This is a genomic window from Ralstonia mannitolilytica, from assembly GCF_905397375.1.
GTDB lineage: Bacteria > Pseudomonadota > Gammaproteobacteria > Burkholderiales > Burkholderiaceae > Ralstonia > Ralstonia mannitolilytica.
This window is the reverse complement of sequence record NZ_CAJPVG010000011.1, coordinates 56,527-113,974: the sequence shown is the minus strand read 5'-3', so window position 1 is coordinate 113,974 and position 57,448 is coordinate 56,527. Positions and strand designations below refer to the sequence as shown.

The window sequence follows — 57,448 nt, the reverse complement described above, 5'->3', positions numbered from 1 at the left end:
ACGCAACACGGTCGTAGCCGCAAGCTCCTTGGCGTTGCCGGCACGCGCTTCCTGCGAGCGCCCCGGCGCAAGAAATTCCATGAAGGCACTCAGCACGGCAGGCTTCTGCTCGTCAGGCACCACCTCGAACGCGCCGTAGACCACCGCCGAGCGGTAGTTCATCGAATGGTTGAATGCGGACCGTGCCAGCACCAGCCCGTCCAGGTGCGTCACCGTCACGCACACCTGCGCGCCGCCGGCGGCGAGCCTGAGCATGCGGCTGCCGTTGGAGCCGTGGACGTAAAGATGATCGCCCTCGCGCCAGCAGGCGGTGGGGATGCAATGCACGCCATGCTCGTCCGCGAACGCGATGTGGCAGACGTACGCCGCGTCCAGGATGGCATGCAGGGTGGTGCGGTCGTAGTGGCCGCGGTGGGCGACACGGCGCACGCGCGTGCGTGCGGTCGGTGCGGTGGCTTCGTTCGTCATGGCAGGGCTGTCGGTCATGCATTGGTCTGCCGACGATAGAAAAAGCGTGGCACCATGCGTAGACCCACCTGAACGCACATTCCTGGAGCCACGATGGATTACGGCGTCCTGCTGTCGAACTACGAGCGCACAGCCGCGCGCGGCAACGGCGAGGGTGCCCGCATGTCGCAGCAGCATCGCCTGTATGCGTGCCTGCGCGCGGCCATCCTGAGCGGGCAGATCGAAGAAGGCACGCGCCTGGCGCCCTCGCGCACGCTGGCCGAAGAACTCGGTATCGCCCGCAATTCGGTGCTGTATGCCTACGAGCAATTGGCCGCGGAGGGCTTTGTGCTGACCCGGCGGCAGGGCACGGTGGTCGCTCGCGTGGGGTTGCAGCAACCGCCCGTGCAGGCGACCGAGATGTCGCCCGTGCTGTCGAACCGCGTGCGCGAGCTCGAGCGCCCGCGCGGCGGCATGGACGACCCCCTGCCATTCCTGCCTGGCACGCCGGCGCTCGATGAATTTCCGCTCGCGCAGTGGCGGCGCTGCATCGAGCGCGGCTGGCGTCGTATCGGGCCTGGCCAGATGGGCTACGGCCCGGTGGAAGGCAACGTGGCGCTGCGGCAGGCGGTGGCGGAATACCTGCGTGTTTCGCGCGGCGTGCGGTGCGACGCGGCGCAGGTGTTCATCACCGACGGCACGCAGAACAGCCTGGACCTGTGCGGACGCACGCTGGCCGATGCGGGCGACACCGCCTGGATCGAGAACCCCGGCTACTACGGGGCACGTGCCGCCCTGCAGGCCGCCGATCTGCGGCTGGTGCCGATCGGTGTGGACGCCGACGGCCTTGCCCCGCACGAGGGCGACTGGCGCCGCACGCCCCCGAAGCTCATCTACATCACGCCGTCGCACCAGTACCCGCTGGGCGCCGTGATGAGCCTGGAGCGGCGCCTTGCGCTCATCCAGCATGCCCGCGCGGCCGGCGCGTGGATCATCGAAGACGATTACGACAGCGAATTCCGCCACACGGGCGCACCGCTGTCCGCCGTCCAGGGCCTCACCGCCGATGCCCCCGTCATCTACCTCGGCACGTTCAGCAAGATGCTGTTCCCAGCGCTTCGGCTCGGCTACATGGTGGTGCCGCCAGCCCTCGTGCCCGCGCTGCAGAAGACGGCGGGTGCGCTGATGCTGCGCGGGCGCGTGGCCGACCAGCTGGCGCTGGCTGAATTCATCGAGGCCGGGCATTTCACGCGGCACCTGCGGCGCATGCGCCGCTTGTACGGCGAGCGCCGCGACGCGCTGCAGGCGGCCATCGAGCGCCATCTGCAAGGCATCGTGACGGTGTCGGGCGGTGCGGGCGGCATGCACCTGTCCGCACGGCTCGATGCGCCCGTGGCCGACACCGACGTCAGCCGCGCCGCGCGCGAACGCGGCATGGTGCTGCGGCCGCTGTCGCGCTTCTGTCTGCCCGGCACGTTCAGTCCGCAGTACAACGGCCTGGTGCTCGGCTACGGCAATGTGCCTGCCGCGGCGATGGACGGCCTGGTCCTGCGCATGCGCGACGTGATTGAACAGGTCGCCGCCGCCCGATCCGATGCGGCGATGAGGCGCTGAAGGCCGGGGTATCCGGCAGAACGGCGGCAACCACATTCGTCCAGGCAGACGCGGCTTGTCGGCGCGCTTCGCCATGCACGGCGCTTGTCGCGTCAGGCGTTGCATGCGCTGCAACATCGGCGTGGCTGCCCCGTCCAATGCGCCACTTCTGTGCCGAAAACGCCGCAACCTCGGGAAAACCCGCCCCCGTTCTTGCTGCGTTGCACGGTGTTGCGCGTGTCACGCAGTGCTACGATGCCCAGACCCACGGCTGTCCTCCGGTTTCCACAAGAAACGGCGGGGGCGGCATCAAAAGAGACCTGCTGCTGGTGATCCCGGCACACCCACACGGAGCACGCATGAATGCCCCTCTGAACGACGCGCTACGCCGCGCGCTCGAAACCGTTTCCCTGGACGACAAGTACACGCTCGAGCGTGGCCGCATTTACATCAGCGGCACGCAGGCACTGGTGCGTCTGCCGATGCTGCAGCAGGAGCGCGACCGCGCCGCTGGGCTGAACACGGCGGGCTTCATCTCCGGCTACCGCGGCTCGCCGCTGGGTGCGCTGGACCAGGCCTTGTGGAAGGCCAAGAAGCATCTGGCCGCGCACAACATCGTCTTCCAGGCGGGGCTCAACGAAGACCTGGCCGCGACGGCGGTCTGGGGCTCGCAGCAGGTGAATCTGTATCCGAATGCCAAGTTCAGCGGCGTGTTCGGCATGTGGTACGGCAAGGGGCCGGGCGTCGACCGGACGATCGACGTGTTCAAGCATGCCAACTCGGCCGGCTCGTCCGCGCATGGCGGCGTGCTGGTGCTGGCAGGCGACGACCACGCCGCCAAGTCGTCCACGCTGGCGCACCAGTCCGAGCACGTCTTCAAGGCGGCCGGCATTCCGGTGCTGTATCCGTCGAACGTGCAGGAGTACCTCGACTACGGCCTGCACGGCTGGGCGATGAGCCGGTACTCCGGCCTGTGGGTGGCCATGAAGTGCGTGACGGATGTGGTGGAATCGTCCGCCTCGGTGGATGTGGATCCGCACCGTGCGCAGATCCTCCTGCCCGAAGACTTCGTCATGCCCCAGGGCGGCCTGAACATCCGCTGGCCCGATCCGCCGCTGGTGCAGGAAGCCCGGCTGCTCGACTACAAGTGGTACGCCGGCCTCGCCTACGTGCGCGCCAACAAGCTCGACCGCGTGGTGCTCGATTCGCCGCAGGCCCGCTTCGGCATCATGACCGCCGGCAAGGCGTACCTGGACGTGCGCCAGGCGCTGGTCGATCTCGGCCTCGATGAGGACACCTGCCGCCGCATCGGCATCCGCCTGTACAAGGTCGGCTGCGTGTGGCCGCTCGAGGCCCAGGGCGCTCGCGCCTTTGCCGAAGGCCTGCAGGAAATCCTGGTGGTGGAAGAGAAGCGCCAGATCCTCGAATACCAACTCAAGGAAGAGTTGTACAACTACCGCGACGACGTGCGTCCGCGCGTGTACGGCAAGTTTGACGAGCGCGACAACGCGGGCGGCGAATGGTCGGTGCCGATGGCCAACTGGCTGCTGCCCGCGCATTACGAACTGTCGCCGGCACTCATCGCGCGCGCCATCGCCACGCGCCTGGAGAAGTTCGAGCTGCCCTCGGACGTGCGCGCCCGCATTGCCGCGCGCATCGCCATCATCGACGCCAAGGAGAAGGCGCTCGCCAAGCCGCGCATCACCGCCGAGCGCAAGCCGTGGTTCTGCTCGGGCTGCCCGCACAACACGTCGACCAACGTGCCGGAAGGCTCGCGCGCGCTGGCCGGCATCGGCTGCCACTACATGACCGTGTGGATGGACCGCCGCACCGACACCTTCAGCCAGATGGGCGGCGAAGGCGTGGCGTGGATCGGCCAGATGCCGTTCTCGGGCGACCAGCACGTGTTCGCCAACCTCGGCGACGGCACGTACTACCACTCGGGCCTCCTGGCGATCCGCGCGTCGATTGCAGCCAAGGTGAACATCACCTACAAGATCCTCTACAACGACGCCGTGGCCATGACGGGCGGGCAGCCGGTCGACGGCCCGCTTTCCGTCCCGCAGATCGCCGCGCAGGTCTACGCCGAAGGCACGTCGCGCATCGTCATCGTCACGGACGAGCCGGAGAAGTACAACGCCGCCATCAAGCTCCCGGAAGGCGTAACGGTGCATCACCGCGATCGCCTCGATGCCATCCAGCGCGAGCTGCGCGAGGTGCCGGGCACCAGCGTGCTGATCTACGACCAGACCTGCGCGACCGAGAAGCGCCGTCGCCGCAAGCGCGGCACGATGGCCGATCCGGCACGCCGGGCGTTCATCAACGACGCCGTGTGCGAAGGCTGCGGCGATTGCTCGGTCAAGTCGAACTGCCTGTCGGTCGAGCCGCTGGAAACGGAGCTGGGCACGAAGCGCAAGATCAACCAGTCGTCGTGCAACAAGGACTTTTCGTGCGTGAACGGCTTCTGCCCGAGCTTCGTGACGGCAGAAGGCGCGCAGGTGCGCAAGCCGGAGTCGCACGGCGTGTCGATGGACGGCCTGCCGCTGCTGCCGCATCCTGAGCTGCCGGCCATCCACCGCGCGTATGGCGTGCTGGTAACCGGCGTCGGCGGCACAGGCGTGGTGACGATCGGCGGCCTGCTCGGCATGGCCGCGCACATCGAAGGCAAGGGCGTGACCGTGCTCGACATGGCGGGCCTGGCGCAGAAAGGCGGCGCGGTGCTCTCGCATGTGCAGATCGGCGAGCGCCCCGATTCGATCCACGCCACGCGCATCGCCATGGGCGAGGCGGACCTCGTGATCGGCTGCGACGCGATTGTGTCGGCGTCGGACGAAGTGCTGTCGAAGGTGCAGCACGGCCGGACGCGCGCCATCATCAACAGCACCGCATCGCCCACGGCCGACTTCATCAAGAACCCGAACTGGCGCTTCCCGGGCAGCTCGGCCGAGGCGGACATCCGCGCGGCCGTCGGCGATGCCTGCGCATTTGAAGACGCCAACACGCTGGCCGTGCGCCTGCTGGGCGATGCCATCTTCACCAACCCGCTGGTGCTGGGCTTTGCATGGCAGAAGGGCTGGGTTCCGCTGACGCACGACGCGCTCATCCGCGCGATCGAGCTCAACGGCGTCGCCGTCGAGAAGAACAAGACCGCGTTCGAATGGGGCCGCCACCTGGCGCAAGACCGCGAGGCGGTGCTCAAGCTGGCAGGCGACGCACCGCGTGCCAAGGCCGACGTCATCGCCCTGCCCTCGCTCGACACGCTGATCGCCCGCCGCGTCGATCTGCTGACCGCATACCAGAACGCCGCGTATGCCGCTGAATTCCGCGCGGTGGTCGAGCGCGTGCGTGCAGCAGAGGCCGCCGTGGTGGGGGCCGGCCAGCCGCTGGCGCTCACGGAAGCGGTGGTGCGCAACCTGTCGAAGCTGATGGCGTACAAGGACGAATACGAAGTCGCCCGTCTGTACACCGATCCGGCCTTCCTCGACAAGCTGCGCGCGCAGTTCGAAGGCGAACCCGGCCGCGACTACCAGCTCAACTTCTGGCTCGCGCCGCCCATGACGGCCAAGCGTGACGAGAAGGGCCACCTGGTCAAGCAACGCTTTGGCCCGAACACGATGCGCATCTTCAAGCTGCTCGCCAAGCTCAAGGGCCTGCGCGGCACGGCGCTCGACATCTTCGGCAAGACCGAAGAACGCCGCACCGAGCGCGCGCTGATCGGCGAATACCGCGCGCTGGTCGATGAACTGGTGCAGGGCCTGACGGCGCAAAAGCTGGCCCAAGCCGTGGAACTGGCTCGCCTGCCGGAGGACATCCGCGGCTTCGGCCATGTGAAGGAGGCCAACCTGGCTGCGGCGCGCATCCGCTGGAACAAGCTGCTGGCCCAGTGGCGCGATCCGGCGGCGGCACAGCAGGCGGCCTGATCGGCGCTAAGCGTTCGGCAACGCCATGAAAAAAAAACGGAGGCTTCGGCCTCCGTTTTTCTTGATGCGTCGGCTTCGTCAGCCCGGCACGATCTGCTGCGCGTAGTCGTACAGATCCTGCAGGATGCCCTGCGCACGCGTGTCGCCGTTCTCTGCCGCTTCCGCGCCCAACTGTTGAAGCCGCTCGCCGAACATTTCGAAGGTCATGTAGCCGTCACGGCCTTCGAACAGCCGCTCGGCGCGCAACTGCTCCCACTGCTCGTATTCCTCTTCGTTCAGCGTGTCGGGGAAGTTGCGTGCGCGGTAATGGAACAGCAGCTCAGGCAGGCGCGCGTCCGCAAACTCCGCGTGCAAGCGCGCGAGCTGTTCGCCGCTGAGCGTGCGCAGCTCGTTGAGCAGGCGGCGGTCGTCGTTGCCGACGAATCCGCCGTAGAGGTTCTGGTCGACGTCTTCGATCGGCTCCAGTTCGCGGGCGTACACCTGACGCCAGGTTTCGCGCATGTCGGGCGCGCCTTGGGCGATGGCGGCGTGGCGTTCGATCGTGGCGAAGTCGATGCCCCAGCGTTCTGCCTGCGCGGGCTGCAGCGTCTTCATGTTGCTGATGACGATGGGCGACTTGTTGATGTGAATCGACTTGATCGGCAGTCGCGTGGTGCCTTCGGCCAGATCGGCCGTGCGCGTGAACATGCGCTCGCGGATCGTCGCCACATCCATGTGGAACAGCTCGGACGGGTCGAACGCCAGATCCCAGACGATCAGTTCGTTCTTGTTGGTCGGATGCCCACCCAGCGGCCACACCACCGCCATGCAGCCGCGCTCCACGCCATACATGCCGGAGATGTGCAGCAACGGCCGCGGCGCATCGCCAATCTCGGCCACCACGCGGTCTTTCTTGCGCAGCGCCAGGCAGAAATCGAACAGGCGCGGCTGCGCATTGCGAATCAGGCGCGCCAGCGCAATCGTCGCGCGCACGTCGGACACCGCATCGTGCGCCGCCTCGTGCACCAGGCCGTTGGCCTTGGACAGATGCTCCAGCTTGAAACTCGGCCGGCCGTCTTCGTGCGTCGGCCATTGAATGCCTTCCGGGCGCAGGGCCCAGGTCGTGCGGACCACATCGAGCAGATCCCAGCGTCCGCACTCGTTCTGCCACTCGCGCGCGTACGGGTCGATCAGGTTGCGCCAGAACAGGTGGCGCGTCACCTCATCGTCGAAACGGATGGTGTTGTAGCCGACGCCGATGGTGCCGGGCGTGCCGAGTTCGCGCTCGATGGCCTGGGCGAAACGGTATTCCGGAATGCCTTGCCGGGCGCATTGCTGCGGCGTGATGCCGGTGATGAGGCACGACACCGGATCGGGCAGCCAGTCGTTGGACGGCTGGCAGAACAGTTCGACCGGCTCGCCGATCTCGTTCAGCTCGGCATCGGTGCGGATGCCGGCAAACTGCGCGGGGCGATCACGGCGCGGCACGGCGCCGAACGTTTCGTAGTCGTGCCAGAGGAAGGTGGGAGTGACGGGCAAGGCAGCGGCTCGCTGGAAAACACTGAAGATGCCGGCATGTTAACAGTGTTGCCCATCCCGCTCGCCCTCCTTGGCGGTTGACTCACATCAATCCGCATCGGGCAGGCGTCGACCAGACTGGTATCTCCCCCAACCCGGAGATGTCTCATGGCCCAGTCGATGAAAGCCGCGGTAGTCCATGCGTTTGGTGAACCCTTGCGCATTGAGGAAGTGCCGGTTCCCACACCTGGGCGCGGGCAGATTCTTGTCAAGATCGCGGCCTCGGGCGTCTGCCATACAGACTTGCACGCCGCCGAGGGCGACTGGCCCGTCAAGCCCAGCCTGCCGTTCATCCCCGGGCACGAAGGCGTGGGTTATGTGGCAGCCGTGGGCGAAGGCGTAACCGCCGTCAAGGAAGGCGACCGCGTGGGTGTGCCCTGGCTCTACACCGCCTGCGGCCACTGCGAGCACTGCCTGAGTGGCTGGGAAACCCTCTGCCACGAGCAGCAGAACACCGGCTACTCCGTCAACGGCGGCTATGCCGAATACGTACTGGCCGACCCGAACTACGTCGGCCACCTGCCCGCGCAGGTCAGCTTCGAAGAGATCGCACCGATCCTCTGCGCGGGCGTGACGGTCTGCAAAGGCATCCGCATGACGGATACGCGCCCCGGCCAGTGGATCGCCATTTCCGGCATTGGCGGCCTGGGGCACGTGGCGGTGCAATACGCGATGGCGATGGGCCTGCACGTGGTGGCCGTCGACGTCGCGTCCGACAAGCTGGCGCTGGCACGCGAGCTGGGGGCCAAGCTCGCCGTCGATGCCTCGCAGCAAGACCCGGCGGCCGTGATCCAGAAAGAGATCGGCGGTGTGCACGGCGTGCTGGTGACGGCGGTGTCACGCAGCGCCTTTGCTCAAGCGTTGGGCATGGTGCGCCGCGGCGGGACGATCTCGCTCAACGGGCTGCCGCCGGGCGATTTTCCGCTGCCGATCTTCTCCACGGTGCTCAACGGCATCACCGTGCGGGGCTCGATTGTGGGCACGCGGCGCGACTTGCAGGAGTCGCTGCAGTTTGCCGCCGAGGGGTTGGTACGGGCCCACATTCACCGCGACAAGCTCGACAACATCAACCAGGTGTTCGCCGATCTCAAGGCCGGCAAGGTGGATGGCCGCATCGTCCTGACGCTCTGAGCGCCGGCACCCGGCGGTGCGAGTAAGCTGCAGGCATCACGTCCGCTTGCCCCACCGCCATGCGCATTCTCTTTTTCAGCAGCCACCGTTACGACGAAGACAGCTTCCGCGCCTCACTCGCGCGTGGCGGCCACGGCTTCGACTTCGTTTTCCAGCGCGCGCACCTCGACGCGCAGACGGCATCCCTCGCGGCCGGCTTTGAAGTGGTATGCCCGTTCGTGAATGATTGCCTCGATGCGGAAGTGCTCGAGGCGCTGGCGGCGGGCGGCACGCGGCTGATCGCGTTGCGCTCGGCGGGCTTCAACCATGTCGACCTGGCGGCCGCGCAGCGGCTGGGGCTGACCGTGGTACGCGTGCCGGCGTATTCGCCGCACGCGGTGGCCGAACATGCGGTCGGCATGATCCTCACGCTGAACCGGCGGCTGCACCGCGCCTGCAATCGCACGCGCGAAGGCGATTTCTCGCTGGACGGATTGCTGGGGTTCGACCTGGCCGGCAAGACTGTCGGCGTCGTCGGCACGGGGCAGATCGGCCAGGTGTTCGCGCGCATCATGGCGGGTTTCGGCTGTCACGTGCTGGCATTCGATCCGTTTCCGCAAGCGGCGCTGACGGCGCTGGACGTGCGCTACGTGCCGCTGCCGGAATTGCTGGCGCAGGCCGATATCGTCAGCCTGCATTGCCCGCTCAACGCCGGCACACACCACCTCATCGACGCCAGCGCGCTCGCCAGCATGAAGCCGGGCGCCATGCTCATCAACACGAGCCGCGGCGGGCTGGTGGACAGCCCCGCCCTGATCGACGCGCTCAAGAGCGGCCAGCTCGGCCACCTTGGGCTCGACGTCTACGAAGAAGAGGCCGATCTGTTCTTCGAAGACCGCTCCGCCGACGTGCTGCAGGACGACGTGCTGGCGCGGCTGCTGAGCTTTCCCAACGTCATCGTGACCGCGCATCAGGCGTTCTTTACGCGCGAAGCGCTGGCGGGCATTGCCGACACCACACTCGCCAACGTGGCGGCGTGGGCGGCAGGCTCGCCCGTCAATGTGGTGAAGGGCTAGGCCGGCACGTCACGCTGCCGCGGCTTTCGGCTGCGACAGTTCGCTCTCGCCTTCCTTCACGTAGATGGAGTTGCGTGGCTTGGCGAGCACGCGCCGCACCATCGGCTCGAAGAACGACAGCGGCAGGTTGTCGTAATCCGGCATGAAGGCGGCGGCGTCGTATTTGGCGCAGAACTCGGCGGTGCGCTCGAACAGCTCGGGCTGGTTGCGGTACTGCTCGCGCAGGTTGCGGTCGAGCCCGAGATGGTGGAAGAAGTAGTAGCCCTGGAAGATGCCGTGCTTCTCGACCATCCACAGGTTTTCCGGACTCACGAACGGCTTGAGGATGGCCGCGGCGATGTCCGGATGGTTGAAGCTGCCCAGCGTGTCGCCAATGTCGTGCAACAGCGCGCACACGACGTATTCCTCGTCGCGCCCGTCGCGGTGGGCGAGCGTGGCGGTTTGCAGGGAATGCGCGAGACGGTCGATGGGGAAGCCGCCGCAATCCCCGTCGAGCAGCTTCAGGTGCGCGAGCACGCGATCGGGCAGCGCGCGGGCATAGGGCATGAACTCGGCCGAGATGGCGGCCCAGTCCTCGCGCGTGCCGTGCTCCATATGGGAGAACGTCGCGCGCGCGGCGGTGTGTTGGGGATCGGTCATTGGGGTGTCTCCTTCGTCGCCGGAATGGTCGCGTCGGTGCCGCGTCGTATGGACGGCGTTTGCGCGGCTGAAGGGCCATTCTGTGCCCGGCGCTTGCACGCAGACTGTCAAGCGCTTGACAATGGGCCGGTCGCCCATCGCTGCACCATGCCGCCATGCCTGCAGACGTCTCCCATACCGCTCCGGCGCCGACGCCCGCCCAACTGGCCCAGGGCTGGCTGCGCGATGCGCCGGCCGAACTGCTGGCCGAGATCGCCCCCACCACCCGGCTCGTCACCTACCCCGACGGCGAATGCATCCACCCGCACGGCGGGCCGGCGCAGGGCATGTTCCTGATCGTGCGCGGCCGCGTGCGCATCAGCCGCACGACCGGCGGCGGCAGCGAACTCGTCTACGGCGTGCTGCGCGCCGGCGAATGGTTTGGCGAGATCGCCCTCATCGACGGCGGCGGCCGCACCCACAGCGCGCACGCCCAGGGGTCGACCACGCTGATCCTGCTCGGCAGCGCGGCATTTGCGCGGGTGGTATCCGTCTACCCGGCCGCCATGTGGGCGCTGATGCAGCAGCTCTGCCAGCGCATCCGCCTGATCTTCGACGAGTTCGAGCGCGCCAGCGAGATGCCGGCCGATGCGCGCCTGGCCCAGCGCCTGCTGCAGCTCGCCCGGGCGGGCGACGGCTGCACCGTAGCCGCCAGCAACGAAGAACTGGGGCGCATGCTGGCACGCTCGCGGCAGACGATCTCGAAGTACCTGCAGGCATGGCAGCGTGCCGGATGGGTGCGGTGCCACTACCGGACGGTCGAGCTCGTCGATACGGCGGCACTGCGCAGGCTGTTCGGCGGCAACGCCTGAGCATGCCCCGCCGACGGGGCACGCGCGATCGGAGCAGCGTCGCTAGAATGCGCGTACGCCGGGCGTTCGTCCGGCGCCAACGCGTCTTCTCCATGACCCCCATGCTCTCGCCGGCCTCGGCTGAAGGCCGGCGCCTTGTCGTGCTGCTCGGCCTCGCACAAACGGTCTCGTGGGGCACGCTGTATTTCACGTTCACCGTGTTTCTGGCGCCGATGCACGACGCGCTCGGCTGGGCGCGGCCGTTCCTGGCGGGCGGCTTCTCGCTGGGGTTGCTGGTGTGGGCGTTGTGCTCGTTCTGGGTCGGGCGCATGCTGGACCGATGGCCGGCGCGGCGCGTCATGGGCGTCGGCACGGTGCTGGCGGCGGCAAGCCTGCTGGCGTGGTCGCTCGTGGGCAGCGAGGCCGCCTTCCTGCTGCTCTGGCTGCCCATGGGGGTCGCGATGGCCACGACGCTGTACGACCCCGCCTTCGTCGTGCTGCGGCAGGCGTTCGGCGATGCGTATCAGCGCCCGATCATCGGCCTCACGCTGATTGCGGGGTTCTCCAGCACGATCTGCATCCCGCTTGCGCAGTGGGGCGTGAACTCCATCGGTTGGCGGCACACGCTGCAGCTGTTTGCGCTGGCGCATGTGGCGGTCTGCCTGCCGATCCACGCGCGGCTTCGCGTGCGGCCGGCGGCCCACGCCGCGACGACACTGGATCCGACCACGCCGATCCATGTCTCGGCGTGGCGCATGGCACTGCACATGCCGGTGTTCTGGGCGGTGGTCCTGGCGTTCGTGGCCACGAGCCTGGTCGCCACCGTACTGGGGGCCCACCTGATTCCGCTGCTGACCGAGAAAGGCGTGCCAACCAGCCGCCAGTTGCTGATCGCTGCCCTCATCGGCCCGGCGCAGGTGCTCGGGCGCCTCGCCATGATGCGGCTGCACTCCACGCGGCCGGTGCGCATCGCACCCTGGACGTATGCCGCCATGGCCCTCGCCCTCGTGCTGCTGGCCGTCTCCACCGGGCCGCTGCTGATCGGCTTCGCCCTCGTCTACGGCGCGGCCAACGGCATCAACACCATGGTCCGCGCGATCGCCATGCCGGAGCTGGTCTCGCGCAACCAGTACGCCACGCTCAATGGGCTGATGATGACGCCCGTGCTGCTCGCACAGGCCGGCGCGCCGTGGCTCGGCGCGCTGCTGTGGAAGGCCACCGGAGGCTATGCCGCCGTGGAGTGGGCGATGGTGGCAGCCGCGCTGGTCGCACTCGCGGCATTCAGCTATGGCCTGCGGCGGGCCCAGCGTCGCCCCGCGCGTACGGTGCTTCCCGGTCGCGACGTGGCGCAATCGCCGTAACTTCGACGCCACTTGACGCGCAGAAGATTGCTGTCAGGAACCTTTACGCGAGCCAATCTGTCTTGAAACCTGGTACGTGATGTCTCATTCTCACGTTAGAGGCGGCCCGCTTTTTGCGGCCACGCCAACGGAGGACGCGCCGTGTCACAGGTTCATCTACAAACCGAATCCGCGAGTGGACAGCTGCCCTGGACGATCCAGGAGATCGCCTACGACAGCATCGACGTCGCACGCGTGCGGGAAAACCGCACGCTGTTCTACCTCGTCGCCAGTGCCTCGTTCATCGAGAGCGGCTCCGATCTCTACGCCGGCAACCTCGCCCAGTACTACGCCGACCGCCCGGAAACAGCGCACTGGCTGATCTCCCATTGGGAGCGCGAAGAGCTCCAGCACGGCCGTGCGCTGCGCCGCTACGTCGAAACGGTCTGGCCCGAATTCGACTGGGAGCGGGGCTACGCGCGCTTCTTCGAGGAATACTCGGTCACCTGCTCGGTCGACCACTTCGAGCCCACGCAGGCACTGGAGATGGTTGCGCGCTGCGTGGTCGAGACCGGCACCGCCACGTTCTACCGCGCCATCGCCCAGGCCGCCGCCGATGCCGACGAGCCCGTGCTGCGCGACCTGGCCAGCCGCATCTCCGCCGACGAGGTCCGGCATTACAAGCACTTCTTCCGCTTCTTCAACGAATGCAACGCATACGAAGGCGTCGGCCGCACGCGCGTACTGAAGGCGCTCGCCTCGCGCCTGCGTGAGATCAAGAACGAAGACTCGATGATCGCCCTGCGCAATGTGCTGCGCATCGAACGCGGCCAGGAAGACGTGCCCGAAGCCGATGTGCGGGCCCTGAATTCGCGCGTGAGCGCGCTGGTACGCTCGCATCTGCCGATCGACATGGCGGCCAAGATGCTGCTCAAGCCGCTGCGCCTGCGCCCGGGGTTCGAGCGCTCGATCCGGCCGCCGCTGGTTGCGCTGGTGCGGCGCGTCATGCTGCACTGATCGGCAATTCGGACGCCAAAGAAAAAACCCGGGCAGTGCCCGGGTTTTTTTTTCAAGCCGATCAAGCGCACTCAGAACTTGTGGCGTATACCAACCATGGCGCCCATCTGGTTGTTGCTGCTGCCGTCCGTGCTGGTGAAGACGTCGCCCAGGCCGGCCACGCCCAGCGGCAAGGCTGCATTGCTGCTGTTCTTGGCGTAGGCGAGATTCAGGTAAGCGTCGGTGCGCTTGGACAGCGCATAGTCGCCGCTCAGGACAAACAGCCACGGGTTGCCTGCACCGGTGGTCTTGAAGTTCTGGTAGTAGGCCGTACCCGTCAGCGTCAGGGCCGGAGTGGCCTGATAGCCGGCGCCCAGCCAGTACAGGTTCGAACGCAGCACCGATTCGGACGCCAGCGGGTGCGTCGTGTTGAGCCAGCGATAACCCGCAAACAGCTTGGCCGGGCCGTACACGTAGGTACCGCCGATCGTCGCGCGTTGCACCTTGAGGTCGGAGACGATGCCGTAGGCGGCCGGCACGTCCGTGTTCCCGCGCATCTGGTCATACACGGCGCCCACGGAGAACGGGCCGATCGCGTAATTCAGCCCCAGGCTCCACTCGCGGCCCAGCTTGCTGGCGCCGGCGATCTCCTGGCCGTCGTTGCGCGTCGAGTACAGCGCCGACGCGGTCACGCCAGCGAACGTACCGACGTATTTCACCGCGTTGTCTGCGCGGCCCGCCATGGCGACATCCTGCGAAGCCAGCGAATAGCGCGAAACGGCCATCGGGTCGTACTGCAGGCCGAAGTCATACAGCAGGGTCTGCTGGCGCCCCAGGGTCAGTCGGCCCCACTGGCCTTCCAGCCCGACGTAGGCGTTACGACCGAACAGGCGATCGCCCTGGCCCATCCTGCCGTCGTCCAGGTTGAAACCGCTTTCCAGGTTGAAGATGCCCTTCAGGCCGCCGCCCAGGTCTTCAGCGCCGCGCAGGCCCCAGCGCGAACCGGACAAGCCGCCCGACTGCACGGCACCGCGAGAACCGCCATTACCCGGCGCCTTGTTCACCCACTCAACGCCGGCATCAACCACACCGTACATCGTCACGCTCGATTGAGCGAACGCGCCGGCGGAAACCAGAGCGGCAGCAGCGGCCGCAAACAGCTTGATCTTCATATCGTTTTCCTTGAAAAACACTATCGCGGGGAATTGCGATGGGTGGCAATTATGTATGCCGAAGGAATGGGGGCGATACTGAAAGCGATCACGCTGTGGTAAATACGAAACCGAAATTAATACGCAAATTTTTTTCTTTGAAATCAATACCTTACATTGTCTGAAGCCAAACCGTAAGGCACGCTTGTACGCGTGAAATCCAATGCCTTACGATCTGTAATCCAGAATATGCGCAATGTAATCAAAAAAACGATGAAAAATAAAGTCTAATGGGCCGGCAATTCTCGATTATGATTCCGGCCGAAGCTTGAATGACAGTTTCACAGCTTCATATCGACCTTAAGAGGCCGCCGACCCGCGGCCTCTTTTTTTTTGCCTGCGCTGAGCGTTGGGAGCACTCACTCAGGCAGTCCGATCTTGCGGGAAATCCGGTGCTTGAAGGTGGACACCGTCTTCGGGGAGATGCCCAGGCGCCTGGCGATTTCCGTGTTCCGATACCCCTCGGCTAGGAGCTGGTTCACGCGCATTTCGCGTTTGGTGAGCGTATCGAGGCCCGAGCCTTCGGACGCGCCGATGGCCGAACGGGGGAACGACAGGTACCCGCGCGCGGCCAGCTGCAGCGCTGCGGTCAGCACGGAGGTCGCTTCGGATTTCGGCACATAGGCGTTGGCCCCGGCGAGGAACGCGAGCCGCGCCTCGTGGCCCGTCGTGTCAGCGGACGTGACGACCAGGCCGATGTCGTGCCGCTGGGCGCGCACGCGCCGCACGAGCTCAAGCCCGTCGAGGCTCGGCAGGTTGATGTCGACGATGGCGAGCTTGGGGCGCGCCGACCGGATCAGCTGCAGACCCTCGGCGCCATCCGCCGCAGTGGCTACGAGACGCAGGTGCGGCGAGCCGGCCAGCAGTGCGTGAATGGATTCCAGGACGATGGGGTGATCGTCGATGGCAACGACGGAATGGAAAGAGGAATCTGCGGTGGACATGAACGGTGGCGCGCTTGCGGGTTCGTCTTTCCGCCACGTTCTGTTGCAAAAAACAGCGGCGGATATCGTGCTGCGAGCGCCCCTGCCGCGCTGCAGTTCCGCCACGTACAGGTTTGCATCGATCGGGCGCCTGATTCTCGCTAATTGCAACGCAACGTGACAGACGCCGCCACCCTATGCTTCAGGCAAGGCGGAACACGTCCACCGCGCCGCGCAGCTCCTGCGCCTGCTGGCGCAGGCTTTCCGCGGCGGCGGCGGCCTCCTCCACCAGCGCTGCGTTCTGCTGCGTCACCTCGTCCATCGACGTCACGGCGCGGTTGACCTCTTCAATGCCCTGAGACTGCTCGCGCGAGGCATGGCTGATCTCGCCCATCAGGCCGGTAATGCGCTCGACGCGCGTGACGATGTCCTGCATCGCTTCGCCGGCGCCGCGGGCAGCCTCGTTACCCGATTGCACTTCCTCGACCGAGCGGTTGATGAGCGCCTTGATCTCCTTGGCGGCGGCCGCGCTGCGCTGCGCGAGGCTGCGCACTTCGCCAGCCACCACCGCGAAGCCGCGGCCCTGCTCGCCTGCGCGGGCCGCTTCGACCGCGGCGTTGAGCGCCAGGATGTTGGTCTGGAAGGCAATGCCGTCGATGATGCCGGTGATGTCGGCAATCTTCTGCGCTGTGGCGTGAATGCCCGACATGGTGCCGACCAGCCGCTCCACCGTCTGCCCGCCCATGCGCGCCGCTTCGCTGGCGGCTTGCACCATGTCGTGGGCATGCTGGGCGCTGTCGGCGTTCTGGCGTACGGTGGCGGCCAGTTCTTCGATGCTGGAGGCCGTGCGCTCGAGGTTGCCGGCCTGGGCTTCGGTGCGGGCGGAGAGATCCGCATTGCCAGCGGCGATCTGGCCGGTGCTCGAGGCGATGGTGGAGGCGCTCGCGCGCACCTTGTCGACGATGCCCGTCAGGCCATCGCCCACGCCGTTGATGGCGCGCATCAATTGGCCGATTTCGTCGCGGCGCGCGGTGGGCAGGCGGTGTGTGAGGTCGCCGGCGGCCACGCGCTGGGCCACGTTCACCACTTCGGCCAGCGGCGCGCTTACCGCGCGGCGCAACATCCAGTAGAGGCCGCCAGCGAGGAGCGCGCCCAGCGCCAGCCCGAGCAGCAGGAACCGGTTGCGCGCCGAGATGAGGTCGGCTTCAAGCTCGTCCACATACGCCGTGCCGGCGATCACCAGCTTCCAGTCCGGATACTGCGTGAAGACGGTGAAGCGCTCGCGCGCGGGCCCGCCTTCGGTATCGGGCAGCGTATGGCGCAGCGTGCCTTCCTTGCGCTCGATCATCTCGCGCACCCAGGCCAGGCCGGCGGCGTCCTTCACGTCGATCAGGTTCTTGCCTTCGCGGGCCTGGTTGCGGTCGATGAGCACCTTGCCCTGGTCGGCGCCGGGCTTGCCGTCGATGACGAAGTAGCCGCCCGTCTTGCCGATCCCGTGCGCGCGGATCTTGTCCTTGAGCAGCGCCAGTTCCGAGCGCACGTCCACACCCACGTACAGCGCGCCGATGACCTTGCCCGAGGCGTCGCGCACCGGCTCGTACTTGCTCATGTAAGGCACGCCAAACAGCCACGCCAGGCCGCGGAACGGCTCGCCGGCCATCAGCGCCTTGTAGCTCGGGTGTGCCCGGTCGAGCAGTGTACCGATGGCGCGCTCCCCGTTTTCCTTTTTCAGCGAGGTGGTCACGCGGACGAAATCGTCGCCCGTGCGCGCAAAGACGGTGGCGATCGTGCCCCCCGTGCGTGCGAAGAACTTGTCCGGCACCGAGAAGTTCAGGTTCAGCACCGTGTCGCCGCTCCTGAACGTGGGCGTGGGCTTGCCGGCGATCTCCACGGTCTGGGCAGGATCGACGCTGTACGGGCCGGGCGCGGCATCGGCGAACGCCGTCAGGAAGCGGTCGGCTTCCGTGCGCATGGTGCCGTCGAACAGGCCGATCATGTCGCGCATGGCGGCTTCCTGGTCGTGCATGGCCGACTGCGCATTGGCCTCCAGCGTACGCAGGCTCGATTGCGAAATCGCAAACGCGAACAAGCCGAAGACCAGCACCAGCGCGGCCAGGCCGATGAGGGCCAGCCGGGTGCCGAGGCTCGCGGCGGGTTGTGAAGACGCAGACAGGGGCGCAGACGCTCGCATGTTGTTTTTCCTCGGGATCGTCAGTCGGGTTAACAACGGATCAACGAGGAAAAGCTTGAGCGCAAACGTTTTCTTTGCGCTTTGTTGAGCTTTGCTACCCGAGGGCGGTCATCGGCGACGGCTGCGCACCGTCAACCGCCGCAGTGCAGCTCCACGTGCTGGGGTTTCGGCGCGGCGGCATGGCCCGGGCCGAGATCGATCCGCCAGTCGGGGCCGGGCGCGCTGCCGGCGTCCCGCCCGTCCACGCTCGCGCGGCAGCCCCCGGCGTTGGCAAAGCGGATGAACGGGCGCGTATAACCGGCCACGTCGACCGCCACCGAGCGGCCATCGGCCGCGCGTTGCCAGTTGGACAGGCGGCCGTTGGCCTCGCGCACGTAGGGCAGCGCCTCCGGTGCGCCGCTGATCGTGAACCGCGCCGAACCGCTGGCCAGGTGGATATACGTGCCGCCCGGGCCAGGCCGATAGCCTGCCACGTCGCGTGCGTCGGACAGACGCGGCGTGCCGGTACCGGTCCAGCGCACGGTACGCAGGTCGCCCACTCCGCGCACGACCCAGGCGTCGCCGTCCCGCGCGATGGAAAACGCGCGGAAATCCAGCACCTTGCGGATGTAGTCCGACGCGTAGACCGGCATGACCGGCTGCCCGAGCGCCCAGTCGTACACCTGGCGCAATGCATTCAGCGAGGCGAGCTTGGTGCCTGAATACATGTGGTAGTAAATGCCGATCGGCTTGAATCGGTAGGGCGTGTCGGTCAGCTCGTACGTCTCGATGGCGCGCGCAAAGCCGTAGTACGGGCCGTGCCAGAGGTTGGTGTAGACGTTCTCGTTCTGCTGCGGCGCGAACACCTGGAACAGGCCGTTGCCCTTGTCCACACCCAGTGGCGCCACCGCCGTCCAGCTCGGGTTGGAGCGCGTGATGTAGGTGTCGCCGCCGTTCATGTTCAGCACGCCGGCCTCGTTGGCCTTTTGCACGGCGATGGGCGGCACCTGCCCGTTTCCGCTCCAGAGCAGCACCTTGACGCGTTTGTCCGCCGGCGCCAGACGGCGGTTGATGTAGCTGATGGAGCCGGCAATCTCGCGGTCCAGGTCGAACCGGTAGTTTGGGATGTTGAGCGTGAAGACATCCGCGCCCGAGGCCGTGGCGGTGGCGCCCGGCTCGAGCGGATTCGCCACGCGCAGCCAGTTGAACGGATGCGAGAACGTGTGGCTGGCCAGCTCGACATACGGCTGCGCAAAGAGGCTGCGTGCGATGGGCTCGAGCTGCGGCGTGAGCTTCGGATAGATGCCGTCGGCCGCCACCTCCCCTTCGATGACCGACACGGTGGTCGGCACCTTGTAGCGCGCCAGGATCTCGCGCAGCAGCGCCTGGCCCGAAAACTCGCCCGGCGGAAACTCGGTGCGCGAGGCAAACCCGTCGCCGTCGATATGCACGGTCATCAGGCGGCGGCCGTTCTCGGTGGTGGTGTCGGGCACGGGCATGGCGGGCAGCGCGAGCGCACGCCGCAGGAAATCGAGCGGCTGGATCACCCATCGCGCCTGATCCACGTCGGGCATGCGGAAGACGCCGAACGGCTGCAGCACATAACCGCCCCATGGCGTGATGGCCGCCCCATCGTAGACATAGCTGCCGGCCGACAGGCGCAGCAGCGATTGCATGCCCGGCACCTCCGGGTCGACCTGCACGCCCACGGCCAGGCGCCGGTCGGGGTGCGGCTGCAGCTCGAAACCGACCATCGGGTCGCGGGACACCACCGAGATCGCTTCGGCCGGCGCACCGGGCACCGTCTTCAGGCCGAGCGTCTGGGCCATGGCGGCATCCAGCGTCATGCCGAAGCGGTTGAACATCGCCACCCGGATGCCGGCGCCGATGGTCCGCTTGAGCCAGGCGGCCCAGGCGCCGGGGCGCGGGGCATTGGTATCGAACCACGTGACGACGCCCGCGTAGCGGTCCGGCGTCAGGGTCGGCAGGGGCTTGTTGGCGTCCGCCACTTCGACGCGGTAGCCGAGATAGTTCAGCGGCATGGCCAGATACAGCACCGAAGGCTGCGTGTTGGCGCTCGTGTCCGGCGCTTGCGGCTCGACCAGTAGCACGCGACGCGGCATCACTTCGAGCCGGCCGATGCCGACCGCGTCTGCTCCCGGCGTGGTGGCATAGCTCGACACGCCGGCCGCGCGGGCAACGTTGGCGGTCTCGCGCAGGCAGGTGCGCGAATAGCTCGGGCAGTAGTCGAGCGCGAGCGCAGGCAGGTGGTACTGCTCGGCGATGCTGCGCAGCGTTGCAATGCGGGCGGCGCGCGCATCGGGCGCCACATCGCGCAGCGCGTCGCTGCCATCGGCACGCTCACGCACCAGGCCTGGCGTCACCACGCCCGCCAGTTGTGGCGCAATCTGATCCAGCCACGCAGTGCCCCCGGCCAGCAGCCTCGCGTGCGGTGCACGCCGGTGCAGCGCTTGCGCGAGCGCCGCCACGGCTTGCCCGGCGTCGGGTGCGGAGCGTTGGAGGCGGTCGAGCCCATCCAGCAGGAAGCCGTGGTAGCCCTGCGCGAGCAGCGGCGCAAAGACGGTGTCGACAACGCTGTCCGGGGCGCCGGCGGCGCGCATTGCGTCGGCCAGCGGCAGGAGGTCGACCCGCGCAAGCCATTGCGTGGGCGACGGCTGCTTGGGGTTGAAGTCACCCGCGCTGGCCGGGTCCAACACCACCCAGTCGAACGCCTGCAATTCCGGCACGGGCACATCGCGGCCGTAGTACACCGCGATATGCGGGGCGGGTTCGGAAGCTGAAGCCACCGGCTGCGCGCATGCGCTCGCCCCCAACATGCCCAACGCGGCTGTTGCGAGCCACGCCACGCAATGCCGTTGCCAACCCTCCCAACCCTGCCAATCACCCTTCACCGCGTGTCTGCGCTCCATCCGGACCCTCAAAAGCTGCTCGAAGATGCATTGTGGCGGTCGCGCGGCCGATTGCAACATTTGCGGCCCGGCATGCAGCCCGACGCGGTGCCTAGAACGCCGACTTGACCACGCCGCCATCGACGCGCAGCGCAGCGCCCGTGGTCGCCGAGGACAACGGGCTTGCCACATAGGCCACGAGGTTGGCGACTTCCTGCGTCGTCGCAAAGCGCTTGATGAGCGAGGTCGGCCGCGCGGTCTCGAAGAACGTCTTCTCGAACGCCTCGAAGCTCTGCCCGCCCGAGAGCTTCCCGACGAATTCGTCCACGCCTTCGGAACGCGTGGGCCCCGGCAGCACGGCATTCACCGTGACGTTGGTGCCGGCGCACAGCTCGGCCAGTCCGCGTGAGAGGCCCAGCAGCGCGGTCTTGGTCACGCCGTAATGGACCATCTCGGCCGGAATCTGCACGCCGCTTTCGCTGCTGATGAAGACGATGCGGCCCCAATCCTGCGCACGCATGGCGGGCAGGTATGCGCGCGACAGCCGCACGCCGCTCATCACGTTGACGTTGAAGAAGCGCAGCCATTCGGCGTCGTCGATCTCTTCGAACGGCTTCGGATCGAAGATGCCGAGGTTGTTGACGAGGATGTCGACCTTCGGAAAGCGCCCCACCAGCGCGTCGGCCTGCAGCGGGTTGGACAGATCGCCGGCAAACGCCTCGACCTGCGCGCCGGGCACCTCGGCCTGCAGGCGTGCAATGGCATCGGCGACGGAGGCCTCGGTGCGCCCGTTGACGATCACGCGGGCGCCCTCTGACGCGAGTGCTACAGCGATGGCATGACCGATGCCCTTGGTGGACCCGGATACGAGAGCGAGCTTGTTCTGAAGGTGGAGGTTCATGGCGTTGAAAACAGGAAGATGGACGAGGACAGGCACGCCGCGCCACTTCGGACAACCCACGCGCAGCCGCGACGTTTCAAGCATGATACGAACCACCCCACCCCCGGGCAGCCGCAATCGTTTTGCAGCGGTATCCAACCAGATTTGATGATGAGCGTTGGTGTCGATCCCGGCTTGACGGCCTGGGCAAGCGACGATTAGTGTGCAACGAAGCACGCCCGCGCGAACGCGCAGACAGGCAGGGCACGGACGGCAAGCCTTACAAGCCGGATCACCGGCAGAACGGGGAGCACCACCATGAACATCGACGTACAGACACCTGAGGCTGCCGCAGGTGGCGCCACCGGTGGCGCCTACCAGCTTGACAGCATGGACCGGGAAAACAACGTGGGCCGACTCGTGCATCGGGTCCGGCATGCGCTGGTCACGCATATCGACAGTGCCCTCGCATCGCTGGACCTGACGGCGGCGCAGTGGACCGTGGTCGTCTACCTGGCCGAAGACCTGGCCAGCACCCCGGCCGAGCTGTCACGGCTGCTGCACTACGATCCAGGCGCGATGACCCGGCTCATCGACCGGCTCGAGAAGAAAAACATCGTCAAGCGCGCCCCGAGCGACGCCGATCGGCGTTCGGTCGTGGTCTCGCTCACCGAGCAGGGCCGCGCGCTGTACCCCGAAATCCAGCCCTTGATCATCGACGTGCTCAATCACCTGCTGCGGGGCTTCTCGCAGGCCGAGGTGAAGCAGCTGGAGAACCTGCTGCTGCGGGTGCTCCACAACGCTTGAGCGGGACGCCGCGGGGCCGGTCGGCCGATCGGCACGCCCGCGTGCACCGCGCGGCGCGCGACAGCGATGCCGGCGCCGGTCAGCGCCTGCGCCAGGCTGCGCAGGCCCGCACGGGCGGTGCGCTCACTGGCCTTGGACCTCGTGCTTGATCTTGAAGAGCTCGGTGTCGTTCTGGATGCCCAGCTTGCGGTAGGCCGACTGCTTCTGCGAGCTGATCGTCTTGATGCTGCGCGCGAACTTCTCGGCAATGTCCGTCACCGACATGCCGGCAAGGCAACAGCGCAGCACTTCGCTCTCGCGCGGACTCAGCTCAGGACGGTCGACCAGCGGCGACAGCTTGTCGCCTGTCTTGACGGACGCCGCGGGCGCGTCGGCCAGCGCGTCGCCTTCCATCTCGGCGGCCAGCGCGGCGTTCAGCCGCTTGCCGCCCGTCGCCACGGTGCGGATGGCCGCCACCAGTTCCGACAGTTCCTCTTCCTTGCCGACAAACCCGCGCGCGCCCGCATGCATCGCCATGCCGACGGTCGCCTTGTTGTGATGCGCCGAGGCGACGAGGATCTTCACATCCGGATACCGCACGCGGATCAGGCGGATCAGGTTCAGGCCGTCGATCTCGGTCGGCCCGAGCGCGTAGTCCATCAGCAGGACGTCGGCCTCGGCGGCGCCGCGCTTGAGCGCCTGCACCAGATCGCGGCCCGATTCGAACACGCCGGTGATCTCGATGTCCGCTTCCTGCGTCAGACGCGCAACCGTGCCGTGACGGACGACGGCATGGTCGTCTAGCACGACCACGCGGATCGGTCGGATCGCGGTCCAGTTCATGTTGGCGGGTCCTCTTCGGCTGATGTTGGGACAGCTGCGGCGGCCGGCAGAAGGTGCCGGAACATGGCGCCGCAGGTAACGTTTAAGCACAAATCGGAGGCCACCGCCGGGCAAAATCGCCGGGGTGCGGGGGCCGTGCCGTCGGAAAGTCACATATTAATGGCTTTGGGACCGGTACCGAATCGGCCTGAACTGATTCCAAGCGTGACGACAGCAAGCGAGGCGCGCCCGTCCGCCTACGCGACCGCCGCGTCGATGCTCGCCCGGGTGCTGCGCCGCGCCCGCTCGAACACGGCCATGTCGCCCATCAGAAACGCCACGTTGGCATTCGAGCGGAACGATTCGATCTCGAAGATGAGCTGGTCGACGTCGAGATCGGCCCGCAGTTCGCCAGCGGCCTGGCCGGCAGCGATGGTGTCGCGAAAACGCGCGCGCACCGCCTCGCGGTGACGGCGTACGCGATCCTGGATCGGGCCCGGGCGCGCCCGGTATTCGTAGCTGGCGGCGCAGACGAAGCAGCCGCCGGGCGATTGGCCGCTGGCCACGTAGTCGAACCAGCCGTCGGTGAGCGCGCGCAGCCGGGCGAGCGGGCTTTCCAGCGCCATGGCCGGCTCCACCACGGTGGCGAGGTAAGGGCCCACCCCGGCATCGAGCGTGGCGAGCTGCAGGGCTTCCTTGTCGCCAAAGAGCACCTGGATGTTGCCCTTGCCGACGCCTGCGTCGGCGGCCACACGACCGATGGTCAGGCCCTCGAGGCCGTCCGTGGAGGCGATGGCGGTGGCGTGTTCCAGCACTTGCGCGCGCGCGCGTTCGCCACGCGCGCGGCGGCCGTCGGTTTCGTTCATGGCAATAACCTGTCGATGCGTGGGGTCAAGCGATTGGCACTTGACGGAAGCCGTCCGCAACTTAGTATACGTACGACCGTATATTAATAACCGAGATCCCCGCATGTCAATGGACTCCCTTTCGGCCGGCACCCTCGCCGGCGCCCGGCCAAAGCGGCAGTGGCCCGCCCTGGCCGCCCTGCTGACCGGCAACTTCGTCACCATTCTCGACCTGTTCATCGTCAACGTGGCCATTCCGGACATCCGCGACGGGCTGCATGCCAGCTTTGCCGAGATCCAGCTCGTGATGGTCGGCTACAGCGCCGCGTATGCGGTGTTCCTGCTCAACGGCGCGCGCCTGGGCGACCTGTTCGGGCGCAAGCGCATGTTCATGGCGGGCATGGCGCTGTTCACGGTTGCCTCGGCACTGTGCGGGCTGGCGACGGGCCCGTGGATGCTGATCGCCATGCGCGTCGGCCAGGGCCTGGGGGCGGCCATCCTGATGCCGCAGGTCATGGCGTCGCTGCGCGTGCTGTTCGACGGCGATGCGCGGCGGCGCGCGTTCGGCACCATGGGCGCCGTGCAGGGCGTGGCTGCGTCGGTCTCGCAGATCATCGGCGGCTGGCTGATCGCGCATCCGCTGGGCGATGTGGCCGGCTGGCGCGCGGTGTTCCTCGTCAACGTGCCGATCGGCATCGCGGCGTTGCTGGCGGCGCGCGCCTTCGTTGCCGAATCGCGCGCCCCGGTGGCGGCGCGGCTCGATGTGCATGGCGCGCTGGTTGGCGCGCTGGGGCTGGCGATGCTGCTGGTGCCGATCATGCAGGGCCGCGAGTCCGGCTGGCCGAGGTGGTCGTGGGCCGTGCCGTTGGCGTCGCTGCTGGTGTTCCGGCACTTTGTGCGCGTGGAAGAGGCGCTGACGGCCTCGGGCCGCGTGCCTATCATCGAGATGGCGCTCTTCCGCAACCGCAGCTTCGTGCTCGGCGTGCTGGCGATCTTCCTGTTCTACACGGCGATCAGCTCCTACTTCCTGGCCCTGACGATCCTGCTGCAGTTCGGGCGCGGCCTGACGGCGCTGGCTGCCGGGCTGGTCTTCACGCCGGCGGCCATCGCATTCTTTGCCGGCTCGCTGACTGCGCCCCGCCTGGCCGAACGCATCGGGCAGCGCGCGCTCTTGCTCGGGATGGCGCTCTTTGCCGTGGGCATCGTGGTGCTCGCCACTATGGCGCAGACCGGTTCGGCCAACGCGTGGCTGCTCGTGCCCCTCGTCGTCAGCGGCTTTGGACAGGGCATGGTGATTCCGTTGTCGCTCAACACGATCCTGAGCACCGTGGAAACCGCGCAAGCCGGCATGGGCGCGGGCACGGTCACGACCATGCAAGCCGTCGGCAACGCGGTGGGCGTGACGGTGGTGGGCGTGCTGCTGTTCTCGCTGCTGGGCGCCGATGGCAGCGAGACCGCCGACGCAGCCGCCCACGCGGCTCATGTTGCGCGCTACGGCCACGCCTTTGCCTTGGCGATGCTCTACAACGTCGCGGCGACGGTGCTGGCGCTCGTCTTCTTCTGGCGCGCGTGGCGGCGGCACGGCTAGCGGCCCTACTTGCGCACCCACCCGCGCCGTACGCACGGAGCGAGCACCACGCCGTGCACCGCCAGCCCCAGGCGGTGCAGCGGCTCCGAGAGCGTGTGTGCGACGCGGCCGCTGCACAGCCACGCGCTGAAGGCGGAAACGGCCCCAGCGCCCAGCATGTCGAACGGATAGTGCACACCCAGGTAGATGCGCGCCCACGCCATCGGCAGACCCAGCAACGCCAGGAGCACGCCCACACGGCGCAGGCGTGCATTCCACATCAGGCTGAAGGCCACCGTCCACAGCGCCGTCAGGTGGTCGCTCGGGAAGGACGAATCCGCCACGTGGGGCAGCAGGTTGGTGCCCAGCCCAATGGCAAAAGGCCGGGGGTGATACCACAGCAGGCCGAAGCCCGCGTTGATCAGCAACGCCACCGCGGCAGCTATGCCGGTCTGGAATGCCTGCCGGCGCGTAGCGGGCTGACCCCACAGCCAGCCCGCCACGAGGGCAAGCGGCGCCAGCCAGATCGCGTATTCGGCAAAGGCCATGGCCAGCCAGACGGTGGTAGGAGACGGATCGGCCGCAGCGTTGATCCAGAGAAACAGCGTGTGATTGAGCGATTCCATACAACACGGCCCGCGCACGGGCGTGATTCGACAGCGTGGTTGGGCGAACACGGTACGGGACGTACCCTTCAAATGCCTTCCAACCGGCCCGTTCATTGGCGGGACGCACCAACGCCGGGCCGGCCATTCGGCCACGGCATGGCGGCTGCTCGCCCACTCTGGTGTTGCTGCCTGGGCTTTCCGCCCCCCCGGCGCGTGCCTATGATGGAGGCACACAGGCAGCAGCCCGCCGCCCAACCCGCCGGAACAGACCGCGGGCGCCGGCCGAGCGGACACACAACACCAACCGGGGGTGGGATGGAGAGTTTCCTGATCCAGCGGGCAACCCGCCGGCAAGCCAGCTTTGCCGGTGCCATCGCACTGCTGATCCTGCTGGCACTGGCGGTGGCCGCACCCCGCGCCGACTGGCAATGGCCGGCCATTGCCCCCTTCATGCCGATGTGCGCGCTGACGGTCTTCACCACCGCCGGCATCGCCGCTTTTCTTCTTGGCGCACAGTTCACCGTCACGCGGCAGCCGATGCTGGCCGCGCTGGGCGGCGCCTATGCCTTCACGGCGGTGGCCGTGGCGCTGCAACTGCTGATGTTTCCGGGCGTGTTCTCACCGACGGGGCTGTTTGGCGCCCGGCCTACCAGCGCGGTGTGGATGTGGGTCTTCTGGCACGGCGGTTTTCCGCTGTTCGTGATCACCGCCGTGCTCGTGCGCGAGCGGCTTTCCCGCGATGCGGTGTCGGCGGAGCGGGTCACCCGGTGGGCATGGCTGCTGATCGGCGGCCCCGTGGCAGTGGGCGCCGTGCTGAGCGGCCTGGCGCTGCTCACGAACCTGCCCCCGCCGCTGCGCGCGAGCAACGCAGACAACCCCGTGGCCCTCGTCCTGTGGGCGATCAACGCCATCGCCGTGCTGGTCGTGGTGGCCAGCGGCCGCCTGCGGGCCGTGCTGGACGTCTGGCTGGCCATTGCCGCGCTGGCGTGCCTGACCGACACCACCCTCAACCTGCTCAGCGCCGACCGCTTTACCGTCGGCTGGTACGTCGCGCGCCTGTTCAGCATGCTGGCACCCGGTGTGCTCGTCTGCGTGCTGGTGTGGGAGGTCACGGCGCTGTACCGGCGCCTGTTCGAAGCGCATGTGTCACTGCAGCATGTCTCCATGCACGATGCGCTGACCGGCGTCTACAACCGCAGCTATTTCAACGAACAGATCGGCATGCTGATCGGCACGGCCCAGCGCAGCCACCAGCCGCTCTCGCTCGTGATGGTGGATGTAGACCACTTCAAGCGCTACAACGACGCCTTCGGCCACCTCAGGGGCGACGCCTGCCTGGCCGCCGTGGCGACTGCGCTGGCCGGCGTGGCCCGCCGCCCCGCCGACTTCGTCGCCCGCTATGGCGGCGAAGAGTTCGTTCTCGTGCTGCCCGACACGCCAGCGCACGAGGCGCAGGCCCTGGCCGAGCGGGCGCGCGAAGCCGTGCTGCGCCTGCGGATCGACGCGGCGGCGCCATCGCGCTATGTCACCGTCAGCGCCGGATGTGCCACGGCAGCACCCGGTGCAAGCGTCTCGGTCGACGGGCTGGTCGAATCCGCCGATGCCGCGCTGTACCAGGCCAAGGCGGCTGGCCGCAATCTGGTGATGAGCGCATCCGCCCCGCCCGCCGTGCTGATGTAGCGTGCAAAGCCGCGGCGCAGCTGCACGTGCGGCTTTGCTGTCTTCTTTATTTCTTCTGTATATAAAAATAGTAGTAGTAGATAACGGCCCGCCGTTTCTGTGGATAGCCGCAAAAAGCGCTTTGGCTTCAAGGGCTTGCGAAATGCACAACCGATTGGACAGCGTGTGCCGTGGGGTGGATGAACCGGGGGCCATCGCACGGGCCTCGTGCAAGCTCACCGAAGTTGTCCGCCAGCCCTCGACAGGCCACCCCCGCGCCGCAAACACGGTTGTCCCTTGCGTTCTTCACGGTCTTATCCACAGGTGGATATGTGGATGACGTGAAGACGGCCCGGGGCCATCAGCGTGCCGACGGCCCGCCTGCGCCTGCCTCGTGAACGCAGCCAACTGCTCCGCAAATGCCCGCTGATGGCCAGGCCGCGCTTCACCGCGCGCGACATAGGCGGTCAGTTTGGGAAACGCATCCAGCACGCTTGACGGCCTCGCCCAGGCGCGCAGACAGCTGCGCGAGCCGCTGGCGGAAGCTTGAAACCCTGGTTCACCCTCGTCGTCGACACCCAGATCGTGTTCGGGCCGGGGATGGCGACGACGAGCGCCACTGCTGCAGGAAGTACGGCAGCACAGCGTGATCGATCATTCCGCATGACTCCTCTGTCGGAACTCGCGCTCAACGGTCCGGCCGCTCGACCACGACTTCGCTGAACTGGCCGCGCGGCATGATGTCGGTGTAGTTGGCGATGTCGGCCACGATCTCCGCGCGGTGCGGCTGGATGGCGGGCTCGTAGCCTTCGGCCGAATCGCAAAGGAACGCGCACATCGCCAAGAAGGCGGGTGGATCGGCGGGCGTTCTGCCGGCCAGGCTCTCATCGACGGTGTAGTACGCACGGGCCTTGCCGAGCCGGGCCTTCACCAGCGGCATGGCATGTGGTGGTCGCGGTCGTAATCGTGATCGAAGCGCGCGCCTTCGGTGTACGGGTACATCACGGACCTTGATCATGCGGTTCTCCTTGCCGGGGTGGCGTCCTGCCCAGGGGAGCCCGGCGATGCCGGCGATCCTGCCCGTCTTGCCATCGGCGCCGCGCCGCCATCCCGCCTGCCAGCGGCTATTGGCCTTGCCTCTCGTTCGCGCGGGCGTTCACGTCCGGCGCCTTCGATGCGGCGCCGGCGCCACCGGACGCATGCGCATGCTGGCTTCCCGTCGGATCGGCAATTTGAAAGGTGTTGCCATGCTGCCAGCCGTTGGCATCGGGGTCGACCGGAGGCTCGGGAATGTCCGCACGGTCCTTACGCTTGGCCGCGCTGTCGACTCCCATGCGCTTGTCCCGGTCGGCAACCATCGCGGCGTTCGCTTGGCCCTCCCCCGTGAAGCCCATCATCAACTGCGGCACCCCGAGCGGCAACGACTTGTCGAGGTCGGTGTGCCACGTATGCCAGGTCTTGCCATATGTGCCCACCAGCTTCTTCATCAGCGCCCTCTCCGCGGGCTCGGGAATGCCGGGCGCGACGAGCTGCCCGGATTTCACTTCCCAGACATGGCTGTGCCAGAGCGCCTTCTCAGCGGCTGGCAGCGTGGCGAACAGCTTTGCGCTGATGATGTATTCCACGCCCATCAACTTTGCGTTCCCGACGTTGCCGTCGTAGATGACGCACTGCGTGACATCCTCGTTGACGATCGCGCAGTAGTGATGCGCTTCCATCTGGACGTTCTGCCGGCCGTTGTAGAAATGGAAGCCATCAAGGTAGGCGTTGATGGCCTCGATGGGCGGCTTGTCCTGCAGCGCCACTGCGCCCGCTTCCAGCACTTTCGTTTTTGGCGATTCCGCCTGCCCCGGCGCGCGGACGTTGGACTGCGTATCGCTCTCGCGATGACAGCCGTAAAAACAGAGCGCGGCTACGGCGCAGACAAGGAGAGCGTTTCGCATGGCTTCACCCGGGCAGCCTGTTGGATGCAACACCGCCGCAAGACTCGAGCCTGCGGGGTGCGGGGTGTGCGCACTGCACAGACGGCGGCATTCGAGAACGCCACCGGACCGGGCCTCCGATTGGACTCCTGCAGAATCCTCTAGTCGCCTGCCATGGACTGGCCCGGCACCAGTCCATCGATGATGTCTTCCGCACCCTGCGTAGCTGCACGCTTGGCGGCGCCCACGTTGTCCCACGGCTCGCCTCTGAGGCGAAAGACGCGGGAGCGTTCATCGTCCATCGTCTCGCCCTCAAGGCAGATGACGACCGAGACGCTGTACGCGCGGTCGGGGCGTTTCTCGTGCCACTCGCGCGGCGGGTTGAAGGGGTAAATCAGGGGGTAAATCGCGAACCCTTTGTAGAAGGATGTCGGGTAGGCGTCCATGGCAAATCTCCCATAGGAAAAGCGAGCAGACCGGGGCGATTGCGCATCGTGCGCTGGCGCAGGACTGAAGCCCCGGGCGGATGGAGTGCGGACCACGCCGGAAAACCGGCTCGGAAAGGCAGCGTTGAAGGCTGGATCGAGGTGGGACGTCGGCGACGCGTCGATCAGAGGCGAGGCAGGTTTCTCTTGCTGGGGCCGACGACAGGCCCCGCTGGTATCCGTGCCCCACTCTACTCCGATATCGGTGTCGTGGGCTGCGGTATTTCCTGACGCGCTGCACGTCACATTCCGTGCGGGGATGCGTCAATTCTCTCTTGTCGGGGGGAGCCCTGCGCTCCGCTCAACTACCGACCTGCTCAGCAAGCCCCACCATGATGCCCTCCGGCCCCCGGAGATACGCCAGCCGGTAGGAGTTCTCGTAATCCATCCGGCCAATGAGTTCGGCGCCCTGGGTCTGCATGCGGGCAACGATCTCATCGATGTCGTCGACGGCAAACATGATGCGACGTAGGCCCAGCGCGTTCGCCGGCATGTCCACCGGACCAAACCGGACCGGATCGGGCGTATGGAACTTGTCGAGTTCAACGCCCTGTCCGTCGGGCGTCCGCAGCATCGCAAGGGTGGCCCGGACGTTCTCCAGCCCGATGAGGCGCCGGACAGCGTGCCCTTCCACCGTGGCCTGGCCCTCAAACGTGAGACCCAGATCGATGAAGAAGGCCTTCACCGCCTCCAGGTCCTCCACAACGATCAGGATGTTGTCCATTCGCTTGACTGTCATGTCGTCGGTCCTCCACGGTGTCTGCTGTCGGCCAGAATGGCCGGTCGGACGCGTGTACTGAGGCACCAGCGCATCCGCTTCGCCTGGGCCTTCACTCCTCAGATCGCAGAGGCCCCGGGCAGCGTGGGCCCGCGCTTGGCACCCCGCAAGAGAATGAGCGCCACGCCGAGCATGATGCCGATGTCCGCGACGTTGAAGACCCCCGTTCGCAACTGCCCGATGCCCACGTTGAGGAAATCAAACACCCGGCCATCGTAGACACAACGATCGAACAGGTTGCTGAGCCCTCCACCCAGGATGCACGCGATCGCAATGACTTCGGTGCGGCCGAGGGAGGACGAACGCAGCAGCCAGCCGAACAGTCCGACCAGGATGGCCAGCACGCCATAGACCAAAACGATATTGCGGGTCGCATCAGACATTCCCGCCCCGAGGCTGAGGAAAGCGCCGTGGTTGTAGGTGGGAAGAACCAGCAAGCTGCCCGAAAGGAATGGCACGACTTCGTCGGGCGCCAGTATCTGCTTGAATACGGCCTTCGTCGCCTGGTCGATGAGGATCCAGGCGAGCGCTCCCAGCAGCGCAGTGGTCACCCTCTGCTTCGTCGTCATGGGAAAGGTCATCTGTAGGCGGGGCCCGATCCGGTGCATTCAAGGATCCGACCGCTCGACGACGACTTCGCTGATCTGAAGCACGGGGGCGATGTCGGTGTAGTTGGCGATATCGCCCAGGATCTCCGCGCCGTGCTCCTTCATGGCAGCCTGGAATGCCTCGGCCGAATCACAGATCAACGCACACATCGCCACAAACGCGGGCGGCGTGCCGGGCGCTCCGCCGGCCAGCCCTTTTTCGACGGTGTAGTACGCACAGGCACTGCCGAGCCTCGCCTTCACCATCGGCATGTGCCGGTCGCGGTAGTAGGAGTGGTCGAAGCGCGCGCCTTCGGTGTACGGGTACATCACGCTGACTTTGATCATGCGGTTCTCCTTGCCGGGTTGGCGTCGTGTCCAGAGAGTCTGGCGACTGCCGGCGATCATACCCGCCTCGCCACCGGCGAGCGGCGTCGCCATCCCCGCTGCCTGCTATTGGGCCGCCTTCCTCGGCGCCGTTTCCCTCAGCGTCCAGCCCGTGACGACCCGCCGCGGCCTGCGGCAGGATCAAGGTCATGCGGACCCGGTGTCGTGCAAGACTCGTCATGGCCTGCCGTCCGGCGCAGGCACCACCTTTGCGCTACGCGTATTTGTCCCCCACCGTACTGCGAATCGGATGGGTGTCGTAGACGATGATCATCCGCTCGATGCGCCCATCGTCGTCAAATTCAAAAACATCGACGCACTCGAAGCGCACCGCTGTTCCATCTTTGAGGCCCCAGTCATAGATGAAGTAGCCCGTCGCGCGTCGGGCTCCCGTCGTGCTCACGCAGATGTCGATCGGCGTGATTTTGCTTTCACCAGATGCCGCATCGACCTTCGCAAAGAACGGCGCAGGGTGCATCCACCCGAGAAACGGCGAGAAGATCTGGGCATCGGGCGCGAACAACGCACAGATCGCCGCGACATCGCCGCGCTCCAGCTCCCGAAGGTAGGTGCGAATCTGCCGCGTGTATAGTGCTTCCGACGATGAGGCCATGTTCATTCTCCGGTCATTCGTTGACACCTCCGCGCGCTCGTGCAGACGCGTGCGATGCACGCAAGATATCGATGCACCGATGTCCGAACAATCGAAAATTCCGCAACCCGGGTATGCAGCCCATGCATACCCCTTGGCCGACCTGACGCGGACACTGCCGCCCCTGACAGCGTTCCAGTCATTCGTCGCCGCGGCGCATCTCGGGAGCATCAGCAAAGCCGCAGAGCATCTGTGTCGGACACAGGGAGCGGTGAGCCGTCAGATCCAGCAACTGGAAGCGCACTACCGGTGCGCAGTGTTCTTGCGCCACGCGTCGGGATTGACACTGACGGCGGAAGGCACCGAACTGCTGACCGTCGCCGTCAGCGTGCTGACGCAACTGGTTCAACACGCAGACATCCACGCCAAGACGGCGGCCGTCGTCACTCTGCGGGTGCCATCCACCTTTGCGATTCGTTGGTTGCTGCCACGACTGGAAGACATCCATGACGCCTTGCGGAGAACAGAACTCCGCATCTCCACTTCGGCGGACGACACGCCGGATTTCACGACACCCGACGTTGATGCCGTCGTCGTTCGGGGAACCGGCCAGTGGGCGGGCATGGAGGCCGTTCCGTTGTTCGCCGAGCGACTCACACCGATGTGCACGAGCGAGATGGCCGCATCGCTCGGAGCGGCGGCCGATCTTGCTCACGTCACATTGCTTCATCCCGGGCACGGCCATGAGGAGTGGCGATGCTGGCTGGAAAGCGTTGGGGCACCGCACATCGATGCGGGCCGCGGACTCGTTTTCGATACCCTTGAATTGACGCTCACCGCCGCCGCGGAAGGGCATGGCGTTGCAATCGGCGACCCCCGGATGGCGAGAGACCGCCTGCGGGCCGGGACACTGGTGACGCCCTTTATCGACGTGGCGCAAAACGGCTTGTCGTACTTTGTTGTCTATCCCTCCCAACGCGCCGCACAGCCCAAGATTCGGGCGCTTGCTGACGTCTTGTCGCGGCTTGCGCGGGAAGACTGACTGTCATCGAGGTCAGCAATCCCGCACTGCGACGTGCCGCCGCCGCATCGGCATGGCGCCCGACAAAAGAGCGGCCCCGGCCGGGACAGATGGCCGAGGCGAGGTAGAACTGCATGGAAGGCCGGGGAGAGGGCGCGCCTCCCCCCGCGTTTCCAGCGGTGGAGGCTGTGGAAGGGCGCCGCCGAGGCAAGTCAACAATCCTCATCGGGGAGCGCACGCCTTCAGGGGACGCGTCACTCCCGCACGGCGTGCGGCACCCACACCCGAAAAATTAGCTTGCAATTCAATAGTGCACTATGTATATTCCCCTCCATGAACACACGCAAGCCTTCCTCCGCACGCCGCGACCTCGCCCTGGACGAGCAGCTCTGCTTTGCGCTGTACTCGACCATGATCGGGATCAACAAGGCGTACCGGCCGCTGCTCAAGGCGCTGGAGCTGACGTATTCGCAGTACCTCGTCATGCTGGTGCTGTGGGAGCAGGATGCCCAGACGGTGTCGGAGATTGGCGATCGCCTGTTCCTCGACTCCGCCACGCTCACCCCGCTGCTGAAGCGGCTGGAGGCATCGGGGCTGATCGAGCGGCAGCGCTCGGCCGAGGATGAGCGGCGGGTGATCATCTCGCTCACGGCGGCCGGCAAGGCGCTGGAGAAGCGGGCCGAGAAAGTGCCGGCATGCATGGCTACGGCCATGGAGTGTGCGCCCGGCGAGCTGGAAGAACTGCGCACACAGTTGAATGCACTGCGAGGACGGCTCTTCAAGAACGCCGCCTGAGCACACACGTATCGCCGACGGGCGCCTGATCGCGTCCGTTTTTTTATACTGATTAAGTAGCGTGCTATTTAATAGTAAGCAATGCGGCGCGGCCTCGACAGCCGATGCGCGCACCACCTCCCCTCTCACAGGAGAACCACCATGTCGATCGAAAACGTCCTCTACCGTGCCCATGCTCGTGCCACCGGCGGCCGCGATGGCCGCGCCATCACCGACGATGGCCGGCTCGACGTCCGCCTGACCACGCCAACCGAACTCGGCGGTGCCGGCGGCGAAGGCACAAACCCCGAGCAGCTGTTTGCCGCCGGCTACAGCGCGTGTTTCCTCGGCGCGATCAAGTTCGTGGGTGCGCGCGACAAGATCCGCGTGCCGGCAGATGTGTCCGTGCAGGGCAGCGTCGGCATCGGCGTCATTCCGAACGGCTTTGGCATTGAAGTAGACCTGAAGATCAGCCTGCCCGGCATGGACCCGGCCGAAGCGCAAACGCTCATCGACCGCGCCCACATCGTCTGCCCCTATTCGAACGCGACGCGCGGAAACATCGACGTACGCCTGAGCCTGATCTGACCCGTACGCCGTTCCCCAACTCCGCACCCTTCCAACCCTTCGCACAACACACGATTTGAGGCCCAGCCATGAACCGCATGACCAAATTTGCCGCCGGCACCCTGCTCTCTGTGGCAGCGAGCGTTGCTCTTGCTGCGGGCAGCCCAGGCGTGGAGCGCACCACCCAGGCATTCCTCGACGCACCGGCCGCCGGCGGTGGACAGCCGCTGGAAACCCTGTCACCCGTCGATGCCCGCGCCGTGCTGGTGGGCGCGCAAGCCGCGGCAAAGGTGTCGCTGCCGCCCGCCGACGTCAGCCAGAAAACCATCACCGTGGATGGCAGGCCGATCAGCCTGACGATCGTGCGCCCGGCCGGCGCGAAAGGCACGTTGCCCGGCTTCATCTTCGTTCACGGCGGGGGCTGGGTGCTGGGCGACTTCCCCACGCACGAGCGCTTTGTGCGCGACCTGGTGGCCGACTCCGGCGCCGTCGCCGTCTTCGTCAACTACACGCCCTCGCCCGAGGCGCGGTATCCGGTGGCGATCAACCAGATCTACGCCGCCACAAAGTGGGTGGCAGAAAACGGTGCGCAGATCGGCGTAGACGGCAAGCGGCTGGCGATTGCCGGCAACAGCGTGGGCGGCAACATGGCGGCCGTGGTGGCCCTGATGGCCAAGGCGCACGGCACGCCCGCACTGCGCACGCAAGTCCTGTTCTGGCCGGTTACGAATGCCAACTTCGAGAACGCTTCGTACGACGAATTTGCGCAGGGGCACTTCCTGACCAAGCCGATGATGCAGTGGTTCTGGAATGCCTACACGACCGATCCGGCGCAGCGTCAGGAGATCTACGCATCGCCGCTGCTGGCCACGCCCGCTCAGTTGAAGGGGCTGCCGCCCGCGCTGGTGATTACCGCCGAGAAGGATGTCTTGCGCGATGAAGGCGAAGCGTATGCACGCAAGCTCGACGCGGCGGGTGTGGATGTGACCGCCACGCGCTACAACGGAATGATTCACGACTTCGGCCTGCTCAATGCGCTGGCCGGTGTGCCGGCGACGCGTGCAGCGCTGCATCAAGCCAGCGAAGAGCTGAAGGCGCGGTTGAAGTGATCGGGTGGGCGGGCCCGGCAGCGGAGGTGGAAACTGCCCCCGAGGCTTGCAGCCGGAACGCTGCTCCGCCCGGCCCGCCATCGGAAAGGCGCGCGTGCGCGTGCCCGGACTGCAACGGTCCGCCATTCGCCCAGAGGGTCGGACCGACAATGACTCGACACGGCCCGCAGCCAGGGCTGCGTTGATCCACGCCACGTCGGTGACGGGAATGCCCGTCACGGCCGATACGTCGCTCTCGGCATTCGGCCAGCCTCCCCGGACCGAGACGCACTTTCGGGTTACACCTTTTCCGTTCGCTGCCGATATAGACGGAAACACCCGCATTAGCCGGGTGGCGTTGCATGTCTTCCGTCTGAGCCGTGAAATTCTTGCGCTTTCTTGCAGTCCTGACTGCTCTCGCATCCTTCGGAATCCGAAGCACCCCTGCCCACGAAGCGACGGCGAGTGTGTTTGCGAGCCTTCAAATCGTCGACAAATGCACCGTGGCCTCTGACACCAGTGGTCAGCCTCACGTCATGTGCGATCGCCCGGTGCCCAGTCGGGTCTACACCGGGGAGCCTGCCCCGGCGCCGAGCGCCGCCTCCGTGCAGATGCCCGGTTCAGCACAATCTCAGGTCGTCACCATCGAATTCTGAGTTTAATTAGGACGTAGGCTTCTCTTTTTGCTACGCTTGATTCACGCGCCGCGGGGGGCGGCAGACTGGATGAAGACCTGGGCACATGAGGCTCCGGCTCATCCGTGTGACAGCTCGGAGGAGAAACCCATGCGCCGAGGCCTTACTGCGCGTCCGTTCCGTCTCAAGCCGCACTACCTTGTGCTGGCCAGCCTGCTTGCCGCTCCCGGATACCTGGGCGCGGCAACCAAAACCACCACCTTCACGGTTTCGCTCACGCTCCAGAACGACTGCGCCATCAGTGCCAATGCACTGAACTTCGGCACGCAGGGCGTGCTGACCGCGAACGTGGACCAGACCACCAGCCTGAGCGTCACCTGCAGCGCCACGGCACCGTACAACGTCGGACTGGATGCCGGCACGACCACCGGGTCGACCATTGCCGCCCGGCTGCTCGCCGGCACCGGCACCGCAACCGTTGGCTTCCAGCTCTACCGGGACAGTGCCCGTACCCAGATCTGGGGCAACACGGTCGGCACCGATACCGTGACGGGTACAGGCACGGGCACGGCCCAGACCCTGACCGTCTATGGACGTGTCCCGCCTCAGAACACGCCGGCGGCCGGCACCTACACATCGACCGTCACAGCCACCATCACGTTCTAAGTTGCACCGTATCCGTTCCATTGTGTCGGCGATACGCTGCGGGCTGGTTGCGCTCAAACGGCATGCACGTGACTTGAGCAACGCAGGCGCACTGCTTCTGCTCGGTGCGCTGGTGTCTCGTGCTGCAAGCGGCGCCTCGCTGCAGATTTCGCCCATTCGCATCGACTTGCCCCCGGGCCAGGCGGCGGCCGTCCTGACGCTGCGCAATCGCGGCACGCTGCCGCTCAACGCACAGGTGCGGGTGTTCCGCTGGACGCAGGATGCGCAAGGCGACCAGCTCAATGACTCCGCGGCGCTCGTCGCCAGTCCGCCCATCGTGCAGATTCCTGCCGATGGCGAACAGCTCGTGCGGCTCGTTCTGACGCAACCGCCTGCACCAGGCGCTGCCGAACAAGCCTACCGCCTCATCATCGACGAGATACCGGAGCGCCGTCCGCAGACGCTTACCGGCGTAACGATGCAGCTTCGGTACTCCGTTCCGGTCTTCGTCAATGCCGCTGCGGATACGCCGCCCAGGCTCAGCGCTGTGTTGCGTCGCGAGGGTGACCAAACCCTGCTCGTGGTCCGGAACCCTGAGACGCACCACGCGCAACTCTCCGGGGTGTCCATCGAGTGGAACGACGGCACGCAAAGCGAAATTACCGGGGGGTTGCTCGGCTATGCGCTCGGCGGTGCAACGCGAGCCTGGCCGGTCGTTGATTCGCACCCTCGTCGGGCGCCGAAGCGTCTTCGCGCACATATCAACGGCGTCGCGGTGGACCTCCCACTCACCCGCGCAGACTGATGCGTTGGGTGGAGATGACAGGCCGTTGCGTTGTCACCCTGGGATGCGGCCTCGTCATGGCGGCATCAGCCGCCGCGCAGGAGAGCGGCAAGCCGACCCTGCTTGCCGCTGTGCGTCCCGATGGGCCGCTGCCGGCACCGGGCGCTGGCGACATCTACCTGGAGGCGGTCATCAACGGGGCGTCGACACAGACGATTGCGCGCTTTCGGCTGCAGGAGGGGCACCTGTTCGCAACGGCAGGCGAGCTGCAGTCCATTGGCATTCGAACAGACGACCTGCAGCCCGACGCGAGCGGGCGCATTCCGCTCGACAGTATTCCGGGCCTGCGCTACGTGTACGACGTACGTGCGCAGCAAGCGCAGTTGACTGTCGATGACACACGGCGAGTCCCGAACGTGCTGAGCTTTCAGACCCAACCGCGCGTCGCGCCCACCAGTGGCACGGGCCTGGTGTTGAACTACGACGCCTATCTGCAGCCCACCACGCTGGGGGGCGGAGGGAGCAGCCTGGGGTTGTTCAGCGAGCAGCGGTTCTTCCACCCGGGCGGCGTGTTCTCCAACAGCGGCGTGGCTACGTTCGACGCCAGCCAGCATCGCTACACACGGCTCGATACGAACTGGTCGCATTCCGATGCGGACAAGCTCAACACATTGACGCTTGGCGACACCGTCACCTCGTCCCTGAGCTGGAGCCGCTCGGTGCGCCTTGGCGGCATCCAGTGGCGGCGCAACTTTGCACTGCGCCCCGACCTCGTCACGTATCCATTGCCCTTGCTCGGAGGCAGTGCCGCCGTGCCGACCGCGGTCGACCTGTACGTGAACAGCGTGCGCCAGTTCACGGGGCAGGTCGGCAGCGGCCCCTTCGTAGTCAACAACGCCCCGGCCATTACGGGCGCCGGTCAGGCGGTGATTGTGGTGAAGGACGCCCTGGGCCGCGACGTCGTGACGTCTGTCCCGCTTTACATCGATACGCGCCTGCTCTCCGCGGGCCTGTTCGACTACGCGGTCGAAGCGGGCTTTCTGCGCAACAGTTACGGCCTGCGGTCATTCGACTATGCGTCCAGCCCCGCACTCAGCGCGTCACTGCGTTATGGGCTCACGGGCGGCCTGACGGTGGAAGGACATGCCGAGGCCACGCGCGGCCTTGGCAACCTGGGCGGGGCAGCGCTGGTACGGCTGAACCAGGCCGGCGTTTTCTCGGCCGCTGCTGCCGTATCGCAGGGCGCCGGGCAGACCGGCTCCCAGGCCACGCTGGGCTATCAGTATCGAAACCCGGCATTCAACGTCGATGTGCAGGGTACCCGGACCTTTGGCACCTATCGCGATCTGGCCAGTGCCGCAGGGTCGCCGTTCTTCCGCTCACTGCTGCGGGCCACGGTTTCCGTGCCGGCCGGGCGGACCGGCAGCCTCGCCGCCAGCTATATCGGGGTATCCGACCCTGTCACGGGAAACTCGCGCATTGCGTCGCTCTCGTACAGCACCCAGCTTGGGCGGGACTTCTCATTGAGCGCGAGCGCCTATCAGGATCTGGCTGACACCCGGGCGCGGGGCGTGCTCATGACGCTCACCATGGCCCTGGGCAGCGACACCAGCGCGGCAGCGAGCGTCGGCATGGACCGTGGCCACGCTTCGGCCACGGTCAGTGCCGTGCGTACGCCCGACTATGCGGGCGGTTTCGGCTGGCAGCTGCAGGCCAACCAGTCCGGCAGCGACCGCCGCTCGGTGGCGCAACTGAACTATCGTGGCCGCTACGGCGATGCGTTCGTGGCTGCCCAGGAGGTGAACGGGCACACGAGCACGGCGGTCGACATATCCGGTGCCTTCGTGCTCATGGACGCCGACGTGCTGCCAGGCCGGCGCATCAATGACGCGTTTGCGCTGGTGTCCACAGAGGGCGTGGCCAACGTGCCGGTGACGTTCGAGAACCGGCTCATGGGCCGCACGAACGGCAGCGGGCACCTGCTGGTGCCAGACCTGGTGTCCTACGAGAACAACCATGTGGCCATCGACCCGCTTGTGCTGCCCGTCAATGCGAAGCTCGCCACCAGCGCTGTGACCGTTGCGCCGGCAGACCGCTCCGGCGTCTTGACGCGCTTTCGCATCGAGACGTTCCGGGGCGCCCAGATACGGCTGGTGGACACCAGGGGGCAGCCGCTCCCGGCGGGCAGCACAGCGACACTTGAGCAGAACGGTCTGCGCTACCCCGTTGGCTACGATGGCCTCGTGTTCATCGACGCGCTGCAACTGGACAACACTGTCCGCGTGGAGGACGCAGGCCCCGCCTGCGTTGCCCGTTTTGCCTACCCGCAGGATGCGGGCGCACTTCCCACCATCGGGCCCTTGCGTTGCGAGCCGGAACCCACAGGAGCGATGCCGTGATGACGCGCCTGCTGTGGGCCTCTCTGCTGGTTCTGATGGCGGCGCTCCCGGTGAGCGCGCGTGCACAGTCGTGTTCGGTCGCGGGGGCAACCATCAGCTTCGGCAGCATCAGTCCGGTGCAGGCGGGGAACACCGACGTGACGGCCACGCTGACGGTCAGCTGCAGTGGTTTCCTGCTGCAAGGTTCGGTGGCGCGCGCATGCCTGAATCTTGGAGTCGGCAGCGGAGGCGGCGGGATATCGCCCCGTGTCATGACGGCGGGCAGCAATCAGCTCCAATACAACCTGTTTGCGGACAGCGCCCGGACCATCGTGTGGGGACAGCGCACCACCCCTTCCACGCCGCCCATCTCTGTCGACGTCCCGCTTGGTGTGCTCGGTTCCGGGTCGGCCACCGTCACGGTCTACGGCAGGGTTCAGGGTGGGCAGACGACCTTGCCTGCGGGCGCCTATTCGCAGAGCTTCTCTGGTACCAGTGCCACGGTGTATGCACTTCCCAATCCAGGCACCAATACGTGTACGACCATCACGTCCCATCCCAGCACGTTTTCCGTGTCTGCGTCGGCAAACCTCATCAGCGACTGCCTCATCAGCGCAACGAACATGAACTTCGGCACAGCGGGGCTGCTGAATTCCGCACTGACAGCGACAAGTGCCATCACAGTCAACTGCACCAACCAATCGCCGTGGACGTTGGCGCTCTCCGCCGGAACCGGCAGCGGCGCCACGATGAGCAATCGGCTTCTGACGCGCAGCGGCGGCTCGCAGACTGTCGGCTACAACCTGTTCACCAGTTCGAGCTACACCAACATTTGGGGCGACGGTACGACGGGCACCGCAACCGTGACTGGGACGGGCAGCGGAGTTTCGCAGGTGTCGACTGTCTATGGTCGCGTTCCAGCACAGAGCACTCCGCCCGCCGGCACGTATAACGACACCATCATTGTGACCATCACCTACTGACCCCTTGCCCCAGTGGGAGGGGAATTCTCGGCACCAGGCGGGGCCGTTGTATGCAGGGCCACAGGCCGGCGCGCAACTCCAGGGCGCGCTCGCGGCAAGCGCATGCGCGCAGGAGACCGGGCGGGGGGGGGTTATACAAAGGTGGGCGGAACAAGGTGGACGACGTGCTTGGCTATTTGACGCAGAAAAACTGGACGCCGATGCGCAATGACGCACCCGCACGGTTCTTCTGCCCACGTCGCGTGGTAGCAGCAGGCGTTCTTTTTTCAGGTATTTCGGCACTGCTGGACCATCGACCGCCCCTGGGCACCTGTCGCCATCGCCTCTGACGGTGATCGCGTGTGTGCCGGACTCTTAGCGCCCGCGTGTTGCCCGTGAACAGCGTGCGCCGTGAGGGGATCCGTCGCACAAAGCCACTACAATAGCGCCCCTTTCGCCGGTGGCGCCCGCTCTGATATTCCCGTGCGGGCGCATGCCTCCCGCTGCACTCCAGAAGCCACGATCCTATGATGTCAAACGCCTGCGGCGTCGATTTCGGCACGTCCAACTCCACCGTCGGCTGGCTGAGACCGGACGCACCCACCCTGCTGCCGCTCGAAGACGGCAAGGCCACGCTGCCTTCCGTCATCTTCTTTCACGCCGAAGACCCGACGGTCAGCTACGGCCGTGCCGCGCTGGCCGACTATCTTGCCGGCTACGAGGGCCGCCTCATGCGCTCGCTCAAGAGCCTGCTCGGCACGTCGATGATGGACGACAGCACCGAGGTCATGGGCCAGGCCATGCCGTTCCGCAAGCTGCTGGCGCATTTCATCGGCGAACTCAAGCGGCGCGCCGAGCATGCCGCCGGCCATGAATTCCGCCGCGCCGTGCTGGGCCGCCCGGTGTTCTTCATCGACGAAGATCCCAAGGCCGACCAGCTTGCCGAAGACACGCTGGCGGACATCGCGCGCGACGCCGGCTTTGACGAGATCGCCTTCCAGTACGAGCCCATCGCCGCCGCGTTCGACTACGAGGCCGGCATCAGCGGTGAAGAACTTGTGCTGGTGGCCGACATTGGCGGCGGTACGTCCGACTTCTCGCTCGTGCGCCTGTCGCCCGAGCGCGCGAAACGCCTTGACCGCCGCGACGACATCCTCGCCAACGGCGGCGTGCACATCGGCGGCACCGACTTCGACCGCGCCTTGAGCCTGGCCAGCGTGATGCCGCTACTGGGCCTGAACAGCACGCTGCGCAACGGCAAGGCGATGCCGTCCGGCCAGTATTTCGACCTGGCGAGCTGGCACACCATCAACCACGTGTACACGCGCAAGGCATGGACGGTGGTGATGGACAACTACCGAGATGCCGCCGACACCGAAAAACTCGATCGCCTCATCCGCCTGATCCGCGAGCGCGCCGGCCACTGGCTCGCCATCCAGGTGGAAGCCGCCAAGATCGCGCTGTCGGACGCCCCGGTGGCGGAGATCGACCTGCACCGCATCGCGCCCGAGTTGAAGCAGCCCGTCACGCGCGAAGACTTCGACCAGTCGATTGGGAAGCTGGTCGGCAAGACGGTGTCCACGGTGGAAGCGATGCTGAAAACGGCAGGCGTTGCAGCGGAAGCGGTCGATACCATTCTCTTTGCCGGCGGCTCCAGCGGGGTGCCGTTGCTTCGCGAGCAACTGGCGCAAGTGTTGCCGTCGGCGCGGCGCGTTGAGGGCGACCTGTTCGGCGGAATCGGTTCAGGCCTGGCGCGCGATGCGGCGCGCAAGTTTGGCTGAGGGGTTGACGGGCTGACAGGCTGAGGGGCGGCAGGACGCTTCGAACCTATCGGAACGACCGCTTCTGGCCGGAAGCGGCAAATCCAGCCGCGAACGCCCAACGGCCACTCTGCCTCCGCCATGGCATTCCCGCCCGTCACGGGAATGCGTCAATCCGTTGTTATTGGCTTTCGCCAGCCCGCTCTATGGCGGAAAGCACTTCCCACGTCTCAGGGTTGATCTGACAACCCTCCAGCACCATCGATACGAAGGCGCCGATGCCATCCAGAAACCCCGCGCGATACTCCGGCGGGTGCCTGGCTGCATGAGCCAGTGCCCAGCGCAGGCTGTCGGGGCGGAACTCGCGGTGGATGTGCAGGTCGGTCTGCGTGCGGAGCAGGTAGTCGCGCGCGGCCAAGGCGCCGGTGAGGTAGTGGCGGCGTTGGACGGGCGTCATTGGTGTCTCCGTGATTCGTGGGGACGGGGGTGGTGCTTGGGCGGGGACGGGTACGAGGCGGGGCGGTACCCGCTTGCAACTCCGGACATATAACCTCCTGTGAGACAAGGGAGGCCCGGCCGTTCGCTGCTACACGAGGGTGGCGGGCCCGACAGCAGGGGTAGCAGACCGGTCTCACAGGACACCGGCAGACCCGAAGGTCTCCCTGCCCGGCCCGCCATGGAAACAATAGGCGTGCGCAAGCTCCGGATGAAAAAAGCCGCTTGGCAGCGGCTATCCGGCCTGTGAGAAGAGACGGGCTGCTACACCCGACTACCGTTGGTGCGGTAGCGGGGCAATTATAGCCACGGGGGCAGCAGCGAAAGTTGGATTATTGATTCGCACTGGGCGCCGGGCCGAACGTCACGCTTCACCCTCAGACGCTGGCGCTTGACCCTCAAAGCGTGGAACGTCAGTGTCAAACACTGGAGCTTCGCCCTCAGACACTCGAGCGTCAGTGTCAAACAGTCGAATTCGACCCTTTGAGGGTCGCGTTTGAGCCTCAAACACCCGAACTTCACCGTCTGAGGGTCACGTTCCACTGTCTGAGGGTCGAGCGTCAGTGTCAGAGCGTCGAGTTCGACAGACCGAAGCTCGCGTTTCACGCTCCCACACTCGAAAGGCGGGAGCAGGCTTGCTGGCCCATGGGGGACCGGTTTCCCGTCAAAAGTTGTGTACAGCATTGCGATACGCCGCAGCGGTAGCCAACCTCACCGGGTTGTGCCAATCGGCATGACGCTGATATCCGCTTTAGAGGAACGCAATGTCTCAGAACTTGATCTCGTTTCAACCCAGCGCCACCGACCTGACCGCCATTGACGGTGCGCTGAAGACACTGGAAGAAAAGCTCGTCGGCCTGATTGGCCTGTCAGTCGAGCAGCGCAGCACGCTCATGAAGATGGGCAGCAAGTCCGAAGCGTTCTGCCGCCAGGCAGTGGAACTGCTGAGCAACAACCCCAGCGTGCTTCCTGCCAATTTCAACCTGCAGGAAATGCGACGTGACCTGGTGGGCTTTGACACCCTGCGCCCTCGCCTCGCTCGCATGGAGAAGTTGCTGGAAAGGATGGAGGATTCCCAACTGGCAATGGGCAGTGACCTGATGACGGCCGCGCTCGAGGGTTACACGTACCTGAAGGTTGCGGGCAAAGGGGAAGGGCTGGAATCGGCGCGGCGGACGTTGTCGGCGCGGTTTAGCCGGGGGCCGCGGAAGAAGGTGGAGGAGGTGGCTGGGGAGTGAGGTGATGGGCTGCTGATGGTGGCCTAGATGTGGGAAAGCCCGCGGTGCTGAGAGGCTCGCGGGCTTTTTCTTTTGTTTTAAGGGGACGTTGTTTGTCGACTTTTTGGAGCCGAAGGGCTACCGAGCAATGTCAAGGAACGCGATAGCCGGGCCGAACTTCTACTTACACCCCTGCAGCTCGCCCCAAATTGCCCCGGAGTGACTCCGATGCTCGATGAGTAGCACCATAGCAGGGCTTATGCTCTCGCTCGAAGCTGGCTAAGAACACACTCAAGCCGCCGCACCAGATCATCGTACGTAATGATGTCCACCACGCTTTTGTACTTTCGACGGACGATATCGAAGTCCCTCCGCTGAGCTTCCGACAACTCGTTGTCACGCCCCAAGATCACAATTCCACACGGATTCGTAATCTGGATCTTGAACCCAATTGGTAGCTTTTCAGCAAATCTCTTTGTAAGAGCCGCCTCGCCGACCGTGCCCCAGCGGTTCAAATGGAAGATGTACTTCTCGATCTGCATAACGGAGCCGGAAAGCTCCCGCATGGGGATATGGTTGTCGCGGTAGCCACTCGCAGTAACAACGCTTTTCCCAAAAGGTTGTTTGATCTCGATAACATCCACGTTGCCGGAGGCATCGACTAGCAGAATGTCAATTTCCCTCCTACCACCGCGCACCGAATCTTTGACCGATACACCTTCGAACGCTGCAATGTACTTGGGATTGAGCAAGCGGACGATCTGAAGGATCTCCGCCTGCCAAGCAGCTTCAGTGTAGGCATCCTCTGAGCGAAGCATTTGCTTAAGGCGTTCGAGCAGATAGAAGTACTTTTGCTCTTCTTCTTCTCGGAACCGTGTTGTGAGGTCCCTAGGTTTTCGCCGAGCCCGCTTTGCAACATACGTACGGAGGCTGGCTTCGGCGTCGACACTGGCGTCGGTGTACTCGCGCACCACCGCAGCCACACGAGCCAACACATATCTTTTCAACTCGTAACCTGTAGGGAATCGCTCGATTAGCCGCACATATTCGTCCAACGGAATTGCATCCGATGCCGGACCACCGATAACGATCCGCGTTGGACGCAGCTCAGACATCACACCTACGATAGACGTTCTCTGCTCAGCGGTGAACCATTTCCATGTTGGTTCAGCATCTCGCGCCAGCAATACAGGTACGTCAACGCCCAACACATCTGCGTTGAATCGAAAGTACTCTCCATCCGCCGTAGCCACCACGAATCGCAGCGGGCTCTGCTCCATGAACTCGACGAGTCTCGACTCAGAGTCAAAGTCGCCTACCCCATCCAGATCAACTTCATCGACATCGTCCGACAGGAGATCGTGCCTCGTTAGATGAAAGGTTTTTTTGATTACGAGGGGCTCACCGCGCTTGAACTTCCTGTAGACCCATAAGGCGTCATCTCGCGGAAGATAGAGAAGATGCAGATGTTCGCCCACCGCTTCGAATTCAATCACGAGATTCCTTCGCTGTACCGAGCACGTGTCGCACGCCAATTCAGCGCATCGACAGCGCTATTGTCGTAGTCAATAGGTTGTAATTTGGCCCTCAATCGACGCTATGGCGCAGACTCGGTGACAATTACATTTCCGGTGCTTGGCCCTAGGGAACAACAGCTATTCGCCTCAACCAGCCTTCGACCTCACCCCCCGGATCTCGTGCTCGGATACGTGCGGCGGTCATCTTTGGGAAGGCGTATCGAGCAAGCTTCTTCTTGACCGTATTGGTATTCCACCCTGTCTGGCCACTGATGATCGCCGGCACATCATCTTGGTCACCAAACGCGACGTTCAAGTTAAGACCCTCCGCTATGGCGTCGGGATGCAGATAATTTTCAATTTCTCGTTTCTGGGTCAAAAACCCTATAGAGCCATCGCCTCTTGCATTTACCTGAGCAATTGAGTCGCCATAAGCGGCAACGTCGTTGTCATAGATGTGCGCTTCCGGTCTTCCTAGCGGTTTCAGATAGTGTTCATTTACCCAATAGCCTAACGTGCCGCCGCCGAGAACGACAAAGGCGATGGACGGGTCCCGCTGCGCCATCCGCTGATCCCACTGCCGCGCAAGCTGCTCTTCCGCTCGCTTCGCCGCTGCTGCTGCCTCTTCCATCTCACGTTGACGAGCATTGCCCAGCGCCTCGGTAGGCGCATTGCCGACGAGCGCGCGCATCGCCTGGCCGCACGGCGCTTCCGTGTAGACCGTCTGCCCGTTGATCACGCATTTGTTCACGCCGGCCGGAGGCGTGGTGTTCCGTGCAGTGGGTTGCTGCACCGGGGCCATGGGTTGGCGCTGTGGCGGCGCCGTGGTGAGCGCCGGCTGTGTTGAAGCGGCCTGCTGGCTCGGCACCGCTGCGCCGTTACCAGTGAGCCGCAATTGCTTCGCGGCGATGTAGACGACCAGAAGAACGGCCACCCACACCATCAAGGAAACGATCCAGTGCACGCCTTGCTTGGCGCCCTGGGGTGGCTTGCCATACCAGCGGGCGTATTCCTTTTGCCAGTCGGGATTGCGCAGCTGCGGCTCTCGACGGTCTCTGAACCAATCGCGATCTTGTACTCCCACGACCCTCACCCCTTTCTATGGCGGCTTGTTTGTTATTTGCTGGAACCGCGCCGGACATAATCCGCTGGCCGGATATAAGTGGCGCTCTGCTCCGGCGAGCACCTACGCTACAACGAATTTATCCGGCGCGAAATGCCACAAATTGGGGTATCGCATGCATGCCTTGCTAAGGCTCAAAAATAGATAACGCCTTGCAACTACCGTGCGCCCTTCCCCAGTCCCTTCCCCTGCTTCGTTGTTTGTCTTTGATTTTTAAGGGGAAAGCGCTGTGCATTTGATGTGACGGTACGGTGAGGCGCTCTCCTGGCGTGCGTCCCGCCGTCAATCAAATGGGTTAGGCATATGCCCTCGCGTAACGCTGTCGATCTGCACGTAGCCGTTGAGCTGCACGGTGGTATAGGCGGGCAGCTGGAAGCCGTCCTGCGTATTGGCGGTATTGCCCGCACGGCTGCCAACGTAGACCACGCCCGCACCTACGCCGGCCTTTTGCCCGACGGGGGGCGCAAATTCATACATCAGCAGCGCGCTGCCGCTCACGCGCGGGATGTCGACCAGCCGGGCACCCGGCGTGAGCACGGTATCGCGCGTGACTTCGGCATCGATGTACGCCAGGTTGGCAATGCCACGGAAGCCGCCGCCCAGTTCGCCGTTCCACTCGAATTCCAGGCCACGGCTGCGGACCTCGCCGGCCGCGCGCGAAAAGCCGCTGTTGGCCGGGTCTGCGGTCAGCACGTTGCGCTTGCTCACGTCAAATGCGGCCAGGGTGGCCAACCATTTGGCGCCCGCCCATTTGACGCCGACTTCGTAGCCGTGGCCCTTTTCTGGGGCGAAGGCGTTGCCGCTGGCATCGATGCCGTTGTTGGGGCGGAACGAATACGCGGTGTTGGCGTAAAGGGAAAGCGCCGGGCTCCACTGGTAGACCAAGCCCAGGCGCGGGCTGGCGGCGGTCTGGTTCTGGCTGGTGGTGATGCCGGTGCGGCGGTTTTCGATCGACTGGCGGTAGTTGTCCCAGCGCAGCCCGGCAATGACCTTCCAGTGTTCGCCCAGGGCCAGGGTGTCTTGCACGTAGGCGCCCTGCCCCTCGTCGTGCTCCAGCGCGTTGGTTGCGGTATTGAGCGCAGGCGTTGGCTGGCCGTAGACAGGGTTGAAGATGTCGACGGCATACGGCGCGGCGGCCGTGGGGGTGGAGCGCTGAACGAACTGATCGTAGTTGAAGCGGTAGGCGTCGGTGCCCATGACCAGCGTGTGCGATACGGGGCCGGTCTGCAGGTTGCCGGTCAGCTCCAGCCGGCCTTGCAGGTCGTTGCTGTGAAAGCTGACATTGCGATAGCGGCGCCACAGCGTGCGGCCGTCGGCCTGCAGCGAGAACGCCTCCGACGAGCGGCCGTACAGATCGGTATCGCGCTGCGCCACGCCCCCGTTGACCGACCAGTCTGCGTTGATGCGGTGGTCTACGGTCAACTGGTGGCCAAGGTTGCGCACTTCGTAGTTGCCGTCGCGCGGCTCACCGAGGAAGCGCGAGGTCGGGATCGCGCCCAGTTCGCCGTTGACGGCCACCACGCCGCGATCGAGCGGGGCGCTCTGACGCGCGGCTTCCATTTCGTAGTGGACGATGGTGTCGGGCCCCGCCTTCCACGTAAAGCCGGGCGCCACCAGGTAGCGTTTGTTGGATACGGTGTCGCGAAAGCTGCCGTTGTCCTCGTTCATGACGTTCAGCCGATAGGCGAGCGTGTCGGACAGCGGCCCGGTGGAATCCAGCGTTTCGCGTGTGGCGCCGTAGCTGCCGGCCGACACGCTTACGGTGTTGGCGCTTTTGAACTGCGGCTGCTTGGTGGTGTAGCTGATGATGCCGCCCGGGTCGCCGCGCCCGTACAGCGCAGAGGCCGGCCCCTTGAGCACCTCCATGCGCTCCACGCTGGCGGTGTCGCGCGGCACGCTCATCCCGCGGTTCCACGAGAAGCCGTTGAGCAAGTAGTCGGTGCCAGAGGTGTTGCCATCGCCGGCAAAACCGCGCACGGCGTAGTTGTCCCACAGGCCGCCAAAGCTGTTCTGGCGCGACACGCCCGCCACCCAGTCGTACAGATCGTCGCCCCGTCCGGCGGCCACCGTTTTGATGAATTCTGCGTTGACGCTGCTCACGGCAAAGGGGATCTCCATCAGGTCGGAATCCGTGCGCGTGGCCGTGGACGTTTGCTTGGCACGAAAGCCCTGCGCCTGGCGCTGGCCTGTCGCCGTGGTGGTTGGCAGTTGCACTTCCTGCGCCGCCGCGTCGGCTGCGTTCGCCACGCCGATGATGGCGGCCACCATGCCGGCCGCCCACTCCTTGCTGTTCATAACTCGCTTATCGTTTGATATGCGCTGTGTTGTCTGCAGCCGAGCGTTCACCCGGCGGAAGCGCGCAATCATAAATGAGATTTATTCTCAATACGAGGAATGACCCCGGTCTGGCGGAGGCGGGTCGAGATGACGCAATGGGGCCGAACATCGGCCTGGAGCGGCAAAGCGCGGCCAATGGCGTTCAGGAGACGGTGGCCTGAACGGCGCTAATGCTGACCTGGCAGGCAGCAAAAAGCCCAGCCGGGAATGGCTGGGCTTCTGGGATCTGGTGGCGTAGTTTAACAAGAAACGAAACCCGCTTCTCCGCTGTGCCTCGCCACGGGTCGGAAACCCCGCCATATGTGCGCGATTCCGAGGAAGGATTCCGCGCCCCCGCGCATGCCCACGACCGGAAGTTCAGAGAGGCCGATTGGCACTCGCAGCCGTCGCCAATGCCGGGCGCTTCTGGGCCTGCAACTTGGCTTTCGTCGCGTTCGCCGCCGTAATGCCCAGCACGAACGACGAAAGGAGCGCCATGTTGACCGAACCCGCCTTCACCGAAACCGAACTTGCCTTGCGCTGGAACATCAGCATCAAGACCTTGCAACGCTGGCGCAGCGAAGAGCGCGGCCCACCGTACTTCAAGCTCTCCAAGGCCGTCCGCTACGCGGTGGCTGAAATCGTGGCCTATGAGCAGGCAAACCGCCAGGGGATGCCCAACGACGCTGCCTTGCCGCCATTGACGGCGGCGACGCCCGTCGTCGAACCTCAGGTGCCAGCCGCGCCCGAGCCGAAGCGGTACTACCTCAACGAGGCCTTCGCGCTCATCGCGCAGTACGGCAGCCTTGCGGCGGCCGAGGCCGCCCTGACGGAGGCGCATGATGAAACCCAAGGCTGACTCCACTACCCGCCGCGCCGACACCGGCCCGGATGAACCGCCAATCAAGTATCCGGTTCTCAACGAAACGCAGCTGTGCTCGAGGTGGAACCTCTCGCCCAAGACGCTCCAACGCTGGCGTTCGGAGGGCATCGGCCCGCCCGCATGGCACATCGGCAGGTCTGTCCGCTACCTCCTGATGGAGGTCGAGGCCTTCGAGCGCAAGGCGCAGGTGACGTGGAGATCCAGCGCCGGACGCGCCTTGTCCGAATCCTCGCCCACCGCGCGCGAAGACGCCATCGAGCAGATGATGCAGCAGCGACCCGGTCGGCGCGATCAGATTTTCTACTCCGCCAAGGAGGTGGCCGACATCACTGGATTGCCCGCTCACTGGCTTCACCAGAATCAGGAACGCCAGCGGCTCGGCATTCCTTTCTACAGGATGGCGAACGGTGACGTCATCCGTTTCAGCATCGAAGAAGTCTTCCGCTGGGAGGTGCATCACCTGCGTCCGTGCCGCAGCGGTGCGGGCATGCCCGTCGATGCACTTCAGTCCGCGAGCTCGTAGCCGGTGCTGCGCCCGCCGCCGGGCGATTTTTTCAGCACGCCCAATTCCAGCAACTGCGTGATGTCGCGCAACGCGGTGTCGGGCGAGCACTTGGCGATGGCGGCCCACTTGCTGCTCGTGAGCTTGCCCTCGAAGCCGTCGAGCAGGCGGTTGAGCAGTTTCACCTGCCGCTCGTTCAACGACATGCCCGCCCAGCGTTGCCAGAAGCGTGCTTTGACCAGCACGGCATCCAGGGTGGACTGTGCGCTGGTGACGGCGCGCCCGAGTGTGTCGAGGAACCACGACAGCCAGCCGGTGGCGTCGAGCGTGCCCTTCTGCGTGCGTTCGAGCACGTCGTAGTAGTCCTTGCGCTCGCGCTGGATTTGCGCCGACAGGCTGTAGAAGCGTTGCGGGCTGCCGTCGGCGCGGGCGAGGAACAGGTCGCCCACGGCGCGCGCGATGCGGCCGTTGCCATCGTCGAAGGGGTGCAGCGTCACGAACCACAGATGCGCGAGGCCTGCCTTGATAAGCGCCGGTTCGCCGGTTTCCTCGTTCGCCCACGACAGGAATTTCGCCGTCTCGGCGGGCAGCGCATCGGCGGGCGGTGCCTGGAAGTGAACCTTGCGTCGCCCCACCGGGCCGGAAACCACCTGCATCGGCCCGGCGGCATCGTCGCGCCACTGGCCCACGGTGAGCTTGCTCATGCCGGAGTAGCCAGTCGGGAACAGTGCCGCGTGCCATCCGAACAGGCGCTCGGCGGTCAGCGGTTCGGCGCTGCGCGAGGTGGCATCGAGCACCATCTCCACGACGCCTTCGACGTGCCGATCCACCGGCGCGACCGCGCCGATGTCCACGCCCAGACGCCGGGCGATGGACGAGCGCACGGATTCCACGTTCAGCACTTCGCCTTCGATTTCGCTGGTCTTGACCACGTCCTCCGTCAGCGCGGCGAGGCTGGCCTGGTCGCGCAGCGCCAACCCCACGTCGGCCAGGCGACCCAGCAGCACGCCCTGGGCACGGCTGACCTCGGTCAGCGGCCCGGTCAGCGCGGCCAGGTCGTAGCGCCATTTCGGCCAGTCGTCGGCCTGCCAGATGTAAAGTTTTTCTCCGCTATCCATGCGGAGATTAAACACCCTATTCGCCGCAAAGACAAGTCATTCTCCGCGTAGCGTGCGGCGAATGGGGCAGCTAATCACCGCATCCAGCAGCACAATATGTTCCTATTCTTCTCCAAAATGCTACATTAGGAGAATATATGGAACACGAAACGGCCATACCCGCCGACACCCACAGCCAGCGCGTGCTCGATTTGACCAGCCAGAAGGGATTGCTGCGCGCCAGCGATCTGGACGCCATCGACGCGCCCCGGGTTGTCCTGACGCGCTTGATCGCCGCTGGCCTGCTGGACAGGGTCGGGCGCGGCCTCTATCGCCTACCCGGCCATCCGATCTCGGAACACGAAGGCCTCATGGTGGTGGCGGCCAAGGCGCCGCAGGCCGTGTTCTGCCTGCTGACGGCGCTGCAATTCCACGGGCTGACCACCCAACTGCCACGCCAAGTCTGGATCGCCATGCCGCGCGGCTGCCACGCGCCCCGTATCGATTGGCCGCCGATCAGGATGACGCAGATGACGGGCGATGCCCACGCAGCAGGCATCGAGGAACACCTGCGCGACGGCGTGACGCTGCGGGTCTACAGCGCGGCCAAGACGGTCGTGGACTGCTTCAAGCACCGCAACAAGATCGGCCTGGATGTGGCGATGGAGGCGCTGAAAGATGCCTGGAGGGCGCGCAAGGCGTCGGCGGACGATCTGTGGCGGTACGCCAAGGTGTGCCGGGTCGCCAACGTGATGCGGCCCTATATGGAAGTGGTCGCCCATGAGTAATCGCGCGGCCTCGCTCCCATGAGCGCCTGATCGCCCGCGTGATCATCCGGCGACGGTGATCGGTCGCGGCTTCCGTGCGGATTTGCATGGAGACCCGACGATGACCCGACACTGCACCTGCTGCGGCAAGCCCTTCGAACCCCGCCCGCAAGTTCCCGACCAATCCTTTTGTTCCACGCCCGACTGCCAGCGCGCCCGCAAGCGCCAATGGCAGCGGGCCAAACTCCAGTCCGATCCCGACTACCGGATCAACCAGCGCGCCGCTCAGCAAGCGTGGTCGCAGCGCAATCAGGACTACTGGCGAAACTACCGCGACGCCCGGCCCGAGTACGCGCAGCGCAACCGCGAGCAGCAGCGGTCGCGAGATCAGGGCCGAAACGGCGATCTTGCAAAGATGGACGCGTGCGATCTGCCAAGCGGCCTGTACCGCATCACGCGGCATCCGGCATTGCTGAGGGGAAACGGCGATTCGTGGGTTGTCGAGATCACGCCGGTCTGCATGACGTGTCCGTGCAAGATGGACGTGTCAAGAGAGGACGTGATCGACACCTCGGCCGCCTGCCCGTATTTTTGCTTCCAAACGGGTTCTTGAACATCTCGCATGGCAGCGATTCCAACCGTGTGCGTTGCCGCCGCTTGGCGGCGGCACGTCCATTGAAGGGAGCGGCAGACCCGAAAACGTCAATCACAAAGTGATCGGGTCTATGCAATCGAACGAATCGCCTACAAGTCCGCCAGGGTCGGTGTTCCGCGCCGCGCAGTACGTGCGCATGTCCACCGAGCACCAGCAATACTCGACGGAGAACCAGGCCGACAAAATCCGCGAGTACGCCGCCCGGCGCAACATCGAGATCGTCCGCACCTACGCCGACGAGGGCAAGAGTGGTTTACGCATCGACGGTCGGCAGGCGCTCCAGCAACTGATCGGCGACGTCCAGGCGGGCAAGGCTGACTTCCAGATCATCCTCGTCTACGACGTGAGCCGCTGGGGCCGATTCCAGGACGCCGACGAAAGCGCCTACTACGAATACATCTGCCGCCGCGCCGGGATTCAAGTCGCCTACTGCGCCGAGCAGTTCGAGAACGACGGCTCGCCGGTGTCCACCATCGTCAAAGGCGTCAAGCGTGCAATGGCGGGCGAATACAGCCGCGAGCTCTCGGCCAAGGTGTTCGCCGGGCAGTGCCGCCTGATCGAACTCGGCTTCCGCCAAGGCGGGCCCGCAGGCTACGGTCTGCGGCGCGTGCTGATCGACCAGTCCGGCTCGGTGAAGGGGCAGCTTTCCCGTGGTGAGCACAAGAGCCTGCAAACCGACCGCGTGATCCTGATGCCGGGGCCGGACGAGGAAGTGGCGGTCGTGAACCAGATCTACCGCTGGTTCGTCGAGGACGGCCTGTTCGAATCCGAGATCGCCGACCGGCTCAATACCCGCGGCATCCGGACCGACCTCGGGCGCGACTGGACGCGGGCCACGGTGCGCGAGGTGTTGTCCAACGAGAAATACATCGGCAACAACGTCTACAACCGGCGTTCCTTCAAGCTCAAGAAGGTGCGCGTGGTGAACCGCCCGGAGATGTGGATCAAGAAAGAAGGCGCGTTCGAGGGCATCGTGCCGCCTGACCTGTTCTACACGGCGCAAGGCATCCTGCGGGAGCGCGCCCACCGCTTCAGCGACGAGGAGCTGATCGAGAAACTGCGGCGGCTCTTCCAGCAGCACGGCTACCTGTCCGGCCTGATCATCGACGAGGCCGAGGGGATGCCGTCGGCAGCGGCCTACGCGCACCGCTTCGGCAGCCTGATCCGCGCCTACCAGACGGTGGGCTTCACGCCGGATCGGGACTACCAGTATCTGGAGGTCAACCAGTTCCTGCGCCGCCTCCACCCGGAGATCGTCGGCCAAACCGAGCGGATGATCGCCGAGGTCGGCGGCGCGGTCATGCGCGATCCGGCGACCGACCTGCTCACGGTCAACCGCGAGTTCACCGTCTCGCTGGTGCTGTCACGCTGCCAACTGCTCGACAACGGTCGCCGCCGCTGGAAGGTGCGCTTCGACACCAGCCTCACACCGGACATCACGGTCGCCGTGCGTCTGGATGACAGCAATCAGTCGGCATTGGATTACTACCTGCTGCCGCGTCTGGACTTCGGCCAGCCGCGCATCCACCTGGCCGATCACAACGGCCTCGAATTCGAGAGCTACCGCTTCGACAGCCTGGACTACCTCTACGGCATGGCCGAGCGCAGCCGTCTGAGGAGAGTCGCATGAGCAAAATGCACCACGCTTCCGAGCTGCAAATGATCCCGGTCGATCAGATAGCGGTGCTCAACCCACGCGACCGCAACGGCCGCGTGTTCGAAGAGATCGTCGGCAACATCAAGAACGTCGGCCTGAAGAAGCCAGTCACGGTCACGCCGCGCGACGATCTCGAAGACGGAAAACGCTACCTGCTGATCTGCGGTGAAGGACGGCTCAAGGCGTTCAAGTCGCTCGGCGAGAAAGAGATTCCGGCACTGGTGGTGCGGGTCAACAACGAAGACGCCTTCATCATGAGCCTGACCGAGAACATCGCCCGCAGGAAATACAGTGCGCTGGAACTGCTGATGAGCATCGAGCAGCTGAGCCAGCAGGGCTACGACAAGCGCGTCATCGCCCAGAAAACCGGCCTGAGCCTCGACTACATCAAAGGCATCCTGCTCCTCTTCGAAAAGAGCGAGGAACGCCTGCTGGCCGCCGTCGAGGCCGGAAGGGTTCCACTCAATGTCGCCATCACCATCGCGGGCGCAAGCGACGAAGAAGCGGTGCAGGCCGCGTTGCAGGACGCCTACGAAAGCGGCCAGTTGCGCGGCGGGCAACTGATGCAGGCGCGGCGCGTACTTCAGCGGCGCAGCACCCTGGGCAAAACGCTGGCCCATCGGCCAGCGCGCAAGGGCGCGTCCGTCACCACGTCCAGCCTCGTGCGCAACTACCAGCACGAGGTCGAGCGGCAGAAGCTGATGGTCAAGAAGGCCGAATTCACCCAGCAGCGCCTGCTGTTCGTGATCGAGGCGCTGCGTCAGTTGCTGGCCGACGAGCACTTCTCCAACCTACTTCGCGCCGAAGGCCTGGACACCTTGCCCAAGCAACTGGCCGAGCGCGTCTGGTCTGGAGGCCACGCGGCATGAGCCGCCCGCCGCTTGGGTTCATCCCAGAACCGATCACGCTTGCGCTGGATCGGATTCTGCCGTCGCGCAAGACGCCGGAGGGCTTGAATACCTCGCGAAAGTTCAAGCAGATCATGGCCTCGATGGAAGCAGTCGGACTGATCGAACCCTTGAGCGTGGGCAAGGCCGATAAGGCCACCGGCCAGCACATCCTGCTCGACGGGCACATGCGCCTGCTGGCGCTGCGGCAGCTCGGCTACGTCGACGCACCGTGCCTGATCGCTACCGACGACGAAAGCTATACCTACAACAACCGGATCAACCGCATCTCGTCCATTCAGGAGCACCACATGCTTCGGCGAGCGGTCGAGCGTGGCGTTTCGCCCGAGCGGCTGGCCAAGGCGCTGAACGTGGACATCAGCCAGATCCACAAGAAGGTGAGCCTGCTCGAAGGCATCTGCCCGGAGGCGGTCGAGATGCTGAAGGATCAGCACTTCTCCGCCAACCTCGGTTCGGTGCTGCGCAAACTCAAACCGACCCGGCAGGTCGAGTGCGTGGAATTGATGCTCACTGCCAACAACATGACGGTCGCCTACGCCGAAGCCCTGCTCGCAGCCACGCCGCCGCACCTGCTGGTCAGCGAGAAGCGGCCCCGGAAGCTATCCGGCGTCACAGCGGAACAGATGGTGAAGATGGAGCGCGAGATGGGAAACATCCAAGGGCAACTGAAGCTGGTCGAAAAATCCTACGGTCAGGACGTGCTGCTACTCGTGCTGGCGCGCGGCTACCTCGGCAAGCTGATCGACAACAAGGCGGTGTTCCGTTTCCTGTCGCAGCGACAGCCCGACGTGCTGGCCGAGTTCGAGAACATCATCCAGACCGTGGCGCTGGACGGCAAATGAAGAATGCGTCGGATCGTCGATGCCATTTCGCCATCGCACGCAGCATCACCGTTCGACGACGCCGATGACGGCGACGGTGCGACGATGGTCGCGCACCGCAACGCGCCCGAGGCCGGCCCGGCTTGCCTCTACGGCCTGATCGGCGACGTGGCTCGCGCGGGCAGCGACGGCACAGAGACCAACGCCTGCGCCATCGCCGCCAACTTCATGGCCTAC

49 protein-coding genes and 2 pseudogenes (2 of these 51 running past the window's edge) are annotated in these 57,448 nt (G+C 65.5%); 28 read left to right on the top strand and 23 right to left on the bottom strand.

Going from position 1 to position 57,448, the window contains the following annotated elements:
- Positions 1-486, bottom strand: partial view of a pyridoxamine 5'-phosphate oxidase family protein gene (locus KHN96_RS18655; RefSeq protein WP_373994657.1) — the 5' portion only. It extends 180 nt beyond the left edge of the window; only the first 486 of its 666 coding nucleotides appear in the window; the start codon lies at positions 484-486; its stop codon lies off the left edge, out of view.
- Between the two features lie 75 nt (positions 487-561).
- Between KHN96_RS18655 and pdxR the strand changes: the two genes are divergently transcribed.
- Positions 562-2,061 carry a MocR-like pyridoxine biosynthesis transcription factor PdxR gene (gene pdxR, locus KHN96_RS18650; RefSeq protein ID WP_045785144.1) on the top strand — a complete coding sequence of 500 codons (1,500 nt, stop codon included), beginning with the start codon at positions 562-564 and terminating at the stop codon, positions 2,059-2,061.
- A gap of 338 nt (positions 2,062-2,399) precedes the next feature.
- Entirely contained in the window at positions 2,400-5,960 is a 3,561-nt protein-coding gene (locus KHN96_RS18645; protein WP_115044129.1) for an indolepyruvate ferredoxin oxidoreductase family protein, read from the top strand.
- Positions 5,961-6,038: 78 nt separating this feature from the next.
- Here the strand turns inward: KHN96_RS18645 and sbcB are convergent, their stop codons facing one another.
- On the bottom strand, positions 6,039-7,478 hold the full coding sequence (gene sbcB / locus KHN96_RS18640) for an exodeoxyribonuclease I (RefSeq protein ID WP_045785146.1): 1,440 nt from the start codon (positions 7,476-7,478) through the stop codon (positions 6,039-6,041).
- 147 nt (positions 7,479-7,625) lie between these two features.
- Between sbcB and adhP the strand changes: the two genes are divergently transcribed.
- Together adhP and KHN96_RS18630 are read left to right on the top strand one after the other, a co-directional pair.
- Positions 7,626-8,648, top strand: coding sequence for an alcohol dehydrogenase AdhP (gene adhP, locus KHN96_RS18635; protein ID WP_062737722.1), 1,023 nt, complete (start codon positions 7,626-7,628; stop codon positions 8,646-8,648).
- Between the two features lie 59 nt (positions 8,649-8,707).
- Positions 8,708-9,703 (top strand): 2-hydroxyacid dehydrogenase, encoded by a 996-nt coding sequence (locus KHN96_RS18630; RefSeq protein ID WP_062737721.1) that lies wholly within the window; start codon positions 8,708-8,710, stop codon positions 9,701-9,703.
- 9 nt (positions 9,704-9,712) lie between these two features.
- Here the strand turns inward: KHN96_RS18630 and KHN96_RS18625 are convergent, their stop codons facing one another.
- Positions 9,713-10,342, bottom strand: a complete 630-nt coding sequence (locus KHN96_RS18625) for an HD domain-containing protein (RefSeq protein WP_062737720.1) — start codon at positions 10,340-10,342, stop codon at positions 9,713-9,715.
- Between the two features lie 155 nt (positions 10,343-10,497).
- Between KHN96_RS18625 and KHN96_RS18620 the strand changes: the two genes are divergently transcribed.
- The 3 genes from KHN96_RS18620 to KHN96_RS18610 all read left to right on the top strand — a co-directional run bounded on the left by KHN96_RS18620 (position 10,498) and on the right by KHN96_RS18610 (position 13,529).
- A complete protein-coding gene (locus tag KHN96_RS18620; protein ID WP_062737719.1) occupies positions 10,498-11,193 on the top strand; it encodes a Crp/Fnr family transcriptional regulator in 696 nt (231 codons plus the stop codon).
- 92 nt (positions 11,194-11,285) lie between these two features.
- On the top strand, positions 11,286-12,533 hold the full coding sequence (locus tag KHN96_RS18615; protein WP_062737752.1) for an MFS transporter: 1,248 nt from the start codon (positions 11,286-11,288) through the stop codon (positions 12,531-12,533).
- 141 nt (positions 12,534-12,674) lie between these two features.
- Complete coding sequence (locus tag KHN96_RS18610) at positions 12,675-13,529, top strand: ferritin-like domain-containing protein (protein ID WP_233902652.1); 855 nt, start codon at positions 12,675-12,677, stop codon at positions 13,527-13,529.
- A gap of 71 nt (positions 13,530-13,600) precedes the next feature.
- On the opposite strand, the gene KHN96_RS18605 is transcribed toward KHN96_RS18610, so the two are convergent.
- From KHN96_RS18605 to KHN96_RS18585, 5 genes are all read right to left on the bottom strand, one after another.
- Entirely contained in the window at positions 13,601-14,680 is a 1,080-nt protein-coding gene (locus tag KHN96_RS18605) for a porin (protein WP_062737718.1), read from the bottom strand.
- A 398-nt stretch (positions 14,681-15,078) separates the two neighbouring features.
- A complete protein-coding gene (locus KHN96_RS18600) occupies positions 15,079-15,663 on the bottom strand; it encodes a response regulator (protein ID WP_062737717.1) in 585 nt (194 codons plus the stop codon).
- A 181-nt stretch (positions 15,664-15,844) separates the two neighbouring features.
- On the bottom strand, positions 15,845-17,833 hold the full coding sequence (locus KHN96_RS18595; protein ID WP_045785153.1) for a methyl-accepting chemotaxis protein: 1,989 nt from the start codon (positions 17,831-17,833) through the stop codon (positions 15,845-15,847).
- A 131-nt stretch (positions 17,834-17,964) separates the two neighbouring features.
- On the bottom strand, positions 17,965-20,649 hold the full coding sequence (locus KHN96_RS18590) for a bifunctional glycoside hydrolase/polysaccharide deacetylase family protein (RefSeq protein WP_373994658.1): 2,685 nt from the start codon (positions 20,647-20,649) through the stop codon (positions 17,965-17,967).
- Positions 20,650-20,833: 184 nt separating this feature from the next.
- Positions 20,834-21,622, bottom strand: coding sequence for an SDR family NAD(P)-dependent oxidoreductase (locus tag KHN96_RS18585; protein ID WP_045787687.1), 789 nt, complete (start codon positions 21,620-21,622; stop codon positions 20,834-20,836).
- A 297-nt stretch (positions 21,623-21,919) separates the two neighbouring features.
- Here KHN96_RS18585 and KHN96_RS18580 point away from each other — a divergent pair, with 297 nt between their 5' ends.
- Positions 21,920-22,408 carry a MarR family winged helix-turn-helix transcriptional regulator gene (locus tag KHN96_RS18580; protein ID WP_045785155.1) on the top strand — a complete coding sequence of 163 codons (489 nt, stop codon included), beginning with the start codon at positions 21,920-21,922 and terminating at the stop codon, positions 22,406-22,408.
- A 123-nt stretch (positions 22,409-22,531) separates the two neighbouring features.
- Here the strand turns inward: KHN96_RS18580 and KHN96_RS18575 are convergent, their stop codons facing one another.
- On the bottom strand, positions 22,532-23,230 hold the full coding sequence (locus KHN96_RS18575) for a response regulator (RefSeq protein WP_045785156.1): 699 nt from the start codon (positions 23,228-23,230) through the stop codon (positions 22,532-22,534).
- A gap of 236 nt (positions 23,231-23,466) precedes the next feature.
- Positions 23,467-24,075 carry a TetR/AcrR family transcriptional regulator gene (locus tag KHN96_RS18570; protein WP_045785157.1) on the bottom strand — a complete coding sequence of 203 codons (609 nt, stop codon included), beginning with the start codon at positions 24,073-24,075 and terminating at the stop codon, positions 23,467-23,469.
- Positions 24,076-24,178: 103 nt separating this feature from the next.
- On the opposite strand from KHN96_RS18570, the gene KHN96_RS18565 reads away from it, so the two are divergent.
- A complete protein-coding gene (locus KHN96_RS18565) occupies positions 24,179-25,642 on the top strand; it encodes an MFS transporter (RefSeq protein ID WP_082062835.1) in 1,464 nt (487 codons plus the stop codon).
- A 5-nt stretch (positions 25,643-25,647) separates the two neighbouring features.
- On the opposite strand, the gene KHN96_RS18560 is transcribed toward KHN96_RS18565, so the two are convergent.
- Positions 25,648-26,247: an undecaprenyl-diphosphatase gene (locus KHN96_RS18560; RefSeq protein ID WP_045785159.1), complete on the bottom strand. Its 600-nt coding sequence runs from the start codon at positions 26,245-26,247 to the stop codon at positions 25,648-25,650.
- Between the two features lie 297 nt (positions 26,248-26,544).
- On the opposite strand from KHN96_RS18560, the gene KHN96_RS18555 reads away from it, so the two are divergent.
- Entirely contained in the window at positions 26,545-27,909 is a 1,365-nt protein-coding gene (locus tag KHN96_RS18555; RefSeq protein ID WP_062737714.1) for a GGDEF domain-containing protein, read from the top strand.
- Positions 27,910-28,576: 667 nt separating this feature from the next.
- Here the strand turns inward: KHN96_RS18555 and KHN96_RS18550 are convergent.
- The 7 genes and pseudogenes from KHN96_RS18550 to KHN96_RS18520 form a co-directional block, all read right to left on the bottom strand.
- Positions 28,577-28,890 (bottom strand): annotated as a pseudogene (locus KHN96_RS18550) (EthD family reductase).
- Between the two features lie 122 nt (positions 28,891-29,012).
- Positions 29,013-29,831 (bottom strand): OBAP family protein, encoded by an 819-nt coding sequence (locus tag KHN96_RS18545; RefSeq protein ID WP_045785160.1) that lies wholly within the window; start codon positions 29,829-29,831, stop codon positions 29,013-29,015.
- 140 nt (positions 29,832-29,971) lie between these two features.
- The gene (locus tag KHN96_RS18540) at positions 29,972-30,256 is read right to left on the bottom strand and encodes a hypothetical protein (RefSeq protein WP_045785161.1); all 285 of its coding nucleotides are present in this window, start codon (positions 30,254-30,256) and stop codon (positions 29,972-29,974) included.
- Positions 30,257-30,596: 340 nt separating this feature from the next.
- Complete coding sequence (locus KHN96_RS18535; RefSeq protein ID WP_062737713.1) at positions 30,597-31,034, bottom strand: VOC family protein; 438 nt, start codon at positions 31,032-31,034, stop codon at positions 30,597-30,599.
- 98 nt (positions 31,035-31,132) lie between these two features.
- Positions 31,133-31,642 (bottom strand): signal peptidase II, encoded by a 510-nt coding sequence (lspA, locus tag KHN96_RS18530; protein ID WP_062737751.1) that lies wholly within the window; start codon positions 31,640-31,642, stop codon positions 31,133-31,135.
- 39 nt (positions 31,643-31,681) lie between these two features.
- Complete coding sequence (locus KHN96_RS18525; RefSeq protein WP_062737712.1) at positions 31,682-32,008, bottom strand: EthD family reductase; 327 nt, start codon at positions 32,006-32,008, stop codon at positions 31,682-31,684.
- 253 nt (positions 32,009-32,261) lie between these two features.
- Entirely contained in the window at positions 32,262-32,660 is a 399-nt protein-coding gene (locus tag KHN96_RS18520) for a nuclear transport factor 2 family protein (RefSeq protein WP_180964247.1), read from the bottom strand.
- A 79-nt stretch (positions 32,661-32,739) separates the two neighbouring features.
- Between KHN96_RS18520 and KHN96_RS18515 the strand changes: the two genes are divergently transcribed.
- The 9 genes from KHN96_RS18515 (at position 32,740) to KHN96_RS18475 (ending at position 43,274) form a co-directional block, all read left to right on the top strand.
- Positions 32,740-33,681 (top strand): LysR substrate-binding domain-containing protein, encoded by a 942-nt coding sequence (locus tag KHN96_RS18515; protein ID WP_062737710.1) that lies wholly within the window; start codon positions 32,740-32,742, stop codon positions 33,679-33,681.
- A 312-nt stretch (positions 33,682-33,993) separates the two neighbouring features.
- Positions 33,994-34,455 carry a MarR family winged helix-turn-helix transcriptional regulator gene (locus KHN96_RS18510; RefSeq protein WP_045785166.1) on the top strand — a complete coding sequence of 154 codons (462 nt, stop codon included), beginning with the start codon at positions 33,994-33,996 and terminating at the stop codon, positions 34,453-34,455.
- A 141-nt stretch (positions 34,456-34,596) separates the two neighbouring features.
- A complete protein-coding gene (locus KHN96_RS18505) occupies positions 34,597-35,022 on the top strand; it encodes an organic hydroperoxide resistance protein (RefSeq protein ID WP_027680493.1) in 426 nt (141 codons plus the stop codon).
- Positions 35,023-35,090: 68 nt separating this feature from the next.
- A complete protein-coding gene (locus KHN96_RS18500; protein WP_062737709.1) occupies positions 35,091-36,110 on the top strand; it encodes an alpha/beta hydrolase in 1,020 nt (339 codons plus the stop codon).
- A 764-nt stretch (positions 36,111-36,874) separates the two neighbouring features.
- Positions 36,875-37,390, top strand: a complete 516-nt coding sequence (locus tag KHN96_RS18495) for a Csu type fimbrial protein (RefSeq protein WP_045785168.1) — start codon at positions 36,875-36,877, stop codon at positions 37,388-37,390.
- Between the two features lie 73 nt (positions 37,391-37,463).
- The gene (locus KHN96_RS18490) at positions 37,464-38,174 is read left to right on the top strand and encodes a fimbrial biogenesis chaperone (RefSeq protein ID WP_045785169.1); all 711 of its coding nucleotides are present in this window, start codon (positions 37,464-37,466) and stop codon (positions 38,172-38,174) included.
- Between the two features lie 56 nt (positions 38,175-38,230).
- Complete coding sequence (locus KHN96_RS18485) at positions 38,231-40,552, top strand: fimbria/pilus outer membrane usher protein (protein WP_045785170.1); 2,322 nt, start codon at positions 38,231-38,233, stop codon at positions 40,550-40,552.
- Entirely contained in the window at positions 40,552-41,514 is a 963-nt protein-coding gene (locus KHN96_RS18480) for a Csu type fimbrial protein (RefSeq protein WP_045785171.1), read from the top strand. The genes KHN96_RS18485 and KHN96_RS18480 overlap by 1 nt, the downstream gene beginning before the upstream one ends.
- A 506-nt stretch (positions 41,515-42,020) precedes the next feature.
- Positions 42,021-43,274: an Hsp70 family protein gene (locus tag KHN96_RS18475; protein ID WP_045785172.1), complete on the top strand. Its 1,254-nt coding sequence runs from the start codon at positions 42,021-42,023 to the stop codon at positions 43,272-43,274.
- A gap of 160 nt (positions 43,275-43,434) precedes the next feature.
- Here KHN96_RS18475 and KHN96_RS18470 read toward each other — a convergent pair whose 3' ends face one another.
- Positions 43,435-43,710 (bottom strand): hypothetical protein, encoded by a 276-nt coding sequence (locus KHN96_RS18470; protein WP_045785173.1) that lies wholly within the window; start codon positions 43,708-43,710, stop codon positions 43,435-43,437.
- 802 nt (positions 43,711-44,512) lie between these two features.
- On the opposite strand from KHN96_RS18470, the gene KHN96_RS18465 reads away from it, so the two are divergent.
- Complete coding sequence (locus KHN96_RS18465) at positions 44,513-44,986, top strand: hypothetical protein (RefSeq protein WP_045785175.1); 474 nt, start codon at positions 44,513-44,515, stop codon at positions 44,984-44,986.
- 236 nt (positions 44,987-45,222) lie between these two features.
- On the opposite strand, the gene KHN96_RS18460 is transcribed toward KHN96_RS18465, so the two are convergent.
- The 3 genes and pseudogenes from KHN96_RS18460 to KHN96_RS18450 form a co-directional block, all read right to left on the bottom strand.
- Positions 45,223-46,461, bottom strand: a complete 1,239-nt coding sequence (locus KHN96_RS18460) for a Shedu immune nuclease family protein (protein ID WP_062737708.1) — start codon at positions 46,459-46,461, stop codon at positions 45,223-45,225.
- Positions 46,462-46,606: 145 nt separating this feature from the next.
- Entirely contained in the window at positions 46,607-47,566 is a 960-nt protein-coding gene (locus KHN96_RS22830; RefSeq protein ID WP_244855906.1) for a hypothetical protein, read from the bottom strand.
- Positions 47,567-47,914: 348 nt separating this feature from the next.
- Positions 47,915-49,900: pseudogene (locus tag KHN96_RS18450) on the bottom strand (TonB-dependent siderophore receptor); the annotation flags it as partial.
- Between the two features lie 412 nt (positions 49,901-50,312).
- Here KHN96_RS18450 and KHN96_RS18445 point away from each other — a divergent pair.
- Together KHN96_RS18445 and KHN96_RS22825 are read left to right on the top strand one after the other, a co-directional pair.
- Positions 50,313-50,780 (top strand): helix-turn-helix domain-containing protein, encoded by a 468-nt coding sequence (locus KHN96_RS18445; RefSeq protein WP_060784888.1) that lies wholly within the window; start codon positions 50,313-50,315, stop codon positions 50,778-50,780.
- Complete coding sequence (locus tag KHN96_RS22825) at positions 50,761-51,327, top strand: helix-turn-helix transcriptional regulator (protein WP_235430215.1); 567 nt, start codon at positions 50,761-50,763, stop codon at positions 51,325-51,327. The genes KHN96_RS18445 and KHN96_RS22825 overlap by 20 nt, the downstream gene beginning before the upstream one ends.
- Here KHN96_RS22825 and KHN96_RS18435 read toward each other — a convergent pair.
- Positions 51,309-52,424 carry a Fic family protein gene (locus tag KHN96_RS18435; RefSeq protein ID WP_115044133.1) on the bottom strand — a complete coding sequence of 372 codons (1,116 nt, stop codon included), beginning with the start codon at positions 52,422-52,424 and terminating at the stop codon, positions 51,309-51,311. The genes KHN96_RS22825 and KHN96_RS18435 overlap by 19 nt on opposite strands.
- A 137-nt stretch (positions 52,425-52,561) precedes the next feature.
- Here KHN96_RS18435 and KHN96_RS18430 point away from each other — a divergent pair, with 137 nt between their 5' ends.
- The 6 genes from KHN96_RS18430 to KHN96_RS18405 all read left to right on the top strand — a co-directional run.
- Positions 52,562-53,191: a type IV toxin-antitoxin system AbiEi family antitoxin domain-containing protein gene (locus KHN96_RS18430; protein ID WP_285846417.1), complete on the top strand. Its 630-nt coding sequence runs from the start codon at positions 52,562-52,564 to the stop codon at positions 53,189-53,191.
- A 100-nt stretch (positions 53,192-53,291) separates the two neighbouring features.
- Positions 53,292-53,783 (top strand): hypothetical protein, encoded by a 492-nt coding sequence (locus KHN96_RS18425; RefSeq protein WP_115044135.1) that lies wholly within the window; start codon positions 53,292-53,294, stop codon positions 53,781-53,783.
- Positions 53,784-53,895: 112 nt separating this feature from the next.
- Positions 53,896-55,455 carry a recombinase family protein gene (locus KHN96_RS18420; RefSeq protein WP_181817651.1) on the top strand — a complete coding sequence of 520 codons (1,560 nt, stop codon included), beginning with the start codon at positions 53,896-53,898 and terminating at the stop codon, positions 55,453-55,455.
- Positions 55,452-56,351 carry a plasmid partitioning protein RepB C-terminal domain-containing protein gene (locus KHN96_RS18415; protein WP_115044139.1) on the top strand — a complete coding sequence of 300 codons (900 nt, stop codon included), beginning with the start codon at positions 55,452-55,454 and terminating at the stop codon, positions 56,349-56,351. Before KHN96_RS18420 ends, KHN96_RS18415 begins: the two co-directional genes overlap by 4 nt.
- Positions 56,348-57,232 (top strand): plasmid partitioning protein RepB C-terminal domain-containing protein, encoded by an 885-nt coding sequence (locus tag KHN96_RS18410; protein ID WP_115044141.1) that lies wholly within the window; start codon positions 56,348-56,350, stop codon positions 57,230-57,232. Before KHN96_RS18415 ends, KHN96_RS18410 begins: the two co-directional genes overlap by 4 nt.
- Before the next feature lie 3 nt (positions 57,233-57,235).
- On the top strand, positions 57,236-57,448 hold the 5' end (the start) of the coding sequence (locus tag KHN96_RS18405; protein WP_244855904.1) for a YfjI family protein. Its footprint extends 1,158 nt past the window's final position; only the first 213 of its 1,371 coding nucleotides appear in the window; its start codon is at positions 57,236-57,238; its stop codon lies off the right edge, out of view.

Coding starts and splice junctions, on each gene's coding strand:
- KHN96_RS18430 (WP_285846417.1), top strand. CDS start 52,562: ATGGAACACGAAACGGCCATACCCGCCGACACCCACAGCCAGCGCGTG.
- KHN96_RS18535 (WP_062737713.1), bottom strand. CDS start 31,034: ATGACAGTCAAGCGAATGGACAACATCCTGATCGTTGTGGAGGACCTG.
- KHN96_RS18465 (WP_045785175.1), top strand. CDS start 44,513: ATGTCTCAGAACTTGATCTCGTTTCAACCCAGCGCCACCGACCTGACC.
- KHN96_RS18475 (WP_045785172.1), top strand. CDS start 42,021: ATGATGTCAAACGCCTGCGGCGTCGATTTCGGCACGTCCAACTCCACC.
- KHN96_RS18510 (WP_045785166.1), top strand. CDS start 33,994: ATGAACACACGCAAGCCTTCCTCCGCACGCCGCGACCTCGCCCTGGAC.
- KHN96_RS18600 (WP_062737717.1), bottom strand. CDS start 15,663: ATGTCCACCGCAGATTCCTCTTTCCATTCCGTCGTTGCCATCGACGAT.
- KHN96_RS18415 (WP_115044139.1), top strand. CDS start 55,452: ATGAGCAAAATGCACCACGCTTCCGAGCTGCAAATGATCCCGGTCGAT.
- KHN96_RS18590 (WP_373994658.1), bottom strand. CDS start 20,649: ATGTTGGGGGCGAGCGCATGCGCGCAGCCGGTGGCTTCAGCTTCCGAA.
- KHN96_RS18645 (WP_115044129.1), top strand. CDS start 2,400: ATGAATGCCCCTCTGAACGACGCGCTACGCCGCGCGCTCGAAACCGTT.
- KHN96_RS18495 (WP_045785168.1), top strand. CDS start 36,875: ATGCGCCGAGGCCTTACTGCGCGTCCGTTCCGTCTCAAGCCGCACTAC.
- KHN96_RS18620 (WP_062737719.1), top strand. CDS start 10,498: ATGCCTGCAGACGTCTCCCATACCGCTCCGGCGCCGACGCCCGCCCAA.
- adhP (WP_062737722.1), top strand. CDS start 7,626: ATGGCCCAGTCGATGAAAGCCGCGGTAGTCCATGCGTTTGGTGAACCC.
- KHN96_RS18515 (WP_062737710.1), top strand. CDS start 32,740: ATGTCCGAACAATCGAAAATTCCGCAACCCGGGTATGCAGCCCATGCA.
- KHN96_RS18480 (WP_045785171.1), top strand. CDS start 40,552: ATGACGCGCCTGCTGTGGGCCTCTCTGCTGGTTCTGATGGCGGCGCTC.
- KHN96_RS18575 (WP_045785156.1), bottom strand. CDS start 23,230: ATGAACTGGACCGCGATCCGACCGATCCGCGTGGTCGTGCTAGACGAC.
- KHN96_RS18470 (WP_045785173.1), bottom strand. CDS start 43,710: ATGACGCCCGTCCAACGCCGCCACTACCTCACCGGCGCCTTGGCCGCG.
- KHN96_RS18485 (WP_045785170.1), top strand. CDS start 38,231: ATGGCGGCATCAGCCGCCGCGCAGGAGAGCGGCAAGCCGACCCTGCTT.
- KHN96_RS18520 (WP_180964247.1), bottom strand. CDS start 32,660: ATGGCCTCATCGTCGGAAGCACTATACACGCGGCAGATTCGCACCTAC.
- KHN96_RS18625 (WP_062737720.1), bottom strand. CDS start 10,342: ATGACCGATCCCCAACACACCGCCGCGCGCGCGACGTTCTCCCATATG.
- KHN96_RS18605 (WP_062737718.1), bottom strand. CDS start 14,680: ATGAAGATCAAGCTGTTTGCGGCCGCTGCTGCCGCTCTGGTTTCCGCC.
- KHN96_RS18615 (WP_062737752.1), top strand. CDS start 11,286: ATGACCCCCATGCTCTCGCCGGCCTCGGCTGAAGGCCGGCGCCTTGTC.
- KHN96_RS18560 (WP_045785159.1), bottom strand. CDS start 26,247: ATGGAATCGCTCAATCACACGCTGTTTCTCTGGATCAACGCTGCGGCC.
- KHN96_RS18540 (WP_045785161.1), bottom strand. CDS start 30,256: ATGGACGCCTACCCGACATCCTTCTACAAAGGGTTCGCGATTTACCCC.
- KHN96_RS18500 (WP_062737709.1), top strand. CDS start 35,091: ATGAACCGCATGACCAAATTTGCCGCCGGCACCCTGCTCTCTGTGGCA.
- KHN96_RS18425 (WP_115044135.1), top strand. CDS start 53,292: ATGACCCGACACTGCACCTGCTGCGGCAAGCCCTTCGAACCCCGCCCG.
- KHN96_RS18595 (WP_045785153.1), bottom strand. CDS start 17,833: ATGCGAGCGTCTGCGCCCCTGTCTGCGTCTTCACAACCCGCCGCGAGC.
- KHN96_RS18420 (WP_181817651.1), top strand. CDS start 53,896: ATGCAATCGAACGAATCGCCTACAAGTCCGCCAGGGTCGGTGTTCCGC.
- KHN96_RS18630 (WP_062737721.1), top strand. CDS start 8,708: ATGCGCATTCTCTTTTTCAGCAGCCACCGTTACGACGAAGACAGCTTC.
- KHN96_RS18570 (WP_045785157.1), bottom strand. CDS start 24,075: ATGAACGAAACCGACGGCCGCCGCGCGCGTGGCGAACGCGCGCGCGCG.
- pdxR (WP_045785144.1), top strand. CDS start 562: ATGGATTACGGCGTCCTGCTGTCGAACTACGAGCGCACAGCCGCGCGC.
- KHN96_RS18505 (WP_027680493.1), top strand. CDS start 34,597: ATGTCGATCGAAAACGTCCTCTACCGTGCCCATGCTCGTGCCACCGGC.
- lspA (WP_062737751.1), bottom strand. CDS start 31,642: ATGACGACGAAGCAGAGGGTGACCACTGCGCTGCTGGGAGCGCTCGCC.
- KHN96_RS18585 (WP_045787687.1), bottom strand. CDS start 21,622: ATGAACCTCCACCTTCAGAACAAGCTCGCTCTCGTATCCGGGTCCACC.
- KHN96_RS18410 (WP_115044141.1), top strand. CDS start 56,348: ATGAGCCGCCCGCCGCTTGGGTTCATCCCAGAACCGATCACGCTTGCG.
- KHN96_RS18545 (WP_045785160.1), bottom strand. CDS start 29,831: ATGCGAAACGCTCTCCTTGTCTGCGCCGTAGCCGCGCTCTGTTTTTAC.
- KHN96_RS18580 (WP_045785155.1), top strand. CDS start 21,920: ATGAACATCGACGTACAGACACCTGAGGCTGCCGCAGGTGGCGCCACC.
- KHN96_RS22825 (WP_235430215.1), top strand. CDS start 50,761: ATGATGAAACCCAAGGCTGACTCCACTACCCGCCGCGCCGACACCGGC.
- KHN96_RS18565 (WP_082062835.1), top strand. CDS start 24,179: ATGTCAATGGACTCCCTTTCGGCCGGCACCCTCGCCGGCGCCCGGCCA.
- KHN96_RS18525 (WP_062737712.1), bottom strand. CDS start 32,008: ATGATCAAAGTCAGCGTGATGTACCCGTACACCGAAGGCGCGCGCTTC.
- KHN96_RS18555 (WP_062737714.1), top strand. CDS start 26,545: ATGGAGAGTTTCCTGATCCAGCGGGCAACCCGCCGGCAAGCCAGCTTT.
- KHN96_RS18435 (WP_115044133.1), bottom strand. CDS start 52,424: ATGGATAGCGGAGAAAAACTTTACATCTGGCAGGCCGACGACTGGCCG.